This is a genomic window from Massilia sp. UYP32 (assembly GCF_050434365.1).
Classification (GTDB): domain Bacteria; phylum Pseudomonadota; class Gammaproteobacteria; order Burkholderiales; family Burkholderiaceae_D; genus Telluria; species Telluria timonae.
In genome coordinates this window covers 55,757-113,427 of the sequence record NZ_JBNDIK010000008.1, presented here as the reverse complement: position 1 = coordinate 113,427, position 57,671 = coordinate 55,757, and the positions used below count along the sequence as shown (strand labels likewise).

Below are 57,671 nucleotides of genomic sequence, written 5' to 3'. Positions count from 1 at the left end.
CGACCATGGGTTCCGAAACCACCGCCGCCGCCGCCGGCCAGATGGGCGTGGTGCGCCGCGATCCGTTCGCGATGCTGCCGTTCATCGGCTACAACATGAGCGACTATTTCCAGCACTGGCTCGATCTGGGCAAGAAAGTGGCCGCGATCGATCCGGCTGCGCTGCCGAAGATCTTCTGCGTCAACTGGTTCCGCACCGGCGAGGACGGCAGCTTCGTGTGGCCGGGCTATGGCGACAATATGCGCGTGCTGAAATGGATCCTCGACCGTACCGAAGGCAGCGCCGCCGCCGGCAACGCGCACCTGTTCGGCACCTCGCCATCGTATGGCGACCTGAACTGGGATGGGGTGGAATTCACCGAAGCGCAGTTCACCCAGATCACGTCGATCGACAAGAACGCCTGGGCCGAAGAACTGAAGCTGCACGGCGAATTGTTCGACAAGCTGGCCTACCGTCTGCCGCAAGAGCTGGTGGACACCAGGGTCCGCCTGGAAAGGCAACTGGCCGACTGAGACCGGCCGAGTGGGGGAGAGGCCGCTGCCGAAGCGGCCATATAAAAAAGAACAGGGGCAACGCCGGTGGCGTTGCCCCTGTTTCATTTGGGACGAACCGTGAAGATCAAGCCTTGAGCAGCGGCTTCAGGTACTTGCCGGTCGGGCTGTCCTTGACCTTGGCCACCTGCTCCGGCGTGCCGCAGGCCACGATGGTGCCGCCGCCGGCGCCGCCTTCCGGCCCCAGGTCGACGATCCAGTCCGCGGTCTTGATCACGTCCAGGTTGTGCTCGATGATGGCGAGCGTATTGCCCTGGTCGCGCAGGCGGTGGATCACCTTCAGCAGCAAGTCGATGTCGGCGAAGTGCAGGCCGGTGGTTGGTTCATCCAGGATGTACAAGGTGCGTCCGGTGTCGCGCTTGGACAGCTCGAGCGACAGCTTGACGCGCTGCGCCTCGCCGCCCGACAGCGTGGTCGCGCTTTGTCCCAGCTTGATGTAGCCCAGGCCCACGTCGAGCAAGGTCTGGAGTTTACGCGCGATGACCGGCACCGGCTTGAAGAACTCGTGCGCATCCTCGACCGTCATGTCCAGCACTTCGGTGATGTTCTTGCCCTTGTACTGCACTTCCAGCGTTTCGCGGTTGTAGCGCTTGCCGTGGCAGACGTCGCACGGCACGTACACGTCCGGCAAGAAGTGCATCTCGACCTTGATCACGCCATCGCCCTGGCAGGCTTCGCAGCGGCCGCCCTTGACGTTGAACGAGAAGCGGCCGGCGCTGTATCCGCGTTCCTTCGCGGTCGGCACGGTCGCGAACAGGTCGCGGATCGGCGTGAACAGGCCGGTATAGGTCGCCGGGTTCGAACGCGGCGTGCGGCCGATCGGCGCCTGGTCGACCGAGATCACCTTGTCGAAGTGTTCCAGGCCGTGGATCGAGCTGTGCTCGGCCGGCTCGGTCTGCGAACCGTACAGGTGGCGCGACAGCGCCGGATACAGCGTGTCGTTGATCAGCGTCGACTTGCCGGAGCCCGAAACGCCCGTCACGCAGGTCATCAGGCCCACCGGCAAGGTCAGGGTCACATCCTTCAGGTTATTACCCTTCGCACCCGTGATCACCAGCTGGCGCGCCGGGTCGGCCTTGGTGCGCTTCTTCGGCACTTCGATCTTGCGCCGGCCGTCAAGATATTGCGCGGTCAGCGAATGCTCGTTGTTCATGATCTGCTCGAGCGTGCCCTCGGCGATCACGGCGCCGCCGTGCACGCCTGCGCCCGGACCCATGTCGACGATGTAGTCGGCGGTGCGGATCGCGTCTTCGTCGTGCTCGACCACCAGCACGCTATTGCCGATGTCGCGCAAATGCTTCAGGGTGGCGATCAGGCGATCGTTGTCACGCTGGTGCAGGCCGATCGACGGTTCGTCGAGCACGTACATGACGCCGGTCAGGCCCGAGCCGATCTGCGAGGCCAGGCGGATACGCTGGGCTTCGCCGCCGGACAGGGTATCCGCGCTGCGGTCGAGCGACAGGTAGTCCAGCCCGACGTTGTTCAGGAACTTCAGGCGCGAGACGATTTCTTTGATCACCCGCTCGGCGATGTCGCGCTTGGCGCCGCTCAGTTCAAGCTTGTCGAAGTAGTCCAGCGTTTCGCGCAGGGGCTTGTCCGACACCTCATAAATGGCGCGCTGCTGCTCGCCCTGGCCGATCTTGACGAAACGCGCTTCGGTGCGCAGGCGCGCGCCTTCGCAGGCCGGGCACTTCTTTTCGTTGATGAACTTGGCCAGCTCTTCCTTGACCGCCATGGAGTCGGTCTCGCGGTAGCGCCGCTGCAGGTTGTTGACCACGCCTTCGAAGGTGTGCTCGCGGATCACGGTGCGGCCACGCTCGTTCACATAGCTGAACGGGATCGCGGTCTTGCCGGAGCCGAACAATACGGCTTCCTGCGACGATTTCGGCAATTGCTCGAAAGGCTTGTCGAGGTCGAAGTCGTAATGGGCCGCCAGGCTCTGCAGCATCTGGAAGTAGAACTGGTTGCGGCGGTCCCAGCCCTTGACGGCGCCGGACGCCAGCGACAGGTGCGGGAAGGCCACGATGCGCTTCGGATCGAAGAACTCGATATGGCCCAGGCCATCGCATTCCTGGCAGGCGCCCATCGGGTTATTGAACGAGAACAGGCGTGGTTCCAGCTCTTGCAGCGAGTAGCCGCAAACATTGCAGGCGAACTTGTTCGAGAAGACGGTTTCCTTCTCGGTATCCATCTCATAGGCCACGGCGCGGCCATCGGCCAGGCGCAGGGCGGTCTCGAAGCTTTCGGCCAGGCGCTGCTTGATGTCCGGGTTCACTTTCACCCGGTCGATCACGACATCGATGCTGTGCTTTTCGGTCTTCTTGAGCTTGGGCAGCTCGTCGATCTCGTAGATCTTGGCAGGGTTGACGCCGCTGGCGATGCGGAAGCGCACGAAGCCCTGGGCCTGCATGGCCTGGAACAGGTCGCCGTGTTCGCCCTTGCGGCCGGCCACGACCGGCGCAAGGATCATCAGCTTGGTGCCTTCCGGCATGGCAAGCACCGCATCGACCATCTGCGACACGGTCTGGGCCGACAGCGGCTCATGCGGGTGTTGCGGGCAATACGGCGTGCCGACGCGCGCGTACAGCAGGCGCAGGTAATCGTGGATCTCGGTGACGGTGCCGACGGTCGAGCGCGGGTTGTGCGAGGTCGCCTTCTGCTCGATCGAGATCGCCGGCGACAGGCCTTCGATCAGGTCGACGTCCGGCTTTTCCATCAGTTGCAGGAACTGGCGCGCATACGCCGACAGCGATTCGACGTAGCGGCGCTGGCCTTCGGCATACAGGGTGTCGAAGGCGAGCGAGGATTTGCCCGAGCCCGACAGGCCGGTGATCACGATCAGCTTGTTGCGTGGCAGGTCGAGGTTGATGTTCTTCAGATTGTGCGTGCGGGCACCACGAATGCGAATTTCTTCCATTAAGTTCGGCAGACTTTCTATCAGTTTTTGCGGGGCCGCAGACGCCAGCAGCGCGGTAAGCGGGCCAATCGGGGAGAACCCGTAAGTGTAGCGCGTTTTTGTTTCGGCTGTACATTCATCCAGTGGTTGGTGTACAGCGATGGCAGAACAGCACGGGGCCCGGATGCGCTTGCAACCGGCCGGCGCCGTCCGGGATATGTGGGCGTCTTCAAGGACGCTTCAATGGCAAATCGTTCAGAATCCCAAAATAATTTATGGCGCCCGGCTGTTCCTTCACGCAGGTTTTTTCAGCATCCCGGCGTCAAGTCTTTGTTGCTCTCAGGTTACAATTTACTTCTTTGGGCGAGGGCTTGTGCAATGCAGATTTTTACCGAAGACGACTTCAGCGGCGAACAGCCGGACCACCCATGGGCGGCGCAATTCACCGTCATGTCGTATGCGAGCGGCGGCTACACCAGCATCCCGCACGGGTTCTTCCGTAACTGGCTGGACGAAGAAGCCACCCATGGCTATTTCTACATTGGCCGCTGTTCGGGATTGGGCGTGGGTTCCATCGCCAAGTACGATGCCGGAAAACAGAACCTGGCGGTGGGGCGCTTCGTCGCCGGCGGCTTGCGCCTGCGCTTCCTGTTGAATGGCCAGCACGACATGCGGACCATCTCGACTAGTATGTTCTCGGTCCAGGGCATGGGCTTGCGCAATGCGCCGCCGCCGCAATATGCCGATACCGTGATCAAGAACGACGTCTGGATCGGCGACGAGACCATGGTGCTGGGCGGCAGTGTGATCGAGAATGGCTGCGTGATCGGCGCCCGTTCCGTCCTGCCGCCCAACTTTCGTTCCGAGCCGTACGGGATCTATGCCGGCTCGCCGGCGCGCCTGATCCGCTTCCGTTTCTCGGAGAAAGTGCGCGCCGCGCTGGTCGAACTCGCCTGGTGGGACATGCCGCTGAGCTGGATCCGCGACAATAACGACGCCTTCCTTCAAGACATGACGCAGGACGAGGATGCGGCGCTGGCCACCATCGCCAAGCTGATCGAGCGCCGCAAGGCCTACGAGGCCGAGCATGGCCCGCAGACCTGACATTGCGTCCGATTGAGGAAGCTCACCGGCCAGGATTTATCACGTTTTGATGCATTAAAAACCACGAACAAATTCTGCTGAACAGGCATAATATCGGGTTGCAGCACACAGTTCCCTGACGCTTAGTCAAGTGCAGAGTCAGGGCTCACAACACCATTCAAGGAACCATCATGGCATCAGTCAACAAGGTCATCATCGTCGGCAATCTCGGCCGCGATCCCGAAATCCGCTACATGCCGAGCGGCGACGCCATCGCGAACATCGCGGTCGCCACTTCCTACCGCTCGAAGGACCGCAATACCGGCGAACAGAAAGAACTGACCGAGTGGCACCGCATCTCCTTCTTCGGCCGCCTGGCCGAGATCGTGGGCCAGTACCTCAAGAAAGGTTCGTCGGTCTACGTCGAAGGCCGCCTGCAGACCCGCAAGTACACCGACAAGGACGGCATCGAGCGCTACGCCACCGACATCATCGCTGAAAACATGCAGATGCTGGGCGGTCGCCAGGGTATGGGCGGCGACAGCATGGGTGGCGGTATGGGCGGCGGCATGGACGACGACTACTCGGCCCCGCAGCGTCCGGCTCCGCGCCAGGCGCCACCGGCTCCGGCCGCGCGTCCGCAGCCGAAACCGGCGCCGAACTTCTCGGATATGGATGACGATATTCCGTTCTAAGTGCGCCGTTTAATCTTATAAATCAAGTACTTACGGCATTTATGCCTGTAGTGTAGCTTACTTGGGAAGCTACTGGCAACCCGTCCCACCTTCGTTGGTAACAACTGTAATCCCGAAAGGGAGAGGGGAAAGCAGCATGGCGGGAAAAGGCGGAGACGCGGGGAAAAGACCTACCTTGCTTCCGTCATGCCAAGTCCCGTATGGCTAAGCCTGTATTGGTTGAACCATAGTCCTAAGCCGGGTTCGGGATCTCACCGACGCAGGGTCTTTGAAGCGTCGGTTCGGAAGAGTCACCACAGGCTCCACCAAGGCGCTCTCCCGGACAACCGGTTTTGGAAAAATGTTGATACTGTTGATGGAGAGCCGGATGCGTAGAAATGCGCAAGTCCGGTTCGGAGGGAGGGTAACGGGCGACTCTTGAGCGTCACGTACCCTACCCTACGATTTCCGGTCTGATCGGTACGACAAACCCTGCGAGTGCATCATTCGCAGGGTTTTTTTTATAGTGCAGCCTATTCAAGACACTAGCGCCGCGCCGCCTTCAGGAACAAGCCATGCGCCGGCGCGAAGTTCGCATGCAGCGGCAAATAAGCTGCGCCGATGACCTTGGCCGTCATCCCGATCGTTCCCGCCATCACCAGCGGCCGCTCGGTGCCCTGCCAGCTGTAGCGCGTCATCTGCTCCTGCACCGCGGCGATCAGGCGTTCGAGCAGGGCGCGGCTGACGGCGCCGTCGACGATCACGCCGTCCAGGTCGAGCAGGCAGGCCGCGCCGGTGACGCCGAAGGTGATCGCATTGGCGGCTTCCTCGACCCATTGCAGGGTCACCGCTTCCCATGGGCCGCTCAAGAGGCGGTCGTCGCCGAACGCCAGCGGCGCCAATCCCGCCTGCGCATGCATCTCTTCCAGCCGCACCAGTGAGGCCGCCCCGAGCAGTTGCGGCGCCACGCCGCGTTCGTCCGTTCCGGCCAGGCCCAATGGCATCGAACCGATCGCGCCGGCGTTGCCGAACTGGCCGCTGTGCGGCTCGCCGTCGATCACCAGGCCGCCGCCGACCAGGGTGTCCACGAACACGTACAGATAGCTTTTCAGCTTGCGTCCGCGGCCGGCCACCAGTTCGGCCACGCAGGCCGCGATCGTGTCCTTGGCGAAGTCCACGCGCAGCGGCGTCATGGCCTGCAGGCGGATGCGCAGGTCGACCCGGCGCCAGGCTTCGGCCTGATGCGGCAGCAGGCTTTCCAGGCCGTGCCAGGTGCCCAGCGTGAGCGGGGCGGCCAGGCCGATGCCGGTCAGGCGCGGGGCCAGCTCCGGGCCGAGGAAGTCGTCCACCTCGCGCAGCCTGGCATCGATGGCGGCGAAGACCTGCTCCACGTCGGGGCTGGCGTAGGGCGTCGACGACTGCCAGCGCAGCGCGCCCGTGAAATCGAGCAGGACCACGTCCAGCGCGCGCCTGCCGATCTGGATGCCGATCGAGAACGCGCCTTCCGGATTAAGGGCGATCGGCTGCGACGGCTGGCCGACCTTGCCGCGCACGGCGTCGCGCTTGACCACCAGTTGCTCGTCCAGCAGGCGGTTGATGATTACCGAGGCGGTCTGGGTGCTCAGATTGGTCAGGCGCGCGACTTCGGCCTTGGGCAGGCTGCCATGGGTGCGGATCGCCTGCAGCACGACCCGCTCGTTGAACTCGCGCATGCCGACCTGGTTCGAGCCGACGGTGCGCAGCAGCGGCATGGTGGCGGGGTCAAAGGCGGGAGGCGGTGCGTTATAGGACGGCATGGCGCGGCGTTCGATGGGCAAGACAGCGGGAGACGGTAAGTATACGTCCTTCCGCTAAATAAACCTATGCGACTTATTTTTCGGGCCGATCGGGCGCTGTTGGTCGCCGCGCTGGGCCGCTTCGCGCTCGCCCGCCAAAAAATAATGCGGTGACAACTGGTCGAACTTGGCGTTAGAATCGCGCCCAATCAAGTGAATGGTGCCTTCCTGCTCGTCTGCAGGGAGGTGAAACGGGAAGCCGGTGACGTGCGCGATAGCCATCGCGCGCCAGTCCGGCGCAGCCCCCGCTGCTGTAAGCCTGACGACCCCGGTCGAACGCCACTGTGCCCCGTGCACGGGAAGGCAGGACCGGGGAAGGAAGACGGCGAGCCAGAAGACCGGCCATCCACGATGCATTCGCACGTCCCGGGGTGAGGGCGTGCCTGTTGGTTGTCCGCTGTTCCTTCTTTGTCTGCTCGCGTCATTCGCTGCGATCGCTCGCCTGCGCGGCGCGCAAGCGTCCCTGTTCATCGTGGAAGGATGGCGGCTGCCTGTTGTCGTGCGCGCGTCAAGCGCGCAGCTGAAAGGTCGACGTTCACATGAACACGCTTCTCCCTGTCCGCATCTGCGTCGCGCTGGTGTTCCTGCTCGCCTGCATGTCGGGCTTCCAGCACGCCGGCGCCGCCACCCTGTTCGCCGTGGTCACCGAGCGCGCCGCGCCGGGCGCGATCGAAGCCGCCCACCGCCACCTGGCCAGCCATCCGCAAGACCGCATCCTGCTGCGCACGCCGGCCCAGCTGATGGCGGCCGGCGAACGCGAGGTGGCGCAGTGGATCGCCGGCGCCGACACCATCCTGGCGGTGTCGCTGTTCGGCGATCCGGCACGGCGCATGAAGGATGCTCTGGCGCGCCACGCCAGGCCAGCGACGGCGGTGCTGGCGCTGAACGGCGAGGCGACCCTGAACCTCATGACGCGTTCGCGCCACGGCAGCCTGGCCGGCTTCTCGCCCGAGCTGCTGCGCCAGCTGGCGAGCGAAGCGCCGCCGCAGGCCGCGTTGCAGGCGGCCGAGCTGGAGCCCGCCGCGCGCCACTGGCTCGCAGCGCGCCGCGTGTGGCAGGCGGGCGGCGTCGACAACACCACGGAGTTGATGCGGCACCTGCTCGCGCCAGGCACGCCCCTGGCCGATCCGCAGCCCGAGCCGACCCTGCGCCTGCGCGCCGGACAGCGCGAGCTGCAGGACGGCGCCGCGTGGGGCAATGCGTCGACGCTCAGCCTGCGCGAGCGCCCGACCGTGGTCGTGCTCGACCTGGCGAACATGGATGGCGTGGTGCCAGCGGCGCTGTGCCGGCGCATCGAAGAACTCGGCCAGCCCTGCGTGCAGCTGCTCACGCGCTGGGGCGGCGCCTCGCGCGAAGCGCTCGAACGCCTGCCGCAGCTGGTCGCGCCCGCCAAGCCTGCCGCGCTGGTGGTGCTGCAGGATTTCGTGGTCGGCGCCGCCGAAGGCCGGGAGGCGGTGGAGGCGGCTTTCAAGCGTTTGGACATCCCGGTATTCAAGGCGATCCGCCTGTCGGACCGCACCGCGATGCAGTGGCAGCTGTCGCCCGACGGCCTGCCGCCCGATTCGGTCCAGTACCGCGTCGCCCTGCCCGAGCTGCAGGGCATCGGCCAGCCGATGGTGGTGGCGGCCCTGGGCCAGGCCCGGCGCGACCGCCAGACCGGCATCGAGAACCGCCCGCCCGTGCTGCTGCCGGCCGAAGTCGATCGCCTGTCGGGCCGCGTGGCGCGCTGGCTGGCGCTGCGCGCCAAGTCGAACGCCGACAAGAAGGTCGCGATGGTCTACTACAACCATCCGCCGGGGCGCCAGAACATCGGCGCCGACAACCTCAACGTGCCGGACTCGCTGTTCGGGATGCTGCATGCCCTCAAGGCCGCCGGCTACACGGTCGGCGACCTGCCAGCGTCGCCCGAGGCGCTGCTCGACATGATCATGGCGCGCGGCGTCAACCTGCCGGAAGACCGCGCCGCCCTGCGCGAGATGGCCGGCGCCGTCAACGGCGTCACGGCGCAGGATTACGCGCGCTGGTTCGCGACCCTGTCGCCGCGGGTGCGGGGCGAGATGCAGGACGGCCTGCTGGGCCGCCTGCATGCCGACGTGCTGGCGGCCGAGAAGGCCGGAGAGCGCGCGCTGGGCCGCAAGCAGGCCGAGACCGTGATCGAGGAGCTGCTGCACCTGGTCGAGGGCGTCGACCATCCGCAGCGCGAGCAGGCCACGCGCGACCTGCATGCGCTGGAAGAAGGCTACTTTGCCTGCCTCGATGAAGCCAGGCCACGGCCCTGCAAGGCGCTGGCGCCCCTCTACCGGCGCCTGATCGGCTACGGCATCGAAGGCATGCGCGGCTGGGGCCCGGCGCCGGGCAAGGTAATGGTCGATGGCGGCAAGATGCTGGTGCCGGGACTGGTGTTCGGCAACGTCTTCATCGGCCCGCAGCCGCCGCGCGGCTGGGAAGTGGACGAGGAACTGCTGCACGCGAACACCAGCATCACGCCGCCGCACCAGTTCCTGGGCTTCTACCACTGGATCCGCGACCGCTTCAAGGCCGACGCCGTGGTGCACGTGGGGCGCCACTCGACCTATGAATTCATGCCGGGCAAGGCCGTCGGCCTATCGAGCGACGACTATCCGAGCCTGATCGCGAGCGACCTGCCGGGCATCTACCCATATATCGTCGACGGCGTCGGCGAAGGCACGCAGGCCAAGCGCCGCGGCCTGGCCATCATCGTCGACCACCTGACGCCGCCGCTGGCCACCACGCCGCTGTACGACGAACTGCTGTCGCTGCGCCAGATCGTCGAGAGTTTTGAAGCCGCATCGTCCGAATCGCTCAAGACCCAGGCCGCACAGCTGATGCGCGAGCGGGTCGTGGCCCTGAACCTGCGCGCCGAGCTGGAAGCGTCGATGTCCGACGTGCTGGAGGTGCGCGGCATCGGCTTCGACGCGGCCGACGACGACCTGCTGGCGCACGAGATCGGCCACTATCTGACCAAGCTGCAGGAGAAATTCATGCCCCATGGCCTGCACGTGTTCGGCCGGCCGTGGAGCCGCGCGTCGCTCGAGCTGATGCTCGATTCGATGAAGAAGAGCGGCATCGACGATCCCGACGTCGCCCATCAACTGCGCGACTCGCCGCGGCGCGAGATGGCGGCATTGCTGGCCGGCCTGGATGGCCGCTACATCGAGCCGGGCAAGGGCAACGATCCGCTGCGCTCGCCCGAGGCGCTGCCGACCGGCCGCAACTTCCACGCCGTCGACGGCGACATCCTGCCGACCCGCCTGGGTTATGGCCTGGGCCGGCAGATGGCAGGCAAGGCGCTTGACCGCGACAAAGTGGGCGAGGGCAGCGAAGGCATCATCCTGTGGGCGTCCGACGCCGTGCGCGACGAAGGGGTGATGGTCGGCTTCGCGCTGGCCATGATGGGCGCCGAGCCGGTGTGGAATGCGCGCGGCATCGTCACCGACGTGAAGCTCACGCCCGGCGCCGTCCGGCGCGACGCGGTGGTCACCACCTCCGGCCTGTTCCGCGACCTGTATCCGAACCTGATCCGCCTGATCGACCGCGCCGGCCGGCTGGCGCTGGCGGCGTCGGCGCAGACGCTGGTGGAACAAGACCCATCCTTGCGCGACGCCCTGCAGGCGGCGCTGGCGCCGATCGAAGGCGCCGTGTGGGGCCGCGAAGCGGCAAGCGGCAACCGTGTGGCGCGCGAGTGGCTGACGCGCCAGCGGGCGCTGCTGGCCGATGGCATGCCGGCGAGCGAAGCAGGACGGGCCGCGGCGCTGCGCGTGTTCGGCGATGCGCCGGGCGCCTACGGCGCCGGCGTGAACCGCCTGACCGAGCGCTCGGGCGCCTGGCGCGAGCGCGAGGAAATCGGCCGCGCCTACCGCAACCGCATGGGCCATGCCTATGGCCTCGATGCCGAAGGCGCCTCCAGCCACCGCGCCTTCGACGTGGCGCTGGACGGCATCCACCGCACCTATCATGGCCGCGCCAGCAACCTGTATGGCCTGCTCGACAACAACGACGCCTTCGACTACCTGGGCGGCCTGTCGCTGGCGGTCGAGACGCGCACCGGGCGCGTGCCGGACGCGCTGATCCTGCAGCACTCGCGGCCCGGCCAGGCCGACGTCGAGCCGCTCGCCAGCGCCCTGCTGGGCGAGCTGCGCGGGCGTTTCCTGAACCCGGCCTGGCTGCGGCCATTGATGGACAACGGTTATTCCGGCGCGCGCACCATGGGCCAGGAATTCATCGAAAACCTGTGGGGCTGGCAGGTGACGCGGCCCGACCTGGTCAAGAACTGGGCCTGGGACGAAGTGAAGGCCGTCTACTTCGACGACCGGCACAAGCTCGGCCTGCCTGAATTCCTGGGCCAGCGCCACAACGCGCACGTGAAGGCGCACATGCTGGCGGTGTTCATGGTGGCGGCCGAGAAGGGCTACTGGAAGACCGATCCCGAGACCATCCGCCGCCTGGGCGGAGAGCTGGCGCGCCTGGTGGCGGCCAATGGCTTGCCGGGCAGCGGCCATACGGCGCCGGATCATCCGATGTGGGGCTGGCTGGCGCCGCAGCTCGATGGCGCCGACGCGCAAAAGCTCGGCGTGACGCTTGCCAAGGCGCGTGGCGAGCTGCTGCCGGCAGTGGCGACGTCCATCCCCTCCGTCGCCGCCCCGGCGCAGCAAGCTGCAGCATCCGATGCTGGCGACGCGAGCGAACCGGCGCCGCCGGCGCCGGCGCCCGAACCGATGCGCGTCTACGAACTGAAACAGCAACCAGAACCCGCGCAGCCTGCCGCGCTGCGCATCGTGCAGGTCTTGGCCATCCTGGCCGCCTGCCTCGCCCTGTTCTCGCTCGGCCTGTGGCGCGGCCGGCACATCCCTCAACCTCTCAGGAGTCATCCATGATCGAAACCCTTTCCTATGCCTGGCTGCACGACGCCGTCAGCTGGCTGCTCGCGCCATCCCTGGTGGCGCTGCTGGCCGGCTGCGCGATCGCGCTGGTCGAATCCGGCATCGCCGTCGGCGAACGCTTCCACGGCCTGGCCAGGCTGCGCGCCAGCGGCGACCTGGCGCTTGTGCAAAAGATTGCCCGCCACCGCCTGGAACGTGCCGACCTGCTGGCGCGCATCCCGCCGATGCTGGGTCTGATGGCCACCATCATCCCGCTCGGACCGGGCCTGGCGGCGCTGGGCGAAGGCGACCCCGCCAAGCTGGCCAGCGCCGTGACCGTCGCTTTCGACGCCACCGTGCTGGGCCTGGTGGCCGGCATCGGCGGCCTGGTGATCGGCAAGCTGCGCCGCCGCTGGTATGAAGAGACGCTGGACGCGATGGAGCCGCAGCCATGAGTGGGCGCGGCAGACTGCGGCTGTACCGCCACCTCGACGCGCGCTTCGACCAGAGCGACGAAGATCCGCGCGCCAGCCTGGTCAACCTGGTCGACGTGATGCTGGTGTTCGCCTGCGGCCTGATCGCCGCCATCGCCGGCGCGCAAGGGACCCTGAAAACCCCGCAGCCGGTGGAGAAGGGCCGCCAGATCGAGCGTCCCGCCAGCGGCGTGACCCAGGACGGCAGCGGCTACGACCGCGTCGGCGAAGTCTATCGCGATCCCGCGACCGGCCAGCTGGTGCTGATCGAACCCGTGCAAACCAAGAACAAATAATGAACACCGTTTTCCAACCCCGCCCGCTCGCTGCGGTCGTCGCCCTGCTGTGCGCCGCCGGCGCCTTTGCGCAAGATCTGCCTACCGTCACCATCCGTGGCGCAGCCGGTGAAGAAGGCCTCGCGCTCGACCGCCAGAACACCACCGCCAGCCGCCTGGACATCAGCGCCCTCGACCTGCCGGCCAGCGCCGACAGCCTGAGCGCCGCCACCATCGCCGCGCGTGGCGACCTGCTGGTCAAGGACGCGGTGACGCGCAGCACCGGCCTGACCGACAGCAGCTCGCCCGGCAGCGGCATCAGCTATTCGGCGCGGGGCTTCAACGGCAACAACGCGATCGCGATGCTGGAGAACGGCCAGCGCCTGCTGGTCGGTTCCAGCACCGCGACCTATCCGGCCGATCCCTGGGGCTACGAGACGATCGACGTGCTGCGCGGGCCCGGCTCGGTCATTCACGGCAGCGGCGCCACCGGCGCCGTCATCAACGCCGTGCGCAAGGCGCCGCGGCGCGCATCCTCGCTCGAGATCCTGGGCGGCATCGGCGGCGGCGAGTCTGTGCGCGCCGGCATCGGCGCCACCGGTGCGCTGGGCGAGCAGGGCGCCTTCCGCATCGATGCCTACGCCGGCCGCAGCGACGGTTTCATCGACCGCGGCGAATCCCGCCACGGCAAGATCCTGACCAGCATGACGACGACCCTGGCGCCTGGCGTGACCCTGTACGCCCAGCTCGATCATGCCGAACAAGAGCCGATCCGCTACTTCGGCACGCCGCTGGTGAACGGCGGCCTGGCCGAACGGCTGCGCGACCAGAACTACAATGCCGGCGACGCCGTGCTGCGTTTCGTCGACGACAAGGCCGTCGCGCGCCTGCACTGGCAAGCGGCGCCGAACCTGGAGATCAGCAACGAACTGGCTTACTTCACGTCGCGTCGCGACTGGCGCAATATCGAGTCGTACGCCTACGACGCCATGCGCGACGTGGTGGAGCGCAGCGACTACATCGGCATCCGCCACGACCAGGAGCAGACCGCGAACCGCCTGGAGGCGCGCTGGAAGACCGGCGCCAACCAGGTCGTGGCCGGCTGGGAAGCCTCCACCATCAACTTCAGGCACACCAATAACTCGCCCTATGGCGGCGCATCGACGGTGACGCCGAGCGGCTTCGACCCGGGCAGCTTCTGGGACACCCCAGACCCCTTCCGCCCGAACTTCGCGACCGACACCACCGCCCATGCTTTCTATCTCGAGGATGCCTGGCGCGTGGACGAGCGCCTGCTCCTGACGGCGGGCGCACGCCACGACCGCTACAAGATCGACCGCCGCAACCTGCTGGCCGACAGCGGCCACTTCCAGACGATCTTGCGCTCCAATTCGGTCCGCGTCGGCGCAAGCTGGAAGCTGGCGCCGGACACCTCGCTCTACGGCCAGGTCAGCACCGGCAGCGATCCGCTCACGAGCCTGTTGTCGATGACCCTGGCCAACAGCAGGTTCAAGCTGACCGACGCGCGCCAGGTCGAGGCGGGCGTCAAGCAGATGCTGGCCGGTGGCCGCGCCGAGTGGACGGCGGCGCTGTACCGGATCAGGAAGGACGACATCATCACGCGCGACCCGATTAACCCGGCTCTGTCGGTGCAGGGCGGCTCGCAGACCTCGCGGGGCGCGGAAGTGAGCGCCAGCGTGAGCCTGGCTCCCGGCTGGCGCATGGATGCCAACCTGGCCTATACGGATGCCGAGTTCGACGAACTGCTGGAGGCGGGCAACGTCTCGCGCGCCGGCAATCGGCCGGCCGACGTGCCGAAGGTCTCCTCGAACCTGTGGCTGACGCACCGCGCCGGCGACTGGCGCACGAGCGCCGGCCTGCGCTACGTGGGCGAACGCTTCATCAGCAATGCCAACACCCAGGCCTTGCCGGCCTACACCACGCTGGACGCCTCGATCGGCTGGGCGCTGAGCCGCAACGTGCAGCTGCAGCTCAACGTGCGCAACCTGACCGACAAGCTGTATGCGATCACTTCGTATGGTTCATCGCAATACCTGCTGGGCGACGAGCGTCATGCCGAGCTGACCGTCCACTGGCGTTACTAGGTGAGTTCCTGGAAGCGCCAGCTCTACTGGTGGCACCGCTGGCTGGGCATCGCGATCGGCCTGCTGGTGCTGCTGTGGTTCGGTTCCGGCATCGTCATGATGTACGTGCCGTATCCCGAGCTGACGGAACAGGAGCGCATGGGCTGGCTGGCGCCGCTCGATCCCGACCGGGTGCAGGTCACGGCCGCTGAAGCATGGACCGGGATCGGCGCCCCCGCGCCGGATGCGGTGCGCCTGAACACCGTGGCGGGCCGCCCCGCGTGGCACTTCCAGCACGAAGGCAGCTGGCATTCGGCATGGGCCGACAGCGGGGCGCCGCTGGAAGTAAACTACCTGATCGTCTCGAGCAGCGCGCGCAGCGCGGCGCCTGATGCGCGTTCGCTGGCGGTCGACAAGATCGAACTGGACCAATGGACTTTCGGCGCCGTGCGCGCGCACCGGCCCCTGTACCGCGTTGCCGCCGACGATGGCGCCGGCAGCATCCTGTACGTGTCCGGCCGCACCGGGGAGCTGGTGCGCGACACGACCCGCAGCGAGCGCGCCTGGAACTGGGCCGGCTCCGTCATCCACTGGCTCTACGTGACGCCGCTGCGCCAGCACAATGAAGCCTGGCGCCAGGCCGTGATGTGGACGTCCGGCGTGGCCCTGGTGCTGGCCGTGACCGGCATGGCGATCAGCCTCCTGCGCCTGCGGCTACGCACGGGGCGGCGCTATGCCGGCGGCAGGATGTCGCCGTATACGGGCTGGAAAGCCTGGCACCACTGGCTGGGCCTGGGCGTCGGTGTGCTGGTCATCACCTGGCTGTTCAGCGGCTGGCTGTCGGTCGGGCCGTTCGGCTCTCCGGCCGGCGGCGGCGTCACCGCGCAAGACCGGCAGGCGTTCGCCGGCGGTGCGCCGGGCGGCGACGACCTGGCGCTGGATGCGGCCGCGCTGCTGCGCGCGCATCCCGGCGCCTTGGAGCTGGAATGGCGCCGCGTGGGCGGCAAGCTGTATCTGAGCGCGCTCGGCCGCGAACGACGCAAGCTGGTCGACGCGCGCGACAGCGCCGCCGTGCCTGGCGTGCCGCAGGACGTGCTGCTGCATGCCGCGCAGGCAATCCGCCCCGGCGCGCCCATGCAGGTGGAACTCCTCACCGGACCGGACGATTATTACTACAGCCATCACCGCGCAGTGGCCTTTCCGGTCTTGCGCGCGCGCTTCGACCTGCCTGACGCGCCGGTGTTCTACATCGACCCGGCCCAGGGCCGCCTGGCCGGCTACGTCGACCGCGACAAGCGCTGGGACCGCTGGCTATTCAACGGCCTGCACCAGCTCGACTTCGCCTTCCTGCGCACCAGGCCGGTGTGGGACGTGGTCGTGATCGTCCTGTGCGTGCTGGGCTTTGCCCTGACCTTCAGCGGCCTGGTGCTGGGCTGGCGGCGCTTGACGAAAGGATGATCAGCGCTGCTGGCCGCGGCCGGTCGCGGCCCAGTAGATCCCGCCCAGCAGGTGGCCCAGGTATTGCGGGTCGCGGTACATCTCGCCATTGTGTCCGAGCGTGGTGACGAACACGCGGCCCTTCTCGTGCTGGTGGTGCCAGGCGATCGGGTGCTCCTTGCCCATGCCCTTCACCGTCTGCCCCGGCCAGATCAGGGTCGGGTCGTAGCTCGACTCGTCCACGTTCAGCACCGGGTTGATCGTCACGCTGTAGGGATTGGTGAAGGTGTAGAACTCGTCGCTCCAGACCCAGCGCTCGGGCAGGCCGAAGGTGGCGGGGAAACGCTTGTCGACAACGGTCACCACGCCGGTCTGCAGCTTCGGATGCAGGCCGACCGTGCGGCCCACCATCTTCTCGAACCAGACCCAGTCGTTCGGCCTGGCGATCGCCGCGCGGTGCACCACGACGGCATTGCCGCCGCCGCGCATATACTCCTCGAAGTTGGCGCGCTGGGCGGGGTTCAATTCCTCGCCCGGCGTGTTCAGGAACATCACGGCGGCATACTGTTTCAGGTCGCCTTCGAATACCTGCGTCTTGTTGGTGTAGGTCAGCGCGAACGCGTGCAGCTTGGCCAGGCGTTCCAGGTTGTCGCGCGCGATCGGGATGTATTCGTAGTGGTATTTGCCGGGCGTGGCCAGGACCAGCAGCTTGAACTGGTCTTCGGCCAGGCCGTGGGGCGCCGCCGTCGTCAAGACGACGGCGCCCAGCAGCGTTGTCATGCGTCCCATGGATTCTCCTCAGTCGATGCGGGTCGAGTACAGCGAGTGGTGGGTCAGGATGAACAAGGTGCGCTTGTCGGGTCCGCCGAAGATCAGCTGCAAGGGCCGCTCCGGCACGTCGATGCGGCCCTTCTGCTTGCCATCCTTGCCATAGATGAAGACCTGGCCGTTGGCCACGTAGACGTCGCCGTTCGGGCCGACCGCCGCACTCTCGCCGCCGCGGTTGGCCAGCAGCTTAAGGTCGGTGATGCCGCCGCCCGCGTTGACGGCGCCGCTGAAGGTGCGGTTCTCGGAGCCGTTGGTGAACACCACGCGCTGGCCCACCGGCGCCGTGACGAAGCCGAAGGCCTGCAGCGAATCGGCCCAGCGCCAGCCCAGGTGGTCCGCCGCGCCCTGGCGCAGCACGCGGTAGGCGGGCAGCACCAGGCTGCCGTCGGGCGACACGTATTCTTCCTTCTTCGGCAGGGCGACGTCGCGCGCGAACATCTCGGCCAGGGTCGTGAATTCGAAGGTGTCGTAGTCGAGTTGGTCCTTGAATTCGCCGTTCTGCCAGAAGTTGACCGGCACCGCGACCCGCGCGCCCTGGCGAGGCGCGACCGGGGTCGGCTTGATCATCGTGATCTCCGTTCCCGGCGTGCCCGGCTTGAAGGCATACACGCTGGCCTGCGGGCCGTAGTTCGAGATCACCATCAGGTTGCCGCTGTCGTCGATGGCCAGGTTGACCGGGTCGAGCGGGGCGTCGCGCACCACGACCAGGCCCTCGTCCTTCGTGTAGCTGTAGATGCGTTTCCAGTGGCGGTCGACGAAATACAGCTTGCCCTTGGGGTCGACGGTGGCGCCGGCGATCGAATAGAAGCCGCCTTCCAGCTTGTCGACCTTGCCCAGCTGGGCGGGCGCCTTGCGTTGCTTGCCGGTGTAATCGAACACGGCGAACTCGCGCTCGCGCACTTCCAGCTTGTTGGTGACGTCGCGGATCGCGTTCTCGTAGGCGAACTTGCTGGCGCGCAGATAGGTGGTGCAGCCATTGTCGTCGCAGGTCGCGAAGCCGCTCTCGCCATTCACGTGGACGTTGCGGAAGCGGATGTCGCTGGAATTGGTGATCAGGATCGCGGCCGGCATCGGTTTATAGGAACGCGTGACGCGGTAGCCGTGGTAGTTCGCGAACAGCAAGTTTCTGGAATTGCGGATCTCCAGCGACACCGCATCGGCGCCGTCGCGGATTTCCTCCTCGGTCTGCGGCGCCAGGAATTCCCAGTTCTCCACATTGTCCAGCACGATCTCGGCGCGGATATGGTGTTCGGCCGACAGCTCGTAGACTTTGCCCGGCGTCTTGGTATTGGTCACGTAGAAGCCGGCCTGGGCATAGCCGCTGGGCGACCAGATGCCGGAGAAGGTGCCGCCGCCGCCATCGGTCACCCACACGCTCGGATACTGGCGGTCCCAGTGCGCGGTGGTGTCGAACTTGGCGTCCTTCTGGTACGGATCGGCGCGCCGGCCGTCGTACAGGCGGGTGCCGTGGCCGCCCTGGATGCGCACGTCGTCCACCAGCGAGTGCTCGCCGGCGCGCCACAGCAGCGCCACCGCGCGGTTGTTGATCTCGCCGGTCGCCAGGCCGATGCCGGACACGATGCCTTCGCCGCCGCGCGCGCTTTCCAGCAGCGCCTTGGGGCTGTCGACGCCCTGGAATTTCGGTGAGCCGTTCGGCAGCAACAGTTGGGTCAGGCCCGGATGCAGGGCGATGATCACGGTGTCCGGCCGCATGCGGATGGTGTCGTTGACGACATAGAAACCCAGCGGCAGGTAGACCACGCGATTGGCGTCGATCGCTTTCTGGATCGCCGCCGTGTCGTCGGTCGTGCCGTCTCCTTTCGCGCCGTACGCGTGCACGTTGGCCCACTCCTTCGAGGCCGGCAGCGGGCGCAGGGCGCGTGTCGTCGTCGGGTTCGCGGGCAGCGCCGCCGTCTTGTAATGGGTCGAGAAGGTGCCAGGCTCGCCCATCTGCCTGACGAACAGGCCGTAGTTGAATTCGCTGACGGCGTAGTCGCGGCCCTTGCCGGCCAGCGTCTTGCCGCTGTCGCGGAAGCGCACGAACGTCGGCACGTTGCGCGCGATGGCATTCTCCAGGCCGACCTGGGTATAGACATTGTCTTCGTTGCTGACGATGAGCGCGGCCTTGCTGACGTTCTCGAAGCGCACGTCCTTGCCCCACAACCAGTCGCCATAGCCACGGTTGATCTCGACGCCGACCGGGGTGTCCTTGATTTCCGTGTTGATCATCGTGAGGCTGGCTTCATGCTCGCGGATCGCGGCGTCGCGCTGGCCCTCGAATGTCGAATCCATCAGGGTGAACTGCCAGGCCGGCGAGGTCTTTTCGCTCAGGATGCCGTAGCGGCCGCCGTAGAAGCGCAGGTTGTAGGCCACGTTGCCGACCTGGTAGACGCCGGCCAGGCCGGAACCCAGGTGGAAATCGATATGGCTCAGGTTCGAGTGCTGGGCCGTGTGCATGCGCACCGCGGCCGCGGCCGGGTTGCCGTCCTTGATCTCGAAGTCGACGTTCGACAGCGCCGAATAGAAGGTCGAGGAGTTGGCGTTACGGACCGCCTTGCCTTCCTCCGCGCTGAACGGCACCGCGCTCGGCACCGGCATCGGCACCTTGCCGACGCTGTACTGGTCGCCGCCGGTGAAGATGACCATATTGGCCACGCCCTTTTGGTAGCCGGGCGTGTTCTCGGCCAGCACGAACACGGGACGGGTCGGTCCGACGCCATACAGGCGCACGGCCAGCGGGATCAGCAGCGAACGGGTGATGCGATAGCGGCCCGAGGGCAGGAACACGATGCCGCCCTGGCCTTTGTTTGCGGCCGCGTCCAGCGCTTGCTGGATCGCGGCCGTGTCGTCGGCCTGGCCGTCACCCTTGGCGCGTACCACGACGGCGCGTGGGTCTTCGGGCATGGTCTGGTAGGCCGAGATGGATGCGGCGTTCGCGGCGCCGGCCAGCAGGAACGACAGCGCGAGAAGGCGCGGAAATACGGAAAGAGTTGTCATCATTGATCTTTTCCTCAGCTATTGTAGAAACAGCGACAGAAGCATCACGAACAGCAGGCCGAACACGCCCACCAGGGTCTCCATCAGGGTCCAGGAGCGGAAGGTATCCTTCAGGGACAAGCCAAAATATTCCTTGAACATCCAGAAGCCGGAATCGTTGACGTGGCTGCACATCAGGCTTCCCGCGCCGATGGCCAGCACCATCAGGTTCGGGTCGACGCCCGAGCTGTGCACCAGCGGCGCCACGATGCCGCCGGCCGTCACGCCGGCCACCGTGGCCGATCCCAGGCAGATGCGAATCACGGTGGCGACCGACCATCCCAGCACCAGCGGCGGCACCGGAAGGCTGGACAGCAGCGCGCCGAGATCGGCGCTGACGCCCGATTCCACCAGCACCTGCTTCAGTGCGCCGGCGCCGGCGATGATCAACAGGATCGGCGCGATCTCGCGCATCGCCTCCGCCGGGCCCTGCATCACGGCGGAAAAACGCCGCCCTTGCGCGAGGCCCAGCGTGTAGATCGCCACCAGATAGGACGCCAGCATCACCACGAGCGGATTGGCGAGGAACGACAGGCTGCCGTTCAGGTCGGGCCGCGCCATCATGAGCACCGTGCTCGCTCCCAGCAGCAGCACCGGCAGGAGCGCGGTGGCGAAGCTGTTGAAGACGCCCGGCAGTTCTCCATCCTGCAGCGCGCGACCGTCCTGGAACATGGCGGCCGGTTGCGCCTCAATGCGGCGCAGCGACAGCGCGAACAGGGGCCCGGCGATGATCAAGGTCGGTATCGCCACCACGATCCCGTACAGCAGGGTAGTGCCCATGTCGGCGTGGATCGCCGAGACCAGCGCTACCGGTGACGGATGCGGCGGCAGGAAGCCGTGCGCGATCGACAGCCCGGCCAGCAGCGGGATCGCCAGCGCCACCGCCGGCCGCCCTGAGCTGACCACCAGCGAGAAGATCAGCGGCACCAGCAGCACGAAGCCGACGTTGTAGTACAGCGGAATGCCGACCACGAAGCCGGTGACGGTGAGCGCCACCGGGATGCGCGACGGCCCCAGGGCGTCGACCAGGCAGGTGGCGATGCGGCGCGCGGCCCCGCTGTCGGCGATCAGCTTGCCGAACACGGCGCCCAGGCAGATGATCACCACCAGGGAGCCGAGCAGGTCGCCGATGCCCTTCTCGATCGCGCCGGGAATCTTCGACGGCGGCAACCCAAGCAGCAGGGCCGCCGCGATCGACGCCGCCACGAAGGCCAGCAGGGGCTGGACCTTGCCCCAGGCGATGAGCAAGGTCAGCAGGCCGACCGCCAGCAGCACGGAAACGATGTTCCACACGGCCGGGCCCCGTCAGAAGCCGTAGCGCAGGCCGGCCCGGTAAGTACGTCCAACCACGTCGTACAGCGCCGGGTTGATGCCGTAGCTGGCATTGGTCTGCGGCGCCGCTTCCGGCGCGCGGTCGGTCACGTTGTCGATCTTGAAGTAGGCCTGCAACTGCTTCGACAAGTTGTAGCTGGCGCCGATGTCGAGATAGGCCGCCCCCTTCATCTTGTTGTCGTAGATGGTCGGGTGGATCAGGGTCGACATGGGGCAACCGGTCTGGCACTCGATGAAGTCGTTGCGGTAGGTGCCGTCGCTGAACCAGCGTTCGGTCAGCGTGACGCTCAGCTTGTCGTTCTCCCAGGTCTGCTGCGCCAGCACCTTCCACTTCGGCGTATTGCCCATGTTCGAGCCGGCCGAATCCACCGCGATGGTGCCGACCACGCCCGACTCGGTGATGTAGTGCAGGTTGCGGGTGGCCAGCGCGCGGAAGGTGAAGCGGCCCGGCAGGTTCAGCCGCTCGAGGCCCGTCCGGTAGGCGGTCTCGAGGTCGAAGCCCTTGACCTTCAGCGACGCCAGGTTGAAGTTCTGCACCGTGACGTAGTTGTTGCCCGGGCTGTTGAGCACCATCGCCTGGCAGATCTCCTGGTTGCCGGCCACGCACAGGTCGACTTCCTGCTGGATCGTCAGCGCCGAGATCACGCCCTTGACTTCGATGTCGAAGTAGTCGGCCGAGATGGAAAAGCCCGGCGCCCATTTCGGCTGGCTCAGCACGATGCCGAAGGTATTGTTGCGCGCGATCTCCGGGCGCAGGTTGGTGTTGCCCACCGTGCGTTCCTGGACGCTGATGGTGTTGCCCTGGTACTGGACCACGTTGTTGACCACCACCGGCGCCGCGAACAGTTCCGAAAGGTTCGGCGCGCGCACGTCCTTCGAGGTCACGCCGCGCAGGCGCAGGCCGTCGATCGGCGTCTGCCAGGTGGCGCCCAGCTTCCAGCTGCCCACGCTGCCGGCGGTGCTGTACTTGGTCTCGCGGTCGGCCAGGTTGAGGTTGGCCTCGCCCCAGGTCTCGGACTTGAACACCGGGATGTTCAGCTCGACGTAGGCTTCACGCACGTTGTAGCTGCCTTCGCCATTGTGGAAGTTACCGGCATACCAGTTGTTGCCGACCGTGGTGTTGAGCAGCGGGTCGGCCGGGTACATGGCGTTGTTCGGCGAATCCGGGGTTACGCCGTTGCCGTAGGCGTCGCCGCGCACGCGGTATTTCTCGCGCCGGTATTCGGCGCCCGTGGCCAGCGAGATCGGGCCGGCCCAGCCTTCGAACAGCTCGCCGTTGATGTTGAAGCTGCCGACGTCCTGGCTTTGCGTGGTGCGCTGGCGCGGGCCGTTGGCCGGCGCGATATAGGCCCAGGCGGCCGGATCGATCGGGTTGTCGCCGATGATGTTGAGCGGCACGCAGCCCGACGCCGCGGCCACCGGGTTGCGGCAGACGATGCGGCCGTCCGGCGCGCGCACCGCATCGATTGCATTGTTGTAGCGCGCGTTGAGCGTCATGTTGAAGGCGTCGAGATTGGTCTTGTTCTCGCCGTGGGTCACGTAGGCGTCGTACGACCAGTCCTTGCCGAACAGGGCGAACTTGCCTTCGGCGCCGAGCACGAAGCGGCGCTGGGTGCGGGTCGGCTGGACATCGATGTTCTCGGGGAAGACCGCGTTCGCTGTGCCGTACTGGAAGCTGGTGATGTTGTTGCGCGCGCAGGCATCGACGATCGAGGCCGGCAGGAAGGGGTTCGAGCACTGGATGTTCAGGTTGGCGTTCTTGGCCGCGCCCGGATTGGGCGAAAAGCGCGAGTCCACCTTGCCATAGTTGGCGGTGAAGTAGAGCTGGTGGTCGGGATTGATGTCGAACGACATGCGGGTATAGGCCACCTGGCGCTTGAAGTTCATCGCCAGGTTGGTGCCCGAGCCCACGCTGCCGCTCAAGTCGCCGCCGATGCAGAACGGGTTGACGCAACCGGTGACGGCGCCGGTGCCGGTCGGCTGGCCATTGGAACCGTACTGGAACTGGTAAGGCACGCCGCCCGCGCCGAAGGCCGTGCCCTGCAGCGGGCCGCTGGTGATCAGGCCGTACTTGGCGTACTGGTATTGCTGCGCCTGTTCGATCACGCGGTACTGCGGCAGGCCGTCGCCGGTCTGGCTCAAAGGACGCACCGAGTAGGCCGGGTTCTGGTACCAGGTGCGGCCGTTCGGCCCCTTGCCGCCGAAGCCGGGCGACTCGATGCCGTTTTCCTTCGTGAACTCGGCGCTGGCCGTCACGTGGAAGCGGTTGTCGAGAAAAGCGCGGCCCCAGGCCGCCTGCACGCTGCCGCCGCGGTCGTCGTCGTACTTGGTCTGGCCGCCCTGGACATGCGCCTTGAAGCCGGTGAATTTTTTGTCGGTGACGAAGTTGACCACGCCGCCCACCGCGTCCGAACCATAGGATGCCGAGGCGCCGCCGGTCACCACGTCGACGCGTTTCACCAGCAGCTGCGGGAACTGGCTGACGTCGGTCACGCCGGTGACGTTGGCGCCCACCACGCGCTGGCCGTCGAGCAGGGTCAGGGTCCGGATCGTGCCCAGGCCGCGCAGGCTCAGCGAAGACAGGCCCTGGATGCCGCTGCTGGTGCTGTTGGTGCTGGTGGTGCGGCCGGTGCTGCCCTGCAGGGCCGGCAGTTCGGCCAGGGTGTTGAACAGGTTCGGCTTGGCCGATTTCTCGAGGTCGGCGCTGGTGAGGCTGGTGGTCGGCGTCGGCATGGTGAAGCCGCGCGCGGCGATGCGCGAGCCGGAGATGCGCACGACGTTGGCGGCTTCTCCGGCCGCGGGTGACGGCGCGGAGGACGGCGCAGAATCGGCGGGCGGTGTTTGCGCCTCGGTAGCGGCGGCCGGGGTGTCGGGTTCTAGCTGCGCCTGCTGGGCGTGGGCGGCGCCGACGCTCCAGCAGGCGCTGGCGACGGCCAGGCTGATGAGAGTCCGTTGAACTGGTGTACGCATGATGTCTCCTCGATGCTTGTTGTATGGGAGCGCGCCGTCTCTGTGGTCGGCTGCGCGACAGCTTGCAAAGACTGCTTGCGATGAATCTTGCCGAACCCCGGTGCCAGGGCCGTGGTTCAGGTGTCGTAATTCGGACGTCGTGGTTCAGGCGCTTCTGGTGATGCGTTCCACCAGCGCCGGCGGCGCCAGGGTGATGTCCAGCGTGAGGCCGGCTTCGTCGGCCTGCAGCGGTTCGAGGATGCTCAGCTGCGAATCGAGCAGCGAGGGTGGCATGTAGTGGCCGGGGCGGCCGTGCATGCGCACGGCGATCAGTTCGCGCGGCCCGGCCAGGTGCACGAAGCGCAGCGCCGGGTCGGCCATGCGCAGCAGGTCGCGGTAGCGCCGCTTGAGGGCCGAGCAGGACAGCACCAGGCCCTGGCCCCGGCTGCGGGCCTGGCCGATCTCGGCCGCCAGCGCGTCCAGCCAGCCGGCGCGGTCGTCGTCGTCGAGCGGGATGCCGGCCGTCATCTTGCTGACGTTGCTGGCCGGGTGGTAGGCGTCGCCTTCGAGGAAGGGGACGGCGAAGTGGCTGGCCAGGGCGGCGCCGATCGTGCTTTTGCCCGATCCGCTGACGCCCATGACGACCCAGCGCAGGGCGCCGGCGGGTTGGGACGGGGTGTTGACGCTGGATGCTGACATCGTTTCTCCTCGATAGACCGTTAGCGCTAACATCGCGTTTTTCGGAGTGTTGTTCAGCTAATTTTTTTTGTAAACACGTTATCGATGTTGCAATGCAATGTGATCCGGGGGCGGTTTTGCCGCTTTGCCGGGGACGCAAGCGGGGGCGTCAGCGGTTTTTCACTCAGAAAGCACCATGAAAATCTGATAGCGCTAACATTGTTGCGACGCGCAATCTATTTTTTCGCAATGTTGTATTTACTCGACGGCGCCATGTGCGCGTGACTGGAATCGGCTATGTTGGAACCGATCACGCACGCAGAAAGCGAGGACGACCATGGAACGCCGCTTGCGCTGGGCAACGGAAGAAGGAAACGGCCTGGAATATGTCGCGATCCGCGGCACGCCACAAGGCGTCGTTGCCGAAGGCGTGGTGATCGGGCCGGATTCCGGCACGCCGTACGAGGGCAGGCTGTTCGGCTGCAGCTACGCGATCCATTGCGATGCGCACTGGCGGGTGCGCCAGGTCCAGGTCAGGTTGGCCGGCGGCGCCCACTTGCTGTTGCGCGCCGATGGCGAAGGAAGATGGAGCGGCCCGGACGGCGCGCCGCTGCCGGCGCTGGACGGCTGCATCGACGTCGACCTGACGTGCACGCCATTCACCAATACCCTGCCGATCCGGCGCCTGGGCGAGGCCCTGCGCGAGCGCCGGGAAGTCCGGGTGGCCTACGTCACCTTGCCCGGGGCGGCCGTGATGCCCTCGCGCCAGGCCTATTCCTTGCTGGGCGAGGGACGCTACCGTTTCGAGAGCCTGTCGGATCCCTTCCGGGCCGACATCGAGACCGATGCCGACGGCCTCGTGGTGCACTATCCAGGCCTGTTCCAGCGCCTGGACTGATCCTACTCGCGCGAGATGGTGTACACCTCGCCCGCGGTCGCGCCGGCGTCGCCTTTCTTGGCGCGCAGGTCGCGGTAGACGGCGGCGCGCATGATCATCATCGACACCACGGGCGCGGTCAGCAGCACGAACACGGTGATGATGATCTCGTGGACGACCGGCCGCGACTGCGCCACCGTGAAGTACAGCATCGAGGCGATCAGGAGGCTGCCGGCGCCCAGCGTGACCGTGATCGCCGGGCCGTGGATGCGCTGGTAGAAGGTGCGCAGGCGTATCAGGCCGAGCGCGCCGATCAGGATGATGCTGGCGCCCAGGATCAGCAGCAGCGAGACCAGCAGGGCGGCCCAGTCGGGCAGGTGTTCGATGCCGGTCATTCGATGATCTCCCCGCGCATCAGGAACTTGGCCATCGCGATGGTCGAGACGAAGCCGACCAGCGCGATCAGCATCGCCACTTCAAAATAGACCTGGGTGCCGAAGCGGATGCCCAGCACCAGGGCCAGCAGCATGCCGCACATCCAGAGGGTGTCGAGGGCCAGCACGCGGTCGTGGGCCGAGGGGCCGATCAGCAGGCGGCCGGCGCACAGCGCCATGGCCGCCAGCACGCACACGAGGGCGTAGCCGATCGAGAGTTCAAGCAGGGTCGCCATGGCGGACCTCCGTGTCGAAGATGTGAATGAGGGGCTGTTCGTAGCGGGTCTTGATGGTGTCGACCCACCACGCGGCGTCGTGCAGGTCGAACACGTGCAGCACCAGCTCGAGCTTGTCGGAATCGGCGCTCGGCTGCAGCTCGGTCCACACCGTGCCCGGCGTCATGTTGATCAGGCAGGACAGCGCCGCCAGGCCGTAGGGGTCGCGCATGTCGAGCGGCACGCGGATGAACTGCGAGTTCAGGTTGGCATAGTCGGCGAACAGGATGACCTTGCTCACGTTGAGGCAGGAGCGCACCACCTCGACCGAGGCGAAGCCCAGCAGGCGCAGCGCGACGATGGGCTTGTGCAGGCGCGGGTAGCCCAGCGGGTTGAGGTGGCGGGTCAGGACCGGGCCGGCGATGCCGAACAGCGCGCCGAGCAGGATGTGGCCAGGATACAGGGTCTGGTTCAGCAGCAGCCACAGGCCGCACAGCGCCAGCGACACGAAGGGATGGGGAAGCCAGCGGGTCATGGCGCCTCCTTGGGCGAGAGGGGCGCGGGCGCCGGGTTCGATACCGGTCCCGGCACGGTCGGCTCGGCCAGCACGCGGCCGATGTAGGCGCCCGGACGGTGGATGTCGTCGCTGGCGCGGGCCAGGTAGCCGAACAGCGGATTGGCCTGCACGGTCATCAGGACCGACAGCGCCAGCAGGAACAGGATCGGCGCCACTTCGGAGCGGTGCACCTTGGGCGGCTCGGTGGCGCCGCTGGCCCAGAAGGTGCGCACGCCGAAGCGCATCATCGAGATCACGGCGATCAGGCCCGAGACGATGATCAGGGCCATCAGGGTCCAGCCGGACGCGGAGATCGCGGCCGCGCCCGACACCGCGTCGACCTGCGGATTGAGCAGCGCGTGGAACATGCCGAACTTGGCCACGAAGCCCGACAGCGGCGGCAGGCCGGCGATCATCAGCGCGCAGGCGGCGAAGGCCAGCGACAGGAAGGCCATCGCGGCCGGCACGCCGCGGCCGGTCGGCTCGTCCGGCGCATCCTCGACCGCGAACGCTTCCATGGTCAGCGCCAGCATCGCCGAGCGCGGGGTGCGGATGCGGTCGATCAGCTCGATCAGCAGCAGGAAGGCGGCCACCGCGATGGTGGAGCCGATCAGGTAGTAGATGCCGGCCGTCACCAGGGTCGGCTGGCCGTAGCCGATCACCGCCAGCAGGGTGCCGGACGAGACGATCGCGCCATAGCCCGCCATGCGGCCGGCGGTGTCGGTCGACAGCATGCCGGCGGCGCCGAACACGATGGTCGCCATGCCGGCATACAGCAGCGCGTCGCCGCCGAAGCCGGCGGCGGCGCCCGCGTTGTCCGAGAAGATCAGGAGCCACAGGCGCAGGATGACGTAGGCGCCGACCTTGGTCATCAGGACCAGCATCACCGCCACCGGCGGCGAGGCCGCGGCATAGGTGGTGGGCAGCCAGAAGCCCAGCGGCCACATGGCGCCCTTGGTCAGGAAGGCCAGCGCCAGCACGCTGGCGCCGACCTTGAACAGGGCCAGTTCCTCGCCCGCCAGCAGCGGCACGCGCGCGGCCAGGTCGGCCATGTTCAGGGTGCCGGTGGTGGCGTAGATCAGGGCGGTGCCAAGCAGGAACAGCAGGGCGGCGGCCAGGTTGATCGCGATGTACTGCATGCTGGCGCGAATGCGCTCGGCGTTATACCCATGCAGCACCAGGCCATACGACGCGGCCAGCATCACCTCGAAGAACACGAACAGGTTGAACAGGTCGTGCGTCAGGAAGGCGCCGTTAATGCCCATCAGCAGGAACTGGAACAGCGTGTGGTAATGCACGCCGATCCGGCCCCAGCGGGTGCGGGTGAAGTGCAGCGAGGCCAGGCCGAGCACCGCGGTCAGCAGCAGCATGATGGCGCTCAGGCGGTCGGCCAGCAGGGCGATGCCGAACGGCGCGCTCCAGTTGGCGGCCAGGTAGATGCCCATGCCTTCCTGCCAGTGGCCGCCGTCGGTCATGAAGATCAGCGCCAGCGAAGTCGCCAGCAGGCCCAGCAGCGAGGCGTAGCTGAGCCAGTACTTCAGGCGGTGCCAGCCCTGCGTCAGCGGGGCCAGGGCGGCGCCCACCAGCAGCGGCAGCAATACCGGCACCAGGATCAGGTGCTGGGTCCAGTGCAAACTCATAATTCAGGCTCCTTGCCATCCACGTGGTCGGTGCCGGTCAGGCCGCGCGAACCGATCATCACCACCAGGTACAGCGCGGTGGTGGCGAAGCCGATGACGATGGCCGTCAGCACCAGGGCTTGCGGCAGCGGGTCGGCCAGGACGGCCGGATTGGGCGTCGTGCCGGCGGGCGTGAGCGGCGGGGCGTCGACCCACAGGCGGCCCATGATGAAAATGAACAGGTTGACGGCATACGACATCAGCATCAGGCCCGAGAGCACCTGGAAGCTGCGCGGACGCAGGATCAGCCAGATGCCGGAGCCGAACACGATGCCGATGGCGAGCGAAATGACGAGCTCCATCAGAAGATCTCCTTGGCGGGCGGGATGGTGGCGCGCGTGGCGTCGGCCGCCGCGCGGTGGCTGCGCAGCGACTGGTGGGCCAGCGCGACCAGGGTCAGCATGGTGGAACCGACCACCACCAGGAACACGCCCAGGTCGAACATGAAGGCGCTCGGGACGTGGATCTCGTCCAGGATCGGCAGGGTGAGGTGGGCGGTGTGGCTGGTCAGGAACGGGTAGCCGAGGAACCAGGCGCCGATGCCGGTGAAGGCGGCGCACGCGAGGCCCCAGGCGATCCAGCGGTGCGGCCGCAGGCGCAGGTGCGATTCGACCCAGTCGGTGCCGGCCACCATGTACTGCACGATCAGCGCGGTGGCGAAGATCAGGCCGGCGACGAAGCCGCCGCCCGGCAGGTTATGGCCGCGCATGAAGAAGTAGGCCGCCATCACGCCCATCACCGGCAGCAGCATGCGCAGGTACACCGCCGGAATCATGAGGTAGCCGCTCGAGGCCTGCTCGGCCGGGGTCTGGGTGACGGCCGGATCGACGTCGCTGGCCTGCTGCACCGGAATCGCGATCGATTCGGTGGCAGGGCGGAAGCGGCGCAGCAGGGCATAGACGGTCAGGGCGACGGCCGACAGCACGGTGATCTCGCCCATGGTGTCGAAGCCGCGGAAGTCGACCAGCAGCACGTTGACCACGTTCGAGCCGCCGCCTTCGGTGAGCGCGCGCAGCACGAAGAATTCGCCGATCGAGGGCGGCGGGGACAGGCTCAAGATCGCATAGCTGGCGGCGGCGATGCCCAGGCCGCCGGCGACGGCGATGAAGCCGTCGCGCCCGCGGCGGAACCAGGTGCTGGCCGGCGCCCGCTGCTTGAGGCCGGGCGGGGCGAAGCGCGGCGGCAGCCAGCGCAGGCCGAGCAGGATCAGCACCGTGGTCACGGTTTCCACCATCAGCTGGGTCAGCGCCAGGTCGGGCGCCGACAGCCAGACGAAGGTGATCGCGGTCACGATGCCGGTGCCGCCGACCAGGGCCAGCGCCACCAGGCGGTGGTATTTGGCGTTGTAGGCCGCGCCCAGCGCGCAGCCGGCGCCGATGATCCACAGCACTGCGAACAGCGGGTCGAGCGCGTGCACGCTCAGGGTCGGAATGGCGGGCAGCGGGTCGACCAGCAGCAGCGGCGTGGCCACCATGAAGGCCATCAGCACCAGCATCTGCGGCTGCAGGCGGCGGGTGCCGGTCCAGCGAATCAATGCGCTGGCGCCGGTCGACAGCGCCAGCATGGTGTTCTCGTAGGCCTGCGCGCCTTTCAGGCGATGCAGCACCGGCACTTCGGTGCGCTCGCGCAGGTCGTGGCGGCGCAGCAGCACCCAGTACAGCAGGGCGCCCAGCACCAGCGCGGCGCCGCTCATCCCGAGCGCCAGGTTGAAGCCGTGCCAGATCGCCAGGTCGTATTCGGGCATGGCGGCGCCCAGCACCGAGCCCGATGCGACGGCCAGCACGTCGCCGACCACGCGCTCGGGCATGACGCCGACCGCGATGCACAGCACCACCAGGCACTCGACCGGGAAGCGCATCCAGCGCGCCGGTTCGTGCGGCTCTTGCGGCAGGTCTTTCGCAAGACGGCCGAAGAACACGCTGATGAAGCGCAGCGAGTAGGCGACGCTGAAGATGCCCATCGCCACCGCCACGTACGACAGGGTCCAGTCTTCGCTGCCGCCCACGTGGGCGGTCTCGGCGAAGAACATCTCCTTGGACAGGAAGCCGTTCAGCAGCGGCACGCCGGCCATCGAGGCCGAGGCCACGATCGCCAGCGCGGCCGTCACCGGCATCGCCTTGCGCAATCCGCGCAGCACGCGCATGTCGCGGGTGCCGGTCTCGTGGTCGACGATGCCGACCGCCATGAACAGCGAGGCCTTGAAGATCGCGTGGTTCATGATGTGGAACACCGCCGCCACCACCGACAGCGGGGTGCCGATGCCCAGCAGGCAGGTGATCAGGCCCAGATGGCTGATGGTCGAGTAGGCCAGCAGCCCCTTCATGTCGTTCTGGAAGATCGCGAAGAACGAGGCCAGCGCCAGCGTGGTGGCGCCGGCGCCGACGATGATCCAGGTCCATTCCGGCGTGCCGCCGAGGGCCGGGTACAGGCGCGTGAGCAGGAACACCCCGGCCTTGACCATGGTGGCCGAGTGCAGGTAGGCCGACACCGGGGTCGGCGCCGCCATCGCGTGCGGCAGCCAGAAGTGGAACGGGAACTGCGCGCTCTTGGTCAGCGCGCCAAGGGCGATCAGCACCAGCGCCGGCAGGTACAGCGCATGGGCGCGGATCTGGTCGCCGGCCGCCAGCACCGCCTCGAGCTCGTAGCTGCCGACGATATGGCCGAGCGTGAGCACGCCGGCCAGCAGGCACAGGCCGCCGGCGGTGGTGACGGTGAAGGCCATGCGCGCGCCGCGGCGGGCGTCGTTGCTCTCCTGCCAGTAGCCGATCAGCAGGAAGGACGTCAGGCTGGTAAGTTCCCAGAACACCACCAGCTGGATCAGGTTGCCGGACAGGACCACGCCCATCATCGAGCCCATGAAGGCCAGCATGTAGGCGTAGAAGCGCGCGACCGGGTCGCGCTTGGACATGTAGTAGCGCGCGTACAGGATCACCAGCAGGCCGATGCCGAGCACCATGATCGAGAACAGCCAGGCCAGGCCGTCCATGCGGATGATGATGTCGAGGCCGAACATCGGCAGCCAGCTGTGGCGCGACTGCAGGACTTCGCCGGCGTCCAACCGGCCGAACTGGGAGATGGCGAAGAGAAGGGCCAAAAGGGTGAACGCGCCGGCCGCGATGGCAGGACGGTTGCGCGACCCATTGGGCAGGCAGGCGGCGACGAAGGCGCCGGCGAAGGGAAGAAGGACGAGCAGGATCAGTGGCAGTGAGGTCATCGACATCATCCTTCGGGGCAGTGCGACATGTAGCGGCGCGCGCAGAGGCGCAGGGCGGTTTCAGGTTTCTTCATTCTCATCATATTCTCCAGGGCGCACAGGGGGACGCACGAGCAGCGTGTCGCACACGACTGCCTGCAGCAGGTATTCACTGCGGCTACCGGTCAGGAGGCGCATCAGCGCCGATTCTTCATGCAGGCCGAGCACGACCAGATCAATACTATTATCCACTACATGGCGCGCAAGCTGCGAGGCCGGTTCGCCTTCGCCGATCACCGGGTCGACCAGCTCACGGACGCCGGGCGGCAGCGCGCAGCCGTCCAGGAAGCGGATCAGTTCCGCATGTGGACGCGCGTCGGGCGCCAGCGCTTCGGCGTCATGCGCATGGAACACGGTGAGCCGGCGCTGCGGGAACAGGCTGGCCGCCGTTTCCAGCGCCAGCTTCGCGGCCGGCGTGAAGTCGGTCGCGACCATGATGCGGCGGTAGGGGCCGCGCACGCGCTGGCGCACCACCAGCAGTGGCTGCGCCAGGGCGCGCGCCAGTTTCTCGACGGTGGAGCCGAGCAGCAGGTCGCCCAGGCTGTCGTGCTGCGAGGCGCCGGCGACCACGATGGCGCCGGGCAGGGTGGCCGCGCCGTCGAGGATGGCGGCGGCGGCCGGGCCGGTGGCGAAACGCTGGGTGACCTGCAGGGGCGAGCCGGCGAACTCGCGCGCGAACTCGGCGCGCGCCGCGCGTTCCTGGTGTTCGCGTCCGGCGTCGCCGCCCTGCCATTGGAGCACTTCGCCGGGCGCCTGGGGCGCGTCGTGCACCGTCAGGACCACCAGCGGTAGTGAAAATTCGTCGGCCAGCTGCTTGGCGCGTTCCAGGGGCCGGTCGCAGCGGGCGCTCAGGTCCGTCGCAAGCAACAATCCGCGGGGCGTAGTCGGGCTACGGTCTGGCATGCGCCGCCTCATGGAAAGTCTTCTCGGAAGGCGACACTCTACCGTAGTTGATGACCTGACTACAACGCGTTTCTTCAGTTATTTTGAATTTACTTCGGATAACTCCGGGTGCAGTGCAGCATTTTCGCGCATCGTCGACCCGGATCTCTGCGTCAGGCGGTAACGTCGAGCGCCGGCGTGGTGCCCACGTCCTGTCCATACGCGGCGCGCACCTCGGCCTGCTTCTCGTTCTGCTCGCGCAGCTTGGCCTCGTAGGCGGCACGTTCCTCGTCGCTGACCGTCTTGTCCGAATTGGTGTCGGCTTCGGCGATGTAGTCGGTGTCGGTGGTCTCCGAGGACGCTGCAGCGCCCCCAGCGCCACCGGCGCCGCCAGCCGGCGCCGGCGCCGCCGCGGCCGGGTCCTGGGCGCTTCCGGTTTCCTCGGCCGCGTCACTGTCCTCGCTTGACGCCGTGGCCGATGCCGGCGATGCGTCCACGGCGCGCTGCACGCGCGCGGCGTCGGCCTGAGCATTCAATTCGTCGCCCAGGCGCGCCGCCGCCGCCGACTCGGCGCTTTGGCTGGGCGCCGGTGGCGTCGCCTCGGCGTCCGGTGACGTGACTGTGGAGGCCGGGCCAAGCGCCGCTTCGTCGTTCTTCTTCGGGGTTGGGGCATATGCCGCCTGTGCGGCGCTGGCGCCGCCGATGCTGTCGATCATGGTCGTTTCCTGTTGCGGGTTGTCGTCCATGATTAACGGCCGGGCCGGCCGCGCGGCGCAGGGCGGGAAATGTAAAGCCACGTAAAACCAACACGAATGGGGGGATGGGACTCCCCTCGATTGGGGATAGGCCGGGACAGGCCCCGTGGCCGACAATTCCCGCAAGGAGAATCTCGATGAGTAAATACTCGCGCCGCAGTGCGCTGGCGCTGGCGGCATGCGTCGCCGCCGCCCAGACCCACGGCCAGGCCCAGACCCAGGTCCAGCTGTACGGCCGCCTGAACGCGGCGGCCGAATATGTGAAGGCGTCCGCCACCGCCGACGGCCCGCGCCTGAGTCAGCAGCGGGTCTCGAACAACCGCTCGGTGCTGGGCTTTCGGGGCAGCGAAGACCTGGGCGGCGGGGTCAGCGCCATCTTCCAGGTCGAAGGCACGCTCTCGCTCGATACCGGCGCGGGCGAGCTCGCGCGCCGCGATACCCGGATCGGCCTCGATGGCGGCTTCGGCACGCTGTTCGCCGGTCACTGGGTCACCGCCTACAATGGCGCGACGTCGGGCCTCGACCCCTTCTATCCGACCACCGCCGGCTATATGAGCATCATCGGCAACGGCGCCGGGGCGGCGGTCGACAACGTGAACAACCTGTCTTCCTTCGACCGGCGCCAGGCCAACTCCATCCATTACTGGAGCCGGCCCTGGAAGGGTGTCGGCCTGCGCCTGACCCACGGCCTGGCGGAGGAACGTCCGGCCAGCGGCGCCAGGCCATCCCTGACCTCGGCCGCGGTGGTCTATGAACAGGGGCCGTGGTATGCGACGCTGGCCCACGAGCGACACCACGAATACCAGGGGCCGGGATTGCGCGACAGCGGCACCAAGCTGGCCGTGGCGCGCCGCTTCGGCGACACCCGGGTGGCGCTGCTGGCCGAACGCCTGGAATACGTGACCGCCGGCGGCGGCCTGGATCGCAATGCCTGGTATGTCTCGGTCACCCATCAACTCGGCGCGCACGGCCTGCGTCTCGGGCTGGCGCATGCTGGTGATGGAAAGGGCGACGGCAAGGGCACCGGCGGCAACCGGGTCGGCTTCATCCGCGGCGGACCCGACACCGGCGCCACCCACGTCACGCTCGGCTACGAGTACACGCTGTCGAAACGCAGCACGGTGTATGCCTATGTCACCCACCTCGACAACGAGGAGAACGGCGGCTATGACTTCGCGATCAACAGCCTGGACGCGGCGCCCGGCGCCACCCTGAAGGGCGCCGCGCTCGGCCTGCGCCACGCCTTCTGATCCCTGAGATTGTCCGGCGCCCATCCTGGCGCTACACTTGGTTGTCCCGCCGCCGATATGGAAATTCAACCGAGGAGAAGCCGATGAAAGCGCTGTTGATGGCAGTCGTGTCGCTGTTCCTGGTCAGCTGTTCGGGCGCGCCGCGCGGGCCCGACCCTGGTTTTTCCGACCCCGACATCGAGGCCCTGATGGCGCGCCAGAAGGTGGTGGGGCTGGCGCTGGCGCTGATCGACGAGGGCCGGGTGGTCAAGGTCGCGGCCTACGGCAAGCGCAACCTGGAGCGCGGCCTGCCGCTGCAGCCCGACACCGTCATGTATGGCGCCTCGCTGACCAAGACCGCCTTCGCCTACATGCTGCTGCAGCTGGCCAGCGAAGGCCGGCTCGATCTCGACGCCCCGCTCACGCAGCTGCTGCCCAAGCCCCTGCCCGAGTACCGCCTGGGCGAGCGCCGGGATTTCAGCGACCTGGCGCTGGATGAACGCTGGCGCCGGCTCACGCCGCGCATCCTGCTCACGCACGCCGGCGGCTTCGCCAACTTCCGCTGGCTGGAGCCGGACGAAAAGCTGCGCTTTCACTTCGACCCCGGCGCGCGCTACGCCTATTCGGCCGAAGGCATGTACATCCTGCAGCTGATCGTCGAGCAGGGCCTCGGACTCGATGCCGGCCGCGAGATGCAGGTGCGCGTGTTCGACCGCCTCGGCATGCCCAATACCGCCATGCGCTGGCGGCCCGACTTCGCCGCCAACCTGGCCGACGGCTATACCCTGGAGGGCAAGATGGAGCCGCATGACCAGCGCGGCGCCGTCACCGCCGCCGGTTCGATGGACACCACGATCGCCGACCAGGCCCGCATGTGGGCGGCGCTCGTGCGCGGCGACGCGCTGAGCCCCCGGATGCGCGCCGAGATGGTGCGCCCGCAACTGCCGATCCTGAGCGCCGGCCAGTTCCCGACCCTGGTGTCGCGGCCCGGTGCGCAGGTAGCGGGACTGGCGGCCGGCCTGGGCGTGGTCACCTTCCAGGACCGCAGCGGGCGCGGATGGTTCAAGGGCGGGCACAACGACAGCACCGGCAATATGGCGATCTGCCTGGAGGCGCGCCGGCGCTGCCTGGTGATGCTGTCCAACGACGTGCGCGCCGAGCGCATCTTCCCCGAGATTGCGCGCCTGGCGCTGGGCGAGAACGACATGCCGTGGCGCTGGGAATACGGCTGGTACGGCGCGTCCCGGCCGTGAATGGTCTGCGGGCATCCGTGCCCGCCTGAAAGGCCGTGACTGGTACGATGGGCGAAAATCGCTCAACTAACCGTCCGTTCATGAACACATTCCCGATCCGGCTTGCCTTCCCGGGCGGCGCCGCGATCGCCTGCCTGCTGCTCGCCCTCACCGCGCTGGCCGGCTGGGGGCTGCATTCGCCGGCATTGATCGGCGCCGGCGTCGGTGCGCCGCAGATGTATCCGCTTACCGCGGTCGGCTTCCTGTGCGCCTCTGCCTGCCTGTTGCTGCAGTTGCATCCGGTGCGCGCCGTTGCCCGCGCCGGCCGCGTCCCGGCCCTGCTGGTCCTGGCGATCGGCGCCGGCGGCGTGGCGATGCGCCTGTCCGGCTGGGCGCCGGCGCCGCTGTCGCTGGGCCTGGGCCAGGCATCCACTGCCTGGAGCCTGCCGGCGCTGCTGACGGCCGGCCTGTTCGTCGTACTCGGGGCCGGCATGGCGCTGTCGTGCGCGCGCCGCACGGTCGGCATCGGCCAGGCGCTGGCCGCCAGCGTGCTGCTGTTCTCGTTGCTGACCCTGGCCGGCTTCGCCGCCGAAGACACCTTCCTGTACCAGCTGCTGCCGGGACGCGGCACCTCGCTGCGCACCGCGCTGGCCTTCATGCTGGCCTCCGGCGCCACGCTGGCGCTGCATCCGGACCAGGGCATGGTGGTGGCGCTGGCCAGCCCCACGTCCAGCAGCCGCACCCTGCGCCAGCTGATGGCGCCACTGGTGCTGGCGCCGATCGTGCTGGGCATGGTCGCCACCGCGGCGGTGCGCGCGGCCGATCCCGGACTCGACCTGACCACCATGATCTGGCTGTTCGTGTGGGGCTTGCTGGTGATCCTGATCGCCGTGGTGTGGCGCTTCGCCTACCAGCTGTACCGCCAGGACCTGAACCGCGGCATGGCCGAACGCGAGCGCAACGAGGCGCTGCAGGCGCTGCGCCTGGCGGACGAGCGCAAGAACGAGTTCCTGGCCATGCTGGCGCACGAGCTGCGCAACCCGCTGGCGCCGATCAGCACCGCGGCGGGCCTGCTCAAGGGCGTGTATGCGAGCGACCCGGGCGCGGTGCGGCGCACCAGCGAGATCATCGCGCGCCAGGTGGACCATATGGTGCACCTGGTCGACGACCTGCTCGACGTGTCGCGCGTCACGCGCGGCATGATCGAACTCGAGCGCGATCGGGTCGACCTGCGCCAGGTGGTCGGCGCCGCCCTGGAGCAGGTGCAGCCGCTGCTGGACATGAAGCGCCATCGCCTGCGCACCGAGCTGCCGGATACGCGGGTGCTGGTCGAGGGCGACGCCAAGCGCCTGATCCAGGTCATCGCCAACCTGGTCAACAACGCCGCCAAGTACACGCCGGACGAAGGCAGCGTGCTGGTGGCGGTGCGCATCCGGGGCGGCGAGGCGGTGCTGGCGGTGCGCGACGACGGCATCGGCATCGCGCCCGAACTGCTGCCGGACGTGTTCGGCCTGTTCACCCAGGCCCGGCGCACGCCGGACCGGGCCCAGGGCGGCCTGGGCCTCGGGCTGGCGCTGGTCAAGAACCTGGTCGAGCTGCACGGGGGCACGGTGCGCGCCGATAGCGCCGGACCGGGCCACGGCAGCACCTTCACCGTGACCTTGCCGCGCCTGGACGAACCTGTCCCGGCCGGCCCGGACGACGCGCCGGGACCGCAACGACCCACGCGCGACCAGGCGATGAACGTGCTGGTGGTGGACGACAACGTCGATGCGGCCGCCTCGCTGGCGCTGCTGCTGGAGGCGGAAGGCTACCGGGTGGCGGTCGAGCATGCGCCGGCGCCGGCGCTGCGGCGCGCGCTCGCACAGCCCCCGGACGCCTGCATCCTGGACATCGGCCTGCCCGATATGGACGGCCGCGAACTGGCGCGCCGCATCCGCGCCGGCCTGGGAGAGCGCACGCCGCTCCTGATCGCCCTGACCGGCTACGGCAGCGACGCCGACCGCCAGGCCGCGCTGGACGCCGGCTTCGATCATTACCTGGTCAAGCCGGCCAATATGCAGCAGCTGGATGCGCTGCTGGCCGAGGCTCAGTCGCTCGGATAGCGCAGGTCGATCTGCCCGCGGATCGCGTCGAGCAGGCCCATGATCGCCAGCGTGTCGTCGTGGGTCATCGCAGGATGCTCGAGCAGGCCTTCGCGCAGGCAGCGGCCGGCCTCGATCGCCTCGTGCGTGTAGCCGTTGCCGAGCCAGGGGGTCTCCAGCGTGCGCGTGGAGCCGTCCTGCAGCGCAACCGTGACGCGCTCGGCCATGTGGAACATGCGGTGCATGCGCACGCTGCCGCGCGTGCCGGACACCACCAGCTCGCCCGGCGCATGCGCCCGCAGCGAGCAGCTGCAGACCGACAGCGTGCCGCCGGCATGGCGCATGGTGAAGGCGGTGGTGAGGTCGACGCCGGTCTCGCCCATGATGGCCTGGGCCTGCACCGCCTCGACCCGGCCCAGCAGGGCGCAGGCGATCGACAGCGGATAGATGCCCAGGTCGAGCAGGGCGCCGCCGCCCAGGGCCGGATCGTTGACGCGGTGGGCTGGATCGGGCGTGGCCGAGAAGCCGAAGTCGGCGTGCAGCTGGGTCACCGTGCCGATCTCGCCCGAGGCGATGACGCGCCGCACTTCGGCCAGGGCCGGCATGAAGCGGGTCCACATCGCCTCCATCAGGAACAGGTTCTTTGCCCGCGCCAGCGCCACGATTTCTCCCGCCTCGCGCCGGTTCATCGCGAACGGCTTCTCGCACAGCACCGCCTTGCCGGCGCGCAGGGCGAGCAGGGCGTTGGCTGCGTGCATCGGGTGCGGGGTGGCGATATAGACGATGTCGACGTCGGGACAAGCGACCAGCGCCTCATACGAGCCGAACGCACGAGGAATCTCGAACTGCGCCGCGAAGGCCTGTGCGCTATCGTCGCTCCGGGAGCCGACCGCGGCCAGCACGGCGTCGGGCGTGGCGCGCAGCCCTTGCGCGAAATCGCGGGCGATGCGCCCGGTGCCGAGGATGCCCCAGCGGACGATGCGGGTCATGGCGATTCTCCGATCTTCAGATGGTCCTTCAACGCCGCCACCACCAGCGCGTGGTCGTCCACGCCCGGCAGGCCCGAGACCGTGACCGTGCCGACCGCGCCGCGGCCGCGCACGACGATCGGATAGGCGCCGCCGTGGGCCGCGTAGTCGCGCATGTCCAGGCCGGGCAGCGCGTCGTGGTCGCCGCCGGCCTGGCGCACCTCGTTGTGGGTGTAGAACGAGCTGTGGCCGGTGCGCCTGACCAGGTTGTTCTTGCGCCGGATCCAGTCGGCGTGGTCGGGCGAGGCGCCCGGCATCGCGTGGGCGAACAGGACCTCGTCGCCCTGCCTGATTTCAAGCGTCACCGGGCGGCCGGCGCGCTTCGCCCGCGCCACCAGCGCCGCCCCGAGGGCGGCGGCGGCATCCCGGTCGAAGCGGTCGAACTGGAGCTGGCGTTCTTCCTGCAGCAGGGCGTCGAGCGAGATAGTGGAAATGGCGTGCATGGCGGATGGCTGTGGAAGTTGCTGCGCCGCGGCCGCGGCCGCGGACAGCAGCAGGCAGGAAGCAAGCTGGACATGGCGCTTCATGCCGGCACCGTCTTGCCCTCGGCATCGAGGTCCGGCTCCGGCTTCGGCTGGCTGCCGTCGTCGTGGTAGAACGGCGCGAACCAGGTGGCCAGGAACGAGGGGATGGTGGCGACCATCACCAGCACGAAGTAGCCGACGTACCCCATCATCTCTTGCAGGTGGCCGCTGATCACGCCGGTGACCATGCCGCACAGGCCCATCAGACCGGTGCCGAAGGCATAGTGGGTGGTGGTGTACTTGCCTGGCGCGAGCTGCTGCATCAGGTAGATCATGAAGCCGACGGCGCCGAAGCCAAAGAAGAATTTTTCGATCGCGACGCCGAGCGTGATCAGGACCAGGCTCGATGGCATGGTGAGCGCCAGCACCAGGAAGGCCACGTTCGGGATGTTGATCGCGCAGCACAGCACGAACAGCGTCGCCTTCAGGCCGCGTTTGGCGACGTACAGGCCGCCGAGCAGCGAGCCGACCAGCACCGCGGCCAGGCCGTAGGTGCCGTAGATCAGGCCCAGCATCTCGTTGGACAGGCCCAGGCCGCCCTTCGAGGCAGGATCGACCATGAAGAAGGGACCGATCTTTTCCAGCAGGCCCACGCTGAAGCGGAACAGGAAAGCGAAGGCGATCATGCGCCACACGCCGCGCTTCTGGAACAGGGTGACGAAGGCGTCGAGCAGGATGCGGCCGGCGTCCTTCACCGAGGACGGCGTGTCGGCCGCGCGCGCGCCTTGCGGCATGGTGCGCCAGTGCCATAGCGCCATCAACAGGGTCAGGCCGCCGACCAGCAAAAAGATAATGCGCCAGGCGTCGATCCAGTCCGGCCCGAACACGGCGGGATCATGGCCGAAGACGTGTGTGTGCAGGTAGCCGGAGAGATACACCATGCCGCCGGCGGCCACGATCGGGCCGATGTTCCAGGACAGGCTCTGGATGCCGCAGTACAGCGATTGCGCGCGGGCGTCGAGCGAGGTGACGTAGACGCCGTCGCTGGCGATGTCCTGCGTCGCGCCGATGAACGACAGGGCGAAGAAGATCGCCATCAGGAAGGTCATGTAGCCGGGCAGTTCCATCAGCAGCGCGACCCCGGCGAAGCCGGCGCCGATCGCCACCTGCGCGCACAGCACGAAGAATTTCTTGGTGCGGTACATCTCCACGAACGGCGCGAACAGCGGCTTGACCGTATACGCCAGGATCAGCAGGCTCGAATACTGGGCGGCGCGGCCGTTGTCCATGCCCAGGTTCTTGAACATGATGGCGGTGACGCTGGTGAGCATCACGTAGCCGAGCGCCATCGTGAAGTAGCCGGTCGGCACCCACAGCAGCGGCGAGGCGATCTTACGCATGGGCGGCCTCCGTGCTCGCCCGCGGCGCTGTCGCATGGGTCCAGGCCAGGTGGTCCGCGAGGATCGCCGATGCGCCCTGCAGGGCCGGATAGGGGGCCGTGATCAGCCAGGTGGGGATGCGCGCCGTGAACTCGCTGAAGCGGCCCTTGCGCTCGAAGCGCGGGCGGAACGGCGAGGCGACGAAATAGGCGCCCAGGCGCGGCACGACGCCGCCGCCGATATAGATGCCGCCGCGTGCGCCGAGGGTCACCGCCAGGTTGGCCGCCACCGTGCCCAGCATGCCGCAGAAGCAGTCGATCGCTTCCAGCGACAGGGCGTCGCCGCCGGACAGGCCGCGCGTCACGATGTCGGAGGGCGACAAGTCTTTATCGGACGCTATGCCGCGGCTCATGGCCAGCGCCTCGCGGATCAGCACCAGGCCGGGGCCGGAGACGAAGCGCTCGGCCGAGACGTGGTCGTAGCGCTGCCAGGCGTGGCGCAGCACGGTCACCTCGCGCTCGTCGAGCGGCGAGAAGGCCACGTGGCCGCCTTCGCTATGGAGGGGAATCCAGCGCTCGCCGCTCGGGACCAGCCCCGAGACGCCGAGGCCGGTGCCGGCGCCGACCAGGCCGATGGCGGCGCCGGCCAAGGGAGCGCCGCCGCCGACCTGGGCCAGGTCGTCCGGCTGCAGGATCGGCAGCGACATCGCCAGCGCCGTGAAATCGTTCACCACCAGCAGCGTCTCCAGGCCCAGCGCTCGGCGCGCCGCCTCGATCGAGAACGCCCAGTGGTGGTTCGTCATGCGGATGGCGTCGCCGTCCACCGGATTGGCGATCGCGATCACCGCGTGGCGCACCTTCGCGCCGGCGCCGGCCAGGTAGAAGCGCACCGCGTCTTCGAAGCGGGCGTGGTCGGCGCAGGCCAGCGTCTGCACGGCCTGGATCGCGCCCGGCGCCGGCTCCAGGGCGAAGCGCGCGTTGGTGCCGCCGATGTCGGCCAGCAGGCGCGGGCCGTCGGGGTGGGTAGTCGTCAGCATGTCTCCTCCTTGTCGCTCTTTTTTATGGCGATCAAGTCTTGATGCGGTTGTCGCGGGCTGCGATGAATTCGCGATACCACAAGGCGCTGTCCTTCAGGGTGCGCTGCTGGGTCGCATAATCCACGTGCACGATGCCGAAGCGCTTGGCGTAGCCCGAATTCCACTCGAAGTTGTCGAGCAGGCTCCAGAGGAAGTAGCCGCGCACGTCGACGCCGGCATCTATCGCCTCCTTGAGCGCGGCCAGGTGGCTGCGCACGTAGGCGATGCGTGCCGGATCGTGGACACGGCCGTTCTCGACCACGTCGGGATTGGCCATGCCGTTCTCGGTAATGTACACCGGAGGCAGGTCGGGGTACTCGGCTTTCAGCTTGATCAGCAGTTCGGGCAGGCCTTCCGGGAAGATCTCCCAGCCCATGTCGGTGACCCCGTGGCGAGCCGGCGGCGGCACCGGCGGGTTGGCGGCGCTGCACCAGCTGCGGAAATAATAATTCGAGCCGAGGAAGTCGATCTTCTGCCTGATGATGTCGAAATCGCCGTCGCGAACCTGCGGCGCGTTGGTGCCGTGGCCGCGCAGGGCGAGTTCGGGATAGCGGCCCTTGAAGATGGGGTCCATGAACCACTGCACCGAGCGCGCGTACTCGAATTCGGCCATCGCGCGGTCGGCCTCGGAAGCCGAGGCGGCATCGGCGGTCCACTGGTTCAGCACGATGCCCAGCTGCGCCGCGCCGCCCACCTCGCGCATGGCGCGCATGGCCAGGCCGTGCGACAGCAGCAGGTGGTGCGAGACCTGGATCGACTGCTTCAGGTCGACCACGCCCGGCGCGAACTGGGCGTTGCCGTAGCCGAGGTTGGCCGTGCACCAGGGTTCGTTGTGGGTGGCGATCGCCTCGATGCGGTTGCCGAAGCGGCGCGCCACTTCATGCGCGTAGTCGGCGAAGCGGTGGGCGGTGTCGCGGTTCAGCCAGCCGCCATCGTCCTGCAAGCCTTGCGGCAGGTCCCAGTGATACAGGGTGGCGTGGGGGCGGATGTTCTTTTCGGCCAGCGCGTCGAGAAGGCGGTCGTAGAAGCCGAAGCCGGCCTCGTTCCAGGCGCCCTTGCCATCCGGCTGGACGCGGGCCCAGGCCAGCGAGAAGCGGTAGGCGTCCACGCCCAGCGAGGCCATGATGTCGACGTCCTCGCGGTAGCGGTGATAGTGGTCGCAGGCGACGGTGCCGTCGCTGCCATCCTTGATGTTCGCCTTGTTCTTGCAGAAGGTGTCCCAGATCGACGGGCCCTTGCCGTCGACGTCGTGCGCGCCTTCGATCTGGAAGGAACTGGTGGCCACGCCCCAGGTGAAGTCGGATGGGAAGTCGTTGTTGAAGTCGAAATTGGGGCTCTTGGTCATGGAATTCTCTGATCGAGGCAAAGCGCGAGGGCGAAGCGCTTGAAAACAAAAAGCAGGCCCGCGGGAGCGGGCCTGCCGTGCTGCGGCTTAGAAATCGAAGCCGGTGTTGATGCCGACGGTGCGCGGCGGCTTGTACTGCGCCAGCCATGGGCCGAAGCCGTTGAAGGCGCTGGTCTTGATCTTCTTGTCGCTCACGTTGCGCACGAAAGCGTCGACCCACCATTTGTCCTGCTGGTAGCGCAGGCCGACGTCGGCGCTGGCATAGGCCTTCTGGCGGTCTTCCGGGCCGAGGTCGAACACGCTCAGGCGCACCTCGTCCTCGTAGCGCGCCGTGATGCGCGGTATCAGGCTGCCGCCATTGGCCAGGCGGAAGGTGTGCTGGTACTGGACCGTGGTCGAGAACTTCGGCGCGTGCGGCAGCTTGTGGCCGGTGACGTCGAGGCAGTTCGAGATGCTCGGGTCGACCGTGCAGGTCGGCAGCGAATAATCGTTCGAGCCGGCGATCAGGTGACCGAGCTTGGTGTCGAGCACGGCCAGCGCGATCGACAGGCGGCCATCCTTTGCGATGCGGGCGGCGATCTCGGTTTCCAGGCCGTACACCTCGGCGCCGTCGGCGTTCTCGATGGCCAGGCCGCGGCTGCCGTCCGGGAAGCTGACCGGCGAATTGAACTGGAAGTCCTTGAAGTCCATGTAGAACAGCGCGTTGTTGATGCGCAGGGCGCCGTCCAGGAAGGTGCTCTTCGAACCGATCTCGTAGTTGGTCAGCGTCTCGGGCTGGTAGGGCAGGCCGCGATCCTGCACGCCGCCCGACTTGTAGCCGGTCGATACGCTGGCATAGACCATATTGTTGCGGTCGATGTCGTAGTTCAGGCGCACCAGGCCGGTGGCCTTGTTGTCGCTGTAGCGGCCGTCGTTCGGCACGCCTTCGACGTAGCCGTTGACCGGGTCGCGCGGGTCGATGTGCGGGTTGAGCGGCACTTGTGGCGCGCTGAGGTCATTACCCCAGGTGTAGCCGCGACCGCCCGTGTGGACGCGCTTGTCGTGGGTGTAGCGCACGCCGCCGGTCAGGTGCCAGGCATCGGTGATGTTCCAGGTGGCCTGGCCGAACACGGCCGAGGTGTCCACGGTCTGCTTCGGCTGGATGAAGGAACCCTGCCAGTTCACGGCGCCATCCTGCGTGCCTTTCATGCCGGCGATGTCGAAGCGGACGTCGTTCTTCTCGTTGCCATAATAGGCGCCGACCTGCCAGTCGACGGTGCGGGTGCCGGTGGACTGCAGCAGCAGCTCGTGGCTGTGGCTCTTGTAGTTGGAGTCGACCGTGGTGTGTTCCTGGAAGATGCCGCCGGTGGTGATCGAGGTCGGGACCACGGTGCCGCCATCCTGGTCGAAGCGCATGTCGCCGCTGTACTTGGACCAGCCGGCCACGTACTGCAGGGCCATGTCGGGGCTGATGTCCCAGCTCAGGCGGCTGCGCACGTTGTGGCTGTCGCGGTTGATCCACGGCGCGCTGTCGGACAGGGTCGACCAGTGCTTCTCGCCGGCGCGCGGGACCTGCATCAGGTTGGCGCTCGGGGTGCCGCGGTCGATGAATTTTTCGTAGGCGATGTCCCAGCGCACGTTGGGCGCCAGTTGCCACAAGAGCGACAGGCGCGCCGCGCTCTGGTCCTGGGCGCTGTACTTGTCGCCGCCCGAGACGAACTGGTTGGGATTGATCGGACGGAAACCGGCCGGATCGGCGCCGGAAGCCAGGTAGGCGGCGCGCTGCGACTCGACCGACGGGTTCTTGAAACGCTGGTAGTCGACGTAGCCGTCGTGGCGTTCGTGCACCACGGCGAAGCGCAGCGCGGCATTCTCGGCGACCGGGATATTGACCGCGCCGCGCACGCCCAGGCGGTTGTAGTCGCCGATGCCGCCCTCGAGGTAGCCCGAGCGGCTGTTCAGTTCCGGCTTGACGGTCTGAATGTTGACCGCGCCGACGGTGGAGTTGCGGCCCCACAGCGTGCCTTGCGGACCGCGCAGCACCTCGATGCCCTCGACGTCGAACATCAGGGCAGTGGCGCCTTCGGCGCGCGGCGAATAGACGTTGTCGACGAAGGATGCCACTTCGGGGTCGGCGTATTCGGTCTTGGCGCTGTCGTTGCCGATGCCGCGCAGGGTCATGGTGGTGACGCCGTGGTCGCCCTGGGCCGTGGCCTGGAAGCCCGGCACCAGCGCCACCACGTCGAGCATGGTCTGCACGTGGTTGTCCTGCAGGGTGGCGGCGTTGAGCGCGGTGACCGCGATCGGGGTACGCTGCAGCGAGGTCGAGCGCTTGGTGGCGGTGACCTTCACCTCGGCGATCTGGCCGTTGTCGACGACGGCGGGCGGCGTGGCGGCGGCAGCGGATGCCGGGTCGGACGCGCTCTGGGCCTGGGCGCTGCCGATGCCGGCGAGCAGGGTCAGGATGGCGAGGCGGATGGGGGTGGACGACGAGGTGCGCACTGCGGCCCCCGCGGGCGTAGTCATGGTCATTGCTTGTCTCCGAGTATTGTTTTATGGGTACATCTGGGCGCTGAGAGCGCTAACACATGGATCGATGGGAAATCGATTTCATCAATCTTGAAAACGGTTTCATAGTAATTTCGTCCGTAAAAAAATGTCAATTAGAATTTTTGAACATGCTTACTGCGTTTGTTGTATCTCAACGACGGCCATCCTATGAAAGATTTTCATGGCGACGCGCTTTCCATGCTTTGCGGGTGAGTATCGGTGATATACTTCAAGCAACAATCTGTCTTGGATGAGTCCGGAACGCTTCATGAAAAACGTCGAGAGCAGCACCAGCACCAGCACCCTGTACCAGGTCGCCAGCGCTGCCGGCGTCTCTCCCGCCACGGTCTCGCGCTTCCTGAACGGCACCGCCAAGGTGTCCGAAGACAAGCGGCGCACCATCGAGCGCGTCATCGATGAACTGAACTACAAGCCGAACCGCCTGGCGCAAAGCCTCAAGATCGGCAGCACCCGCACCATCGGCGTGCTGACCCAGTCGCTCGAGAGCGGCTACTTCAACCGCGCCATGGTGGGCATCGAGGATGCGGTCAAGGCGGCCGGCTATGCGCTCCTGATCATGAGCGGGCACTGGCATGCCGACGAAGAAGCCGAGCGGGTCGAGCTCCTGATCGGACGCCGCGTCGACGGCGTGGCCATCCTGACCGGGAACATGAGCGACCAGCAGATCCTCGACTTCTCGAAGCGGGTGCCGATCGTCGCCTTCGGGCGCGACGTCCAGGGCGCGCGCACCCACGGCTTTTGCCTGGATAACTACCGCGGCGCCTGCGAGGCGGTGGAATACCTGATCGCGCAAGGCCACCGCCGCATCGCCCACATCGCCGGCCCGGACGACCATCGTGACGCACGCGCGCGCCTGGCCGGCTACCACGACACCCTGGCCAGGCACCGGATCGAGGCCGATCCGCGGCTGGTGGTGGCGGGCGACTTCAGCGAATCCGGCGGCTTGCTGGCGTTGAACGGGCTGCTGGCCGCCAACCTGCGCTTCACCGCGATCTTCGCGGCCAACGACCTGACGGCGTATGGGGCGCGGCTGGCGCTCTACCGGCGCAATATCCGGGTGCCGGAAGACATCTCGCTGGTCGGCTTCGACGACCTGGAAAGCTCGATGTATACGACGCCTCCCCTGACCACGGTGCGCCAGCCGCTGTACGACGCCGGGATCGGCATCGGGCGCCGCATGCTGGCGATGCTGGCGCACGAGCAGCCGGAGGGCGAGGTGCCGCAGCTGAGCCTGATCGTGAGGGAATCTGTCAGATTGCTGTGAGCCCCGCGCAGGCTTGTTGTTACATCTGGTAACACATTGCCGAAATAAATCGTTTGCAATTAAATCGTGAGCTATGTAATATGCTTTCCATTGCAGCGCCGAACGGACAAGCAAACGGGTCGGCGGGCCAAGGCAGCAAACCATTTATATAGCGCGCTACTCAATAGCGGTTTAATGAAATCGGGCGGCAAGGGCCGCCGACTACGACAAGGAGTCTCATCATGGCAATCGACAAAGTCCTCTACCGTGCAAGCGCCAAAGCCTCGGGTGGCCGCGAAGGCCGCGCCGTTTCCTCGGACGGCGTGCTGGACGTGAAACTGACCACCCCGAAAGAACTGGGCGGCGCCGGCCTGGAAGGCACCAACCCGGAACAGCTGTTCGCGGCCGGCTATTCGGCCTGCTTCCTGGGCGCCATGAAATTCGTCGCCGCCCGCGACAAGCTGAAAATCTCGCCGGACGTGTCGGTGGAGGGCAGCGTCGGCATCGGTCCGATCCCGACCGGCTTCGGCATCGAAGTCGTCCTCAAGATCAGCCTGCCCGGCGTGCCGGCCGATGAGGCGCAAACCCTGGTCGACCGCGCCCACATCGTCTGCCCGTACTCGAACGCTACCCGCGGCAATATCGACGTGACCCTGCAACTGGTGTGATGCGGTGCTTCCCCCGGGCAACCGGGGGATACGGAAACCTGTCGTATGCAAGTAGCCGAAATGAATAAGTAGTGTGCGATTTAATCGTGAATATTTTCACTGGCCGCTACCACCACCGAATGATCCGTTTATGCAATGAAGGCGCGCGGCGCGCTGCTAATGTGGCAGATGGCACCCCGCCAATCCAGAACCCAAACAAGAAAGGAAGCACCATGAACACCCTGAGCAAAGCCCTTGTCGCGGCATCCCTGACCCTCGCTTACGGCGCCGCAGCGGCTGCCGACATCGCCCCCACCGTGGAGCGCCGTACCGCCGAATTCCTGACCGCGCTCAACTCCGGCGGCGGCAAGCCGATCGAGCAGCTGTCGCCGGCGGACGCCCGCAAGGTGCTGGAAGGCGCGCAGAAGAGCGTCAAGGTGAACCTGCCGGCGGCCGAGGTTTCGGACAAGGTGATCACCGTCGACGGCAAGCAGATCAAGCTGAAGATCGTGCGTCCGGCCGGCGTCAAGGGGGTGCTTCCCGCCTTCATGTTCATCCACGGCGGCGGCTGGGTGCTGGGCGACTATCCGACCCACGAACGCCTGGTGCGCGACGTGGTCGAAAGTTCCGGCGCGGTGGCGGTATTCGTCGACTATACCCGCTCGCCGGAAGCCGGCTACGGTGTGGCGCTCAACGAAATCTATGCCGCGACCAAGTGGGTGGCCGAACATGGCAAGGAACTGAATATCGACGGCAGCCGCCTGGCGGTGGCGGGCAATAGCGTTGGCGGCAATATGTCGGCCGCGCTGACCCTGATGGCCAAGGACAAGGGCGGACCCAAACTGCGCTATCAGGTGCTGATGTGGCCGGTGACCGACGCCAACTTCGAGACCGGTTCGTACAAGCAGTTTGCAGAAGGGCACTTCTTGACTCGCAATATGATGAAGTGGTTCTGGGACAGCTATACGAAGGACGCGGCCAAGCGCAAGGAAGTCTATGCCTCGCCGCTGCAGGCCACCCTGCCGCAACTGAAGGGCTTGCCGCCAGCGCTGATCCAGACCGCCGAGAACGATGTGCTGCGTGACGAAGGCGAAGCCTATGGCCGCAAGCTGGACCAGGCCGGCGTCGACGTGACCGTCACCCGCTACAACGGCATGATCCACGACTTCGGCCTGCTCAATCCGCTTGCCACCTTGCCGGGCGTGCGTTCGCAAGTGCTGCAAGCCGGCGCCGAACTGAAAAAACACCTGGCCAAGTAACACTTGCTGCTTGCTGTCTGGGCCGCCCGAGGGCGGCCCTTTTTTTATGCGCCGTCATGCAATCGGTGTCGTCGGCGCAAATAAATTTAACAATTGGAGGAATATCCGGGCGGCCGATCTGGGCGAATAAAAGTGATGGGAAACCACGAACGGGGACTGGTCATGACGGCGCTTGCCCTGGCTGCATCAACGCGTCCCGACGCACGAAAACAAGCCGTTTTGGAAATAAAACTGCTGCATTGCAGAAATTTGGGGCATCCGTGGGGCGTCGTCGGGCTCAGCAATAAATGGTTACATCTGACGCTAAATCCTTACTTCTTCATGCGTCAACCATGCTGAATTACCAGCTTTTCGTATATGTCCGGCAAGTAAGTTGTCATCTTTGCGTCGGCGCAATACAACGGCGCGAAATATTTTTCCGCGCGGAAAACCAAAGCGAAAAAAGGTGTTTAGAATTGCCGTCCATCAGCTTCCTGACGTAAATATTTCAGACGCGTCCGGGCTGTAAAAAGCACACAGGCAATTACTTTACATCTCAAGAAATTTAACAATTCGCGGCTTCCATGCAAACTACTGTTTCTGTTCCACGTCGTTCTTCTTCCGTACTCGTACAAGCCCAGCTGTTCTCGCTGCCGGTCGTGTTCGCCCTGTTCGGCGTGATCATGGGCTCGTGGGCCGGCCGTATCCCGGCCCTGGCCGCCGGCGTCAACGTCTCGCACGCGGCGCTGTCGATGGTGCTGCTGTGCGGCGGCCTCGGCGCCGTGATCTCGTACCCGATCTCGTCCTTCCTGATGGGCCGTTTCGGCGCGCGCAAGACCCTCATGATCTCGGGCCTGGCCCTGCTGTGCGTGCTGGTCTCGATCGGCATGGCGCCGGACGTGTCGCGCCTGATGATGGCAGTCCTGATGCTGGGCATCACGGCCAGCACCTTCGACGTCGCCATGAACTCGGCCGCCGCCCGCCGCGAAAAAGAGAGCGGCAAGTCGGAAATGTCGCGCCTGCACGGCCTGGCCTGCGCCGGCGGCCTGGTCGGCGCCACCCTGGGCAGCCTGATGGCCAGCATGAAGATCGCGCCGGCCACCCACTTCCTGATGCTCGCCGGTCCGCTGGCCGTGGTGCTGTGGCTCGCCGTCAACCTGCTGGAGGCGGATGAAGCCGGCGTCAAGGTCGAGAAGAAGAAGTTCGCGCTGCCGCGCGGTCCGCTGGTCCTGCTGGGTCTGCTGGGCTTCTTCGGTTCGATGGCCGAAGGCAGCATCGCCGACTGGAGCGGCCTGTTCCTGAAAGAGCACTTCGGTGCATCGGACGGCCTGGCGCCGCTGGCACTGTCGTCGTTCTCGGTGATGATGCTGATGTCGCGCATGGTCGGCGACAAGATGAAGGAACGCTACGGCGCCAAGCGCCTCGTGACCCTGGGCGCGCTGGTCGCCGCAGCGGGCCTGTTCTTCGCGGTGCTGGCGCCGAACGCCTATGTCGCCCTGGGCGGCTTCGCGATCGCCGGCGTCGGCCTGGCCCTGGTGTTCCCGTTCGTGTTCAGCGCCGCCGGCGCGCAAGGCCCGGCTGCCCTGGCAGCGGTGGCGAGCATGGCCTACAGCGGTAGCCTGATGGGCCCGCCGGCAATCGGCGCCGTCGCCCACTTCGTCGGCATGCAGGCAGCCATCGCCTACGTCGGCGGCCTGTCCCTGGTGATCGCCATGGTGGCGTGCCGCACCCGCCTGCTGAAATAAGATCGATGGCGGCCTCGGTGGCCGCCTGGAAAGTCACAACGCAGACGCGTCCGCAAGGGCCGTCTGCGTTGTCGTTTGTGGTGTCCGGATCAGCCGGTTACCTGCTTGAGCCACTCGCGCGGCGAGGCGCCCATCATCGTCGTGAAGGCGCGCGTGAACGTGGATGGACTGGTATAACCCGTGCGGCTGCTGACCTGCTTGACCGGCATGCCTTCGCGCAGCAGACGTGTGCCGACGCCGATGCGCCAGCGTGTCAGGTACTCGCCAGGCGGGACGCCCATCACATCGCGGAAGCGCTCGGTGAACGCGGCGCGCGACATGCAGGCCACCTGGGCCAGCGACTGCAGGCTCCATGGTTCATGCGGGCGCTCGTGGATGACGGCCAGCGCCAGCGACAACTGGCGGTCGGACAGCCCGGCCAGCAAGCCCACCGACAGCCTGCCGCTGTCGAATTCGCGACGGATGACCTGGATCATGAGCACGTCGCACAGGCGGTCCACGATCATGTCCGAACCAGGACCATTCTTGCCCGCTTCGTCGAACAGAAGGTCCAGGGTGCTGCGCAGCCCATCGATTTCCGAAAGGGGAATGACGAGACAGGATGGCAGCACGCGCGTCAGCGGATTGTTCAACCCATCCTGGAACGTGATGTGTGCGCACAGCAGGTTGGCGGAATGGCCGGGGCGCACCTGCAGTGTGTGGTTATCGCCGCGGGGATAAAACAGCAGGCTTGGCTCCGTGATGCAGAGGGTGCCGCCGTCGTCATGCACGAAGTCCACCGTTCCGGAGTGAACCAGGTGTAGCTGGCCCGACATGCCGTCTGCCAGGAAACGATTGCCGTCGCAAAACGTGCCGTTGTAGAAAATACGGGCGTTGAAGGATTGACGACCGACCAGCGATGACAACTTATCCATAACCATTCAATTTCGACTGAGTGACAGCTATTCTGGACGATAAGGCAGGTTTCCGCGTGGAAATTGGTGAGAATTCAAGCGAGAATACAACGCTTGTCGGCAATCGCCTTCCTATCTTATTTCCCCAGCATGAACAATCTACGTATCAAGTACGTGATCACCGCCGTGGTCGGCGTGCTCATCCTGCTTACGATCGCCGTCGGCGCCATCGGATTTCATACCACCCAGCGCGCGGTCGACCTGCTCGAGAACCTCGCTCTGCGCGCAGCCAACCAGCAAACCGCTGTCGCGAGTATCGAACTGCGCATGGAGATGAATCGAAGCCATATCCTGCAAGCATTGCAACATAACCCGGAAAATCGGTTTGCGCCGCTCCATAACCATCCGCTATCGGTTCATAGTCAGTTCATCGCCAACAATAGTGAAGAATTGCGTAGGGAAATCGCCACGCTGCGTGCAAGCGTCGTCCGTCCCGAGACGCGGCAAGCGATCGAACAGTGGGCTGGCGTCAGCAACAACTTCGGTATGGCGTTGATAGATGAAGCCATGCGCGCCATCGAAGGCAGTCAGTGGGACCAGGCAAATGACATGCTGGGGAAAAAAATCAATCCGGTGTATGCCGAATCCATGAAGGCCTACAGGAATCTCGATGCATTCATGAACGAGCGCAACAAGCAGCAGAGCGAGCAACTCCACGCGGAACTGGACACCCTGAACATGATTGTGGTCGGCGCCATCCTGCTTGCCGTGCTGCTGGCTTGCGGCGCCACCGTCTATCTGGTGCGCGCCATCGGCGCGCCGCTGTCCAGGGCCGTCGACGTGGCGCGCCGGGTGGCTGCCGGTGACCTGGGCGTGCGGATCGATGTCGATTCGCGCAACGAGTTCGGTCAACTGCTGGCGGCGCTGCGCGACATGACGGCAAGCCTGGCCAGCATCGTCGGCGACGTGCGCAACGGCAGCGATACCATCGCCACCGCCTCCACCCAGATCGCAGCGGGCAACCTGGACCTGTCGGCGCGTACCGAGCAGCAGGCCAGCGCGATCGAAGAAACCGCCGCCTCGGTCGAGGAGCTGACGAGCACCGTGCGCCAGAATGCAGAGAACGCACGCCAGGCCAATGGATTGGCAGCATCGGCGTCAGACGTCGCCCGCCGCGGCGGCGCCGTGGTCACTGAAGTGATCGGCACGATGGGTGAAATCAATGCATCGGCGCGCAGGATCGTCGACATCATCGCGGTGATCGACGGCATCGCTTTCCAGACCAATATCCTGGCCCTGAATGCCGCGGTCGAGGCGGCGCGGGCCGGCGACCAGGGCCGTGGCTTCGCGGTCGTGGCGACCGAAGTGCGCAACCTGGCCCAGCGCTCGGCCAGCGCCGCCAGGGAAATCAAGGAATTGATCACCGATTCGGTCGGCAAGGTCGACAGCGGCAGCCGCCTGGTCGACCAGGCTGGCGCGACGATGGAAGAGATCGTTCAAAGCGTGCGCCGGGTGGCCGACATCATGGGCGAGATCACCACCGCCAGCGCCGAGCAGAGCGCCGGAATCGAACAGATCCACCAGGCCATCAGCCAGATGGACCAGGGAACCCAGCAGAATGCCGCGCTGGTCGAGGAGGCCGCCGGCGCCGCCCAGTCGCTGCAGGACAGCGCCGCAGGACTGGCACAGCGCGTCAGCGTCTTCAGGCTGGCCGCAGGCCAGCAATCCTCGGCGCCGGTTGCGCCGGCCGGAATGGCGAGCGCGTCAAGAACGCTGGCGCACTGGTCGCCGGCGCCTGCCTGACGCCTGCCGGCGGTAGCGCGGAGACCGGCCGGGATGGTCGCTGCGCGCAGCTTGCTTCGGACGACTGCGCTCACCAGTAAGGCCACATCCCCGCCGCCCGTTGCCTGCTGGGTTCGGCGCCAGTCAGCAGGGTGCGCGCATGTTGCAGCACGACGGTGGCGCGCTCGGCGCCGGGGTCCCAGATGCAGCGGTGACGCAGGCGGTCGAGCGGCGCCCAGCGCGCGATGTCGGCCTTGCTGAAGATGACCACGCTGTTCAGGCCCAGTCCGGCGGCGATGTGCGACACCCCGGTGTCGTTGCAGATCAGCAGGCGCGCGCGGCTCATCAGGGCCGCCATGGCGCCGATCGAGATCGGGGCGGCGGCGATGATGGCGGGCGCATGCATGCGATCGGCGACCGCCTGCGCCAGCGGCGCCTCGTCCGCCGATCCGGTCAGGACGATGCGCATGCCGAACTCGTCGGCAAGCCGATCGGCCACCCTGGCGAAGCGTTCCGGCGGCCAGCAGGTGTCGCGCTGGCGCGCTCCCGGGTGCACGCAGATATAGCTGCCCGGCTCGAGCCCTGCCGCCAGGCCGCTGGTGGCGAGCTCGTCCTCGTCTTCGCGCAGGATCGGGAACTCGAGGTGCGTGCCGGCCTCCGGCGCCCCAAGATGGCCGACCAGGTGCAGCAGGCGTTCCGGCTCGGCGCCGCTCTCGGGATAGGGGACGAGAACGGTCTTTTCGGTGCTCAATGGCTTGCCGCGGCAGTGGCCCGCCATTGCGGTCGCCCCGAAGCCGGAAACGATGTGGTTCGCGATGTCGCCGCTGCCGTGCAGTTGCACGGCCAGGCTGAATTCACGCGCGCACACGGTCGCATAGAACGGGGGCAGGTCGTCATGGTGCACGGTTTGCTCCGGCAGCAGGGGATGGCCCGGAAACGGCAGGAATTCATCGAGGTAGGCGGCAAACCGGTGGACGAACTGCGCTGCCCACGGCAGGCCGACCAGGGCAATTCTGGCCTTGGGCAAGGCGGTGCGCAGGGCGCGCAGGGCCGGGACCGCACACAGCATGTCGCCAAGATGCAGTGCGCGAAACACCACGACCGATTGGATAGGAATGCGATGCAGCAATGGTCGCCGGAGCATGGCTTTTTCTCCTCTCAACATCGTTTTTCATCGCGGCGAATTCTTGTCGTTCGCCGATTGCCCTTCTCCTTGCACGAAACATATCGCTAGCCCTGCCTTGCCCTTCGTGAAACAGCCGCGCCCGCATCACGCCAGCAAACGGTCGAGCACATTGCGCGTGATGCGTTCGACGCGGCGGTCGCGCGGCCCGTCGATGACTTGCGCCCAGTCGGTGGTTCCGGCCGAGAACACGGTGCCGCCGCGCTGGTAGATGCCCAGCGTGGCGGCGTGGATGCCTTCGCGGGCGGCGTGCCGCTCGCGCGAAGGAAGATCTTGCCAGTGGCGGTCGAGGTGGCAGGCCGCCAGCACCTGGTAGCCGTGCGGCGTGCCGGCGCGGTCGCACCAGGCGGACAGGGTCGCCTTGCCGCTGTCGTGGTCGAAGGCGGCGAGCGGGGCGCCGTCGCAGGCATGGCCGGCCAGGGGCGGCCAGGTGTCGTGGCCGAAGCGCTCGCCCTGCGCCAGGCCGGTGCCGGCGAATATCCAGTGGCTGGCATCCTGGACCCGGAACCCGCCGCTGTGGCGCGGGCCGTCGCGCCAGCCGCCGCCGTGGCGGTAGCTGGCGCCGCTCAGGCTGTCTTCTGGACGGGCCGCGCCGCCCGGCCGCCACCAGTGGTCGGGCGCATCCTGCGGCCCGTCCTGCCGGCACACCAGGGCCGTGCCGCCGTCGACCAGGTGGACGCGCCACCAGCACAGCTTGGCGCCGAAGAAGGCGACGTTGCCGCCGCCTTCGACGAAGGCTTCGACGGCGTCGCGGCGCGCCTCGGTCCAGTATTCGTCGTGGCCCGCGCCGACCAGCAGCCGGTAGCGGCCGAGCAGGGCGGGATCGGCATGGATGTCGAGATCGGTGCAATAGTCGACCGCGTAGCCGCTGCGCTCGAGCCAGCGCACGAAGCGGGCGTCCCAGTGGGCGAACGTCTGGCGCGGCGAGCGGCAGTCGTAATGGTCGGGGGCGCCCCAGACCGGCCCGCCGATGCCGCCGCCCGGCCTGCGCAGCGAGACCCGCGCCCCAGGCGGCGTTCCGGCGCGCTGCGCTGCCTGGTAGTCACCGCCGCCACCGCCGCTGCGGTTGTAGGCGTGGTAGGTGGCCAGCGGCAGCTTGTACAACAGGCGGCGCGCAGGGCGGCGGCCGGCGTCGGCGCCGCTCGGGACATGCACGGAGGGCGGGGCCGCGGCGTCGGGTTCGGCCCGCACCACGAACAGGGCCGCGCCGGCATCCTGGTCGAGCCGCGGCGGGCGCGGACCGGCGTCTTCGAGCTGGGCCAGGTAGACGCCGGAGCGCAGCGACGGATCCAGCGCCAGCGAGTAGTCGGGCCAGTGCCAGTCGTCGGCCGGATCGGCATCGAGGGCATGCTTGCCGGGCAACCAGTCGCTGCGCATGACGGGCTCGAAACCATCGCCCCAGCGGTACAGTGCGGCGCGAAAGCGCGGCCGGTCGGTCGACACGTGCAGCTGCAGGCGTTCGCCGGGCCAGATGCTGGCATGGCGTGGGTAGCCGCGGATCATGCCGGCAACCCTGGTTCGTGGCGCTTCATGACGAGGTAGGGCGGCATGGCCAGGCCGTGCAGCGGCAGGCGCCGGAAAGTGGCGACGGCCTCTTGCGGCGTTTCGACCAGCGGCTCGTGCCTGCCGCACAAGGAGGTGCCCAGCAGCACCGGCACCCCGGTGCGCACTTCGAAGCCGGCCAGCAGGGCGCGCAGCACCGGATCGTCGCTGGGACCGACCGTCTGCAGGCGCGCGCTGCCGTCGACGTGGGTGACCGCCGCCAGCAGCGGCATCACGCTGCTGCGCACCGGGACCGCGAACTGCATGAAGGGCGATGGCGCCTGCAGGTCGAAATACTGGGACGCGCGCTCTTCGGCCACCATCGGGGAGAAGGGGCGGAACCATTCGCGCTCCTTGACGCGGGCGTTGATCCAGTCGCGCATGCGCTCGCGGCGCGGATCGGCCAGGATGCTGCGGTGGCCCAGCCCGCGCGGGCCGAATTCGCTGCGGCCCTGGTACAGGCCGACGACCCGGCCCGAGCACAGCAGGTCGAGCATGCGCGCGCACAGGGCGTCGCGCCCGCGCGGATGCTCGACGATCAGGTCGCTCGCGCCGTCGAGCGCCGCCTCGATGTCGGCCAGTTGGGGCGCCGGACCGAGATAGTCGTGGGTCCAGCGGAAGTCGGCGCTGCGGCCGGCCAGCTCGAGCAGGCCGTAGATGGCGCAGCCGAGGGCGGCGCCGGCCGCGCCCGGCGCCGGCGGCACGAACACGCGCCGGAACGGGCTTTCGCGCAGCAGGCGCGCATTGGCCGCGCCATTGAAGGCGGCGCCGCCGGTGAGGCACAGGTCGTCCAGGCCGGTGCGCCCGTGCAGCCAGCGGGCCAGCGCCAGCAGCGCTTCTTCGAAAGCGCGCTGGCCGGCCGCCGCCAGGTTGGCGCAGTCGGTGAAGCCGGCCTTGGGCGAGCCGAAGCGGAAACGCTCGGCGTCTTCGAGCAGCACCGGCCAGGCATGCGGGATGGCGACCTGCATGCCGTCGACCTCGAGCGGCGGCAGGCCGAGCGCGTGCGGATCGCCGTAGGGCGCCAGGTCGGTCACCTTGCCCTCGTTGCCCTGGCCCGGGAACAGCGCCTGGGTGAGCCTGGCGTAGAACATGCCGAGCCCGGCGGGGTGCTGGTCGCCATCCCCCCTCAGTTGCTGGCCGATGCGGGCGATGCGTTCGCGGTCGACGCGATGGCAGGAGGCGACTTCGCGCCGCCCGTCGCCCCCCACGCTGCCCCGGCCGCCCACGACCATCACCGCGGCCTCGCGGAAGGGAGACGGGTGGAAGGCGCCAACCACGTGCGCCAGGTGCTGCGGGATGCGGGCGCGGCGCGCGCCGCGGGCGAAGACGAGGGCATGGTCGCCATCGCCG

43 protein-coding genes and 1 riboswitch (2 of these 44 running past the window's edge) are annotated in these 57,671 nt (G+C 67.2%); of the genes, 18 read left to right on the top strand and 25 right to left on the bottom strand.

Annotated elements, in window-relative coordinates; genetic code table 11:
* Nucleotides 1-512 carry the end of a phosphoenolpyruvate carboxykinase (GTP) gene (locus ABIB42_RS08250; RefSeq protein ID WP_184240174.1) on the top strand. Its footprint begins 1,357 nt before the window's first position, so the window shows 512 of its 1,869 coding nt (coding positions 1,358-1,869); its start codon lies beyond the left edge, outside the window; its stop codon occupies nucleotides 510-512.
* A 106-nt stretch (nucleotides 513-618) separates the two neighbouring features.
* Here the strand turns inward: ABIB42_RS08250 and uvrA are convergent, their stop codons facing one another.
* The gene (gene uvrA, locus ABIB42_RS08245) at nucleotides 619-3,468 is read right to left on the bottom strand and encodes an excinuclease ABC subunit UvrA (RefSeq protein ID WP_219861806.1); all 2,850 of its coding nucleotides are present in this window, start codon (nucleotides 3,466-3,468) and stop codon (nucleotides 619-621) included.
* Between the two features lie 357 nt (nucleotides 3,469-3,825).
* Here uvrA and ABIB42_RS08240 point away from each other — a divergent pair, with 357 nt between their 5' ends.
* Nucleotides 3,826-4,551 carry an acetyltransferase gene (locus ABIB42_RS08240; protein ID WP_429248203.1) on the top strand — a complete coding sequence of 242 codons (726 nt, stop codon included), beginning with the start codon at nucleotides 3,826-3,828 and terminating at the stop codon, nucleotides 4,549-4,551.
* A gap of 170 nt (nucleotides 4,552-4,721) precedes the next feature.
* Nucleotides 4,722-5,225, top strand: a complete 504-nt coding sequence (gene ssb / locus ABIB42_RS08235) for a single-stranded DNA-binding protein (protein WP_005664461.1) — start codon at nucleotides 4,722-4,724, stop codon at nucleotides 5,223-5,225.
* Between the two features lie 524 nt (nucleotides 5,226-5,749).
* On the opposite strand, the gene ABIB42_RS08230 is transcribed toward ssb, so the two are convergent.
* The gene (locus tag ABIB42_RS08230) at nucleotides 5,750-7,000 is read right to left on the bottom strand and encodes an ROK family transcriptional regulator (protein WP_429248202.1); all 1,251 of its coding nucleotides are present in this window, start codon (nucleotides 6,998-7,000) and stop codon (nucleotides 5,750-5,752) included.
* Nucleotides 7,001-7,180: 180 nt separating this feature from the next.
* Nucleotides 7,181-7,400: riboswitch (cobalamin riboswitch) on the top strand.
* 178 nt (nucleotides 7,401-7,578) lie between these two features.
* Between ABIB42_RS08230 and ABIB42_RS08225 the strand changes: the two genes are divergently transcribed.
* From ABIB42_RS08225 to ABIB42_RS08205, 5 genes are read left to right on the top strand one after another with little or no spacing between them, the layout of a single operon-like run.
* Nucleotides 7,579-11,934, top strand: coding sequence for a cobaltochelatase subunit CobN (locus tag ABIB42_RS08225; protein WP_219861804.1), 4,356 nt, complete (start codon nucleotides 7,579-7,581; stop codon nucleotides 11,932-11,934).
* Entirely contained in the window at nucleotides 11,931-12,374 is a 444-nt protein-coding gene (locus ABIB42_RS08220) for a MotA/TolQ/ExbB proton channel family protein (protein WP_071361070.1), read from the top strand. The genes ABIB42_RS08225 and ABIB42_RS08220 overlap by 4 nt, the downstream gene beginning before the upstream one ends.
* Nucleotides 12,371-12,688, top strand: coding sequence for a DUF2149 domain-containing protein (locus ABIB42_RS08215; protein ID WP_219861802.1), 318 nt, complete (start codon nucleotides 12,371-12,373; stop codon nucleotides 12,686-12,688). The genes ABIB42_RS08220 and ABIB42_RS08215 overlap by 4 nt, the downstream gene beginning before the upstream one ends.
* Nucleotides 12,688-14,772 (top strand): TonB-dependent receptor, encoded by a 2,085-nt coding sequence (locus tag ABIB42_RS08210; protein ID WP_219861800.1) that lies wholly within the window; start codon nucleotides 12,688-12,690, stop codon nucleotides 14,770-14,772. Before ABIB42_RS08215 ends, ABIB42_RS08210 begins: the two co-directional genes overlap by 1 nt.
* Nucleotides 14,773-16,209: a PepSY domain-containing protein gene (locus ABIB42_RS08205; RefSeq protein ID WP_219861799.1), complete on the top strand. Its 1,437-nt coding sequence runs from the start codon at nucleotides 14,773-14,775 to the stop codon at nucleotides 16,207-16,209.
* Here ABIB42_RS08205 and ABIB42_RS08200 read toward each other — a convergent pair whose 3' ends face one another.
* From ABIB42_RS08200 to ABIB42_RS08180, 5 genes are all read right to left on the bottom strand, one after another.
* The gene (locus ABIB42_RS08200) at nucleotides 16,210-16,977 is read right to left on the bottom strand and encodes a ThuA domain-containing protein (RefSeq protein ID WP_219861798.1); all 768 of its coding nucleotides are present in this window, start codon (nucleotides 16,975-16,977) and stop codon (nucleotides 16,210-16,212) included.
* A 9-nt stretch (nucleotides 16,978-16,986) separates the two neighbouring features.
* On the bottom strand, nucleotides 16,987-20,016 hold the full coding sequence (locus ABIB42_RS08195) for a glycosyl hydrolase family 28-related protein (protein WP_429248201.1): 3,030 nt from the start codon (nucleotides 20,014-20,016) through the stop codon (nucleotides 16,987-16,989).
* A gap of 15 nt (nucleotides 20,017-20,031) precedes the next feature.
* A complete protein-coding gene (locus ABIB42_RS08190; protein WP_219861794.1) occupies nucleotides 20,032-21,345 on the bottom strand; it encodes a gluconate:H+ symporter in 1,314 nt (437 codons plus the stop codon).
* Nucleotides 21,346-21,357: 12 nt separating this feature from the next.
* Nucleotides 21,358-24,354 carry a TonB-dependent receptor domain-containing protein gene (locus ABIB42_RS08185; protein WP_219861793.1) on the bottom strand — a complete coding sequence of 999 codons (2,997 nt, stop codon included), beginning with the start codon at nucleotides 24,352-24,354 and terminating at the stop codon, nucleotides 21,358-21,360.
* Nucleotides 24,355-24,498: 144 nt separating this feature from the next.
* Nucleotides 24,499-25,032, bottom strand: coding sequence for a gluconokinase (locus tag ABIB42_RS08180; protein ID WP_005664485.1), 534 nt, complete (start codon nucleotides 25,030-25,032; stop codon nucleotides 24,499-24,501).
* A 316-nt stretch (nucleotides 25,033-25,348) separates the two neighbouring features.
* Between ABIB42_RS08180 and ABIB42_RS08175 the strand changes: the two genes are divergently transcribed.
* Complete coding sequence (locus ABIB42_RS08175; protein WP_005664487.1) at nucleotides 25,349-25,909, top strand: putative glycolipid-binding domain-containing protein; 561 nt, start codon at nucleotides 25,349-25,351, stop codon at nucleotides 25,907-25,909.
* Nucleotides 25,910-25,911: 2 nt separating this feature from the next.
* On the opposite strand, the gene mnhG is transcribed toward ABIB42_RS08175, so the two are convergent.
* The 8 genes from mnhG to ABIB42_RS08135 form a co-directional block, all read right to left on the bottom strand.
* Complete coding sequence (gene mnhG / locus ABIB42_RS08170; RefSeq protein WP_219861791.1) at nucleotides 25,912-26,283, bottom strand: monovalent cation/H(+) antiporter subunit G; 372 nt, start codon at nucleotides 26,281-26,283, stop codon at nucleotides 25,912-25,914.
* Nucleotides 26,280-26,558, bottom strand: a complete 279-nt coding sequence (locus ABIB42_RS08165) for a K+/H+ antiporter subunit F (protein ID WP_005664490.1) — start codon at nucleotides 26,556-26,558, stop codon at nucleotides 26,280-26,282. Before ABIB42_RS08165 ends, mnhG begins: the two co-directional genes overlap by 4 nt.
* The gene (locus ABIB42_RS08160) at nucleotides 26,542-27,072 is read right to left on the bottom strand and encodes a Na+/H+ antiporter subunit E (protein ID WP_005664492.1); all 531 of its coding nucleotides are present in this window, start codon (nucleotides 27,070-27,072) and stop codon (nucleotides 26,542-26,544) included. The genes ABIB42_RS08165 and ABIB42_RS08160 overlap by 17 nt, the downstream gene beginning before the upstream one ends.
* Entirely contained in the window at nucleotides 27,069-28,733 is a 1,665-nt protein-coding gene (locus ABIB42_RS08155) for a monovalent cation/H+ antiporter subunit D (RefSeq protein ID WP_005664494.1), read from the bottom strand. Before ABIB42_RS08155 ends, ABIB42_RS08160 begins: the two co-directional genes overlap by 4 nt.
* The gene (locus ABIB42_RS08150; protein ID WP_005664496.1) at nucleotides 28,730-29,074 is read right to left on the bottom strand and encodes a Na+/H+ antiporter subunit C; all 345 of its coding nucleotides are present in this window, start codon (nucleotides 29,072-29,074) and stop codon (nucleotides 28,730-28,732) included. The genes ABIB42_RS08155 and ABIB42_RS08150 overlap by 4 nt, the downstream gene beginning before the upstream one ends.
* Nucleotides 29,074-31,986 carry a monovalent cation/H+ antiporter subunit A gene (locus tag ABIB42_RS08145; protein WP_312163370.1) on the bottom strand — a complete coding sequence of 971 codons (2,913 nt, stop codon included), beginning with the start codon at nucleotides 31,984-31,986 and terminating at the stop codon, nucleotides 29,074-29,076. Before ABIB42_RS08145 ends, ABIB42_RS08150 begins: the two co-directional genes overlap by 1 nt.
* Nucleotides 31,987-32,046: 60 nt before the next feature.
* The gene (locus tag ABIB42_RS08140; RefSeq protein ID WP_429248200.1) at nucleotides 32,047-32,928 is read right to left on the bottom strand and encodes a universal stress protein; all 882 of its coding nucleotides are present in this window, start codon (nucleotides 32,926-32,928) and stop codon (nucleotides 32,047-32,049) included.
* 152 nt (nucleotides 32,929-33,080) lie between these two features.
* Nucleotides 33,081-33,623: a hypothetical protein gene (locus ABIB42_RS08135; RefSeq protein WP_429248199.1), complete on the bottom strand. Its 543-nt coding sequence runs from the start codon at nucleotides 33,621-33,623 to the stop codon at nucleotides 33,081-33,083.
* Between the two features lie 176 nt (nucleotides 33,624-33,799).
* On the opposite strand from ABIB42_RS08135, the gene ABIB42_RS08130 reads away from it, so the two are divergent.
* The 3 genes from ABIB42_RS08130 (at nucleotide 33,800) to ABIB42_RS08120 (ending at nucleotide 38,228) form a co-directional block, all read left to right on the top strand.
* On the top strand, nucleotides 33,800-34,912 hold the full coding sequence (locus ABIB42_RS08130; RefSeq protein WP_429248198.1) for a porin: 1,113 nt from the start codon (nucleotides 33,800-33,802) through the stop codon (nucleotides 34,910-34,912).
* Between the two features lie 83 nt (nucleotides 34,913-34,995).
* Nucleotides 34,996-36,144, top strand: a complete 1,149-nt coding sequence (locus tag ABIB42_RS08125; protein WP_005664503.1) for a serine hydrolase domain-containing protein — start codon at nucleotides 34,996-34,998, stop codon at nucleotides 36,142-36,144.
* An 80-nt stretch (nucleotides 36,145-36,224) separates the two neighbouring features.
* The gene (locus ABIB42_RS08120) at nucleotides 36,225-38,228 is read left to right on the top strand and encodes a hybrid sensor histidine kinase/response regulator (protein WP_005664504.1); all 2,004 of its coding nucleotides are present in this window, start codon (nucleotides 36,225-36,227) and stop codon (nucleotides 38,226-38,228) included.
* On the opposite strand, the gene ABIB42_RS08115 is transcribed toward ABIB42_RS08120, so the two are convergent.
* From ABIB42_RS08115 to ABIB42_RS08090, 6 genes are all read right to left on the bottom strand, one after another.
* Nucleotides 38,213-39,196, bottom strand: coding sequence for a Gfo/Idh/MocA family protein (locus tag ABIB42_RS08115; RefSeq protein WP_005664506.1), 984 nt, complete (start codon nucleotides 39,194-39,196; stop codon nucleotides 38,213-38,215). The genes ABIB42_RS08120 and ABIB42_RS08115 overlap by 16 nt on opposite strands.
* Entirely contained in the window at nucleotides 39,193-39,762 is a 570-nt protein-coding gene (locus tag ABIB42_RS08110) for a heme-degrading domain-containing protein (RefSeq protein ID WP_005664508.1), read from the bottom strand. The genes ABIB42_RS08115 and ABIB42_RS08110 overlap by 4 nt, the downstream gene beginning before the upstream one ends.
* Entirely contained in the window at nucleotides 39,759-41,099 is a 1,341-nt protein-coding gene (locus ABIB42_RS08105) for an MFS transporter (RefSeq protein WP_005664510.1), read from the bottom strand. Before ABIB42_RS08105 ends, ABIB42_RS08110 begins: the two co-directional genes overlap by 4 nt.
* Nucleotides 41,092-42,114, bottom strand: a complete 1,023-nt coding sequence (locus ABIB42_RS08100) for a glucokinase (protein ID WP_005664511.1) — start codon at nucleotides 42,112-42,114, stop codon at nucleotides 41,092-41,094. The genes ABIB42_RS08105 and ABIB42_RS08100 overlap by 8 nt, the downstream gene beginning before the upstream one ends.
* A gap of 31 nt (nucleotides 42,115-42,145) precedes the next feature.
* Nucleotides 42,146-43,498, bottom strand: a complete 1,353-nt coding sequence (locus tag ABIB42_RS08095) for a GH1 family beta-glucosidase (RefSeq protein ID WP_219861775.1) — start codon at nucleotides 43,496-43,498, stop codon at nucleotides 42,146-42,148.
* 87 nt (nucleotides 43,499-43,585) lie between these two features.
* Entirely contained in the window at nucleotides 43,586-46,009 is a 2,424-nt protein-coding gene (locus ABIB42_RS08090) for a TonB-dependent receptor (RefSeq protein WP_219861773.1), read from the bottom strand.
* A gap of 286 nt (nucleotides 46,010-46,295) precedes the next feature.
* Between ABIB42_RS08090 and ABIB42_RS08085 the strand changes: the two genes are divergently transcribed.
* The 5 genes from ABIB42_RS08085 (at nucleotide 46,296) to ABIB42_RS08065 (ending at nucleotide 50,921) form a co-directional block, all read left to right on the top strand.
* Entirely contained in the window at nucleotides 46,296-47,312 is a 1,017-nt protein-coding gene (locus ABIB42_RS08085) for a LacI family DNA-binding transcriptional regulator (RefSeq protein WP_429248197.1), read from the top strand.
* Nucleotides 47,313-47,533: 221 nt separating this feature from the next.
* On the top strand, nucleotides 47,534-47,959 hold the full coding sequence (locus ABIB42_RS08080; protein ID WP_219861770.1) for an organic hydroperoxide resistance protein: 426 nt from the start codon (nucleotides 47,534-47,536) through the stop codon (nucleotides 47,957-47,959).
* 212 nt (nucleotides 47,960-48,171) lie between these two features.
* Nucleotides 48,172-49,197 (top strand): alpha/beta hydrolase, encoded by a 1,026-nt coding sequence (locus ABIB42_RS08075; protein ID WP_219861768.1) that lies wholly within the window; start codon nucleotides 48,172-48,174, stop codon nucleotides 49,195-49,197.
* A 162-nt stretch (nucleotides 49,198-49,359) separates the two neighbouring features.
* Nucleotides 49,360-49,536, top strand: coding sequence for a hypothetical protein (locus ABIB42_RS08070; RefSeq protein ID WP_219861766.1), 177 nt, complete (start codon nucleotides 49,360-49,362; stop codon nucleotides 49,534-49,536).
* A gap of 224 nt (nucleotides 49,537-49,760) precedes the next feature.
* On the top strand, nucleotides 49,761-50,921 hold the full coding sequence (locus ABIB42_RS08065) for an MFS transporter (RefSeq protein WP_005664523.1): 1,161 nt from the start codon (nucleotides 49,761-49,763) through the stop codon (nucleotides 50,919-50,921).
* An 89-nt stretch (nucleotides 50,922-51,010) separates the two neighbouring features.
* Here ABIB42_RS08065 and ABIB42_RS08060 read toward each other — a convergent pair whose 3' ends face one another.
* The gene (locus ABIB42_RS08060; RefSeq protein WP_429248196.1) at nucleotides 51,011-51,841 is read right to left on the bottom strand and encodes a cupin domain-containing protein; all 831 of its coding nucleotides are present in this window, start codon (nucleotides 51,839-51,841) and stop codon (nucleotides 51,011-51,013) included.
* Nucleotides 51,842-51,964: 123 nt separating this feature from the next.
* Here ABIB42_RS08060 and ABIB42_RS08055 point away from each other — a divergent pair, with 123 nt between their 5' ends.
* Complete coding sequence (locus tag ABIB42_RS08055; protein WP_219865135.1) at nucleotides 51,965-53,617, top strand: methyl-accepting chemotaxis protein; 1,653 nt, start codon at nucleotides 51,965-51,967, stop codon at nucleotides 53,615-53,617.
* A 70-nt stretch (nucleotides 53,618-53,687) separates the two neighbouring features.
* Here ABIB42_RS08055 and ABIB42_RS08050 read toward each other — a convergent pair whose 3' ends face one another.
* From ABIB42_RS08050 to ABIB42_RS08040, 3 genes are all read right to left on the bottom strand, one after another.
* Nucleotides 53,688-54,740 (bottom strand): glycosyltransferase family 9 protein, encoded by a 1,053-nt coding sequence (locus ABIB42_RS08050; RefSeq protein WP_219861763.1) that lies wholly within the window; start codon nucleotides 54,738-54,740, stop codon nucleotides 53,688-53,690.
* A gap of 126 nt (nucleotides 54,741-54,866) precedes the next feature.
* Nucleotides 54,867-56,282, bottom strand: coding sequence for a N,N-dimethylformamidase beta subunit family domain-containing protein (locus ABIB42_RS08045; protein ID WP_219861761.1), 1,416 nt, complete (start codon nucleotides 56,280-56,282; stop codon nucleotides 54,867-54,869).
* On the bottom strand, nucleotides 56,279-57,671 hold the 3' portion of the coding sequence (locus ABIB42_RS08040; protein WP_219861759.1) for a carbamoyltransferase C-terminal domain-containing protein. Its footprint extends 266 nt past the window's final position; the window shows 1,393 of its 1,659 coding nt (coding positions 267-1,659); its start codon lies off the right edge, out of view — the gene reads right to left on this strand; it ends in the stop codon at nucleotides 56,279-56,281. Before ABIB42_RS08040 ends, ABIB42_RS08045 begins: the two co-directional genes overlap by 4 nt.

Excerpts from the sequence above, each read along its gene's own strand:
- ABIB42_RS08225 (WP_219861804.1), top strand. The coding sequence starts at position 7,579 with ATGAACACGCTTCTCCCTGTCCGCATCTGCGTCGCGCTGGTGTTCCTG.
- ABIB42_RS08180 (WP_005664485.1), bottom strand. The coding sequence starts at position 25,032 with ATGTCAGCATCCAGCGTCAACACCCCGTCCCAACCCGCCGGCGCCCTG.
- ABIB42_RS08080 (WP_219861770.1), top strand. The coding sequence starts at position 47,534 with ATGGCAATCGACAAAGTCCTCTACCGTGCAAGCGCCAAAGCCTCGGGT.
- ABIB42_RS08045 (WP_219861761.1), bottom strand. The coding sequence starts at position 56,282 with ATGATCCGCGGCTACCCACGCCATGCCAGCATCTGGCCCGGCGAACGC.
- uvrA (WP_219861806.1), bottom strand. The coding sequence starts at position 3,468 with ATGGAAGAAATTCGCATTCGTGGTGCCCGCACGCACAATCTGAAGAAC.
- ABIB42_RS08050 (WP_219861763.1), bottom strand. The coding sequence starts at position 54,740 with ATGCTCCGGCGACCATTGCTGCATCGCATTCCTATCCAATCGGTCGTG.
- ABIB42_RS08130 (WP_429248198.1), top strand. The coding sequence starts at position 33,800 with ATGAGTAAATACTCGCGCCGCAGTGCGCTGGCGCTGGCGGCATGCGTC.
- ABIB42_RS08105 (WP_005664510.1), bottom strand. The coding sequence starts at position 41,099 with ATGCGTAAGATCGCCTCGCCGCTGCTGTGGGTGCCGACCGGCTACTTC.
- ABIB42_RS08085 (WP_429248197.1), top strand. The coding sequence starts at position 46,296 with ATGAAAAACGTCGAGAGCAGCACCAGCACCAGCACCCTGTACCAGGTC.
- ABIB42_RS08100 (WP_005664511.1), bottom strand. The coding sequence starts at position 42,114 with ATGCTGACGACTACCCACCCCGACGGCCCGCGCCTGCTGGCCGACATC.
- ABIB42_RS08230 (WP_429248202.1), bottom strand. The coding sequence starts at position 7,000 with ATGCCGTCCTATAACGCACCGCCTCCCGCCTTTGACCCCGCCACCATG.
- ssb (WP_005664461.1), top strand. The coding sequence starts at position 4,722 with ATGGCATCAGTCAACAAGGTCATCATCGTCGGCAATCTCGGCCGCGAT.
- ABIB42_RS08140 (WP_429248200.1), bottom strand. The coding sequence starts at position 32,928 with ATGCCAGACCGTAGCCCGACTACGCCCCGCGGATTGTTGCTTGCGACG.
- ABIB42_RS08095 (WP_219861775.1), bottom strand. The coding sequence starts at position 43,498 with ATGACCAAGAGCCCCAATTTCGACTTCAACAACGACTTCCCATCCGAC.
- ABIB42_RS08060 (WP_429248196.1), bottom strand. The coding sequence starts at position 51,841 with ATGGTTATGGATAAGTTGTCATCGCTGGTCGGTCGTCAATCCTTCAAC.
- ABIB42_RS08165 (WP_005664490.1), bottom strand. The coding sequence starts at position 26,558 with ATGGCGACCCTGCTTGAACTCTCGATCGGCTACGCCCTCGTGTGCGTG.
- ABIB42_RS08195 (WP_429248201.1), bottom strand. The coding sequence starts at position 20,016 with ATGATGACAACTCTTTCCGTATTTCCGCGCCTTCTCGCGCTGTCGTTC.
- ABIB42_RS08145 (WP_312163370.1), bottom strand. The coding sequence starts at position 31,986 with ATGACCTCACTGCCACTGATCCTGCTCGTCCTTCTTCCCTTCGCCGGC.
- ABIB42_RS08065 (WP_005664523.1), top strand. The coding sequence starts at position 49,761 with ATGCAAACTACTGTTTCTGTTCCACGTCGTTCTTCTTCCGTACTCGTA.
- ABIB42_RS08155 (WP_005664494.1), bottom strand. The coding sequence starts at position 28,733 with ATGAGTTTGCACTGGACCCAGCACCTGATCCTGGTGCCGGTATTGCTG.
- ABIB42_RS08150 (WP_005664496.1), bottom strand. The coding sequence starts at position 29,074 with ATGGAGCTCGTCATTTCGCTCGCCATCGGCATCGTGTTCGGCTCCGGC.
- ABIB42_RS08075 (WP_219861768.1), top strand. The coding sequence starts at position 48,172 with ATGAACACCCTGAGCAAAGCCCTTGTCGCGGCATCCCTGACCCTCGCT.
- ABIB42_RS08120 (WP_005664504.1), top strand. The coding sequence starts at position 36,225 with ATGAACACATTCCCGATCCGGCTTGCCTTCCCGGGCGGCGCCGCGATC.
- ABIB42_RS08175 (WP_005664487.1), top strand. The coding sequence starts at position 25,349 with ATGGAACGCCGCTTGCGCTGGGCAACGGAAGAAGGAAACGGCCTGGAA.
- ABIB42_RS08135 (WP_429248199.1), bottom strand. The coding sequence starts at position 33,623 with ATGATCGACAGCATCGGCGGCGCCAGCGCCGCACAGGCGGCATATGCC.
- ABIB42_RS08115 (WP_005664506.1), bottom strand. The coding sequence starts at position 39,196 with ATGACCCGCATCGTCCGCTGGGGCATCCTCGGCACCGGGCGCATCGCC.
- ABIB42_RS08125 (WP_005664503.1), top strand. The coding sequence starts at position 34,996 with ATGAAAGCGCTGTTGATGGCAGTCGTGTCGCTGTTCCTGGTCAGCTGT.
- ABIB42_RS08185 (WP_219861793.1), bottom strand. The coding sequence starts at position 24,354 with ATGCGTACACCAGTTCAACGGACTCTCATCAGCCTGGCCGTCGCCAGC.
- ABIB42_RS08240 (WP_429248203.1), top strand. The coding sequence starts at position 3,826 with ATGCAGATTTTTACCGAAGACGACTTCAGCGGCGAACAGCCGGACCAC.
- ABIB42_RS08200 (WP_219861798.1), bottom strand. The coding sequence starts at position 16,977 with ATGGGACGCATGACAACGCTGCTGGGCGCCGTCGTCTTGACGACGGCG.
- ABIB42_RS08090 (WP_219861773.1), bottom strand. The coding sequence starts at position 46,009 with ATGACCATGACTACGCCCGCGGGGGCCGCAGTGCGCACCTCGTCGTCC.
- ABIB42_RS08160 (WP_005664492.1), bottom strand. The coding sequence starts at position 27,072 with ATGACCCGCTGGCTTCCCCATCCCTTCGTGTCGCTGGCGCTGTGCGGC.
- ABIB42_RS08210 (WP_219861800.1), top strand. The coding sequence starts at position 12,688 with ATGAACACCGTTTTCCAACCCCGCCCGCTCGCTGCGGTCGTCGCCCTG.
- ABIB42_RS08110 (WP_005664508.1), bottom strand. The coding sequence starts at position 39,762 with ATGAAGCGCCATGTCCAGCTTGCTTCCTGCCTGCTGCTGTCCGCGGCC.
- ABIB42_RS08215 (WP_219861802.1), top strand. The coding sequence starts at position 12,371 with ATGAGTGGGCGCGGCAGACTGCGGCTGTACCGCCACCTCGACGCGCGC.
- ABIB42_RS08070 (WP_219861766.1), top strand. The coding sequence starts at position 49,360 with ATGACGGCGCTTGCCCTGGCTGCATCAACGCGTCCCGACGCACGAAAA.
- ABIB42_RS08220 (WP_071361070.1), top strand. The coding sequence starts at position 11,931 with ATGATCGAAACCCTTTCCTATGCCTGGCTGCACGACGCCGTCAGCTGG.
- mnhG (WP_219861791.1), bottom strand. The coding sequence starts at position 26,283 with ATGACCGGCATCGAACACCTGCCCGACTGGGCCGCCCTGCTGGTCTCG.
- ABIB42_RS08055 (WP_219865135.1), top strand. The coding sequence starts at position 51,965 with ATGAACAATCTACGTATCAAGTACGTGATCACCGCCGTGGTCGGCGTG.